General features: G+C 65.4%; 57 protein-coding genes and 1 pseudogene (1 of these 58 cut by a window edge). 40 read left to right on the top strand and 18 right to left on the bottom strand.

The features are described 5' to 3' along the window. The 4 genes and pseudogenes from RPS27_RS10970 to RPS27_RS10955 form a co-directional block, all read right to left on the bottom strand. Positions 1-82, bottom strand: partial view of a hypothetical protein gene (locus tag RPS27_RS10970; protein WP_212065166.1) — the 5' end (the start) only. The gene continues 83 nt to the left of window position 1, outside the view; only the first 82 of its 165 coding nucleotides appear in the window; the start codon lies at positions 80-82; its stop codon lies off the left edge, out of view. A gap of 213 nt (positions 83-295) precedes the next feature. Then, positions 296-826: a DUF1003 domain-containing protein gene (locus RPS27_RS10965; protein ID WP_212065167.1), complete on the bottom strand. Its 531-nt coding sequence runs from the start codon at positions 824-826 to the stop codon at positions 296-298. 257 nt (positions 827-1,083) lie between these two features. Next, positions 1,084-1,767 (bottom strand): annotated as a pseudogene (locus RPS27_RS10960) (class I SAM-dependent methyltransferase). Between the two features lie 25 nt (positions 1,768-1,792). Next, on the bottom strand, positions 1,793-2,251 hold the full coding sequence (locus RPS27_RS10955; RefSeq protein ID WP_212065168.1) for an Rrf2 family transcriptional regulator: 459 nt from the start codon (positions 2,249-2,251) through the stop codon (positions 1,793-1,795). Positions 2,252-2,543: 292 nt separating this feature from the next. On the opposite strand from RPS27_RS10955, the gene RPS27_RS10950 reads away from it, so the two are divergent. Beyond that, positions 2,544-2,837 (top strand): DUF718 domain-containing protein, encoded by a 294-nt coding sequence (locus RPS27_RS10950; RefSeq protein WP_259217863.1) that lies wholly within the window; start codon positions 2,544-2,546, stop codon positions 2,835-2,837. Positions 2,838-2,852: 15 nt separating this feature from the next. Here the strand turns inward: RPS27_RS10950 and RPS27_RS10945 are convergent, their stop codons facing one another. Then, positions 2,853-4,874, bottom strand: coding sequence for a YgiQ family radical SAM protein (locus tag RPS27_RS10945; protein WP_211415648.1), 2,022 nt, complete (start codon positions 4,872-4,874; stop codon positions 2,853-2,855). Positions 4,875-5,083: 209 nt separating this feature from the next. Here RPS27_RS10945 and RPS27_RS10940 point away from each other — a divergent pair, with 209 nt between their 5' ends. The 3 genes from RPS27_RS10940 (at position 5,084) to RPS27_RS10930 (ending at position 6,611) form a co-directional block, all read left to right on the top strand. Further along, complete coding sequence (locus RPS27_RS10940) at positions 5,084-5,395, top strand: hypothetical protein (RefSeq protein WP_212065170.1); 312 nt, start codon at positions 5,084-5,086, stop codon at positions 5,393-5,395. Further along, a complete protein-coding gene (locus RPS27_RS10935; RefSeq protein ID WP_212065171.1) occupies positions 5,352-6,320 on the top strand; it encodes a DMT family transporter in 969 nt (322 codons plus the stop codon). The genes RPS27_RS10940 and RPS27_RS10935 overlap by 44 nt, the downstream gene beginning before the upstream one ends. A 126-nt stretch (positions 6,321-6,446) precedes the next feature. Beyond that, complete coding sequence (locus RPS27_RS10930) at positions 6,447-6,611, top strand: hypothetical protein (protein WP_198172788.1); 165 nt, start codon at positions 6,447-6,449, stop codon at positions 6,609-6,611. A gap of 6 nt (positions 6,612-6,617) precedes the next feature. Here the strand turns inward: RPS27_RS10930 and RPS27_RS10925 are convergent, their stop codons facing one another. After that, entirely contained in the window at positions 6,618-7,298 is a 681-nt protein-coding gene (locus tag RPS27_RS10925) for a GntR family transcriptional regulator (protein WP_212065172.1), read from the bottom strand. A gap of 9 nt (positions 7,299-7,307) precedes the next feature. Continuing rightward, on the bottom strand, positions 7,308-8,720 hold the full coding sequence (locus RPS27_RS10920; protein ID WP_212065173.1) for an FAD-binding oxidoreductase: 1,413 nt from the start codon (positions 8,718-8,720) through the stop codon (positions 7,308-7,310). 177 nt (positions 8,721-8,897) lie between these two features. Here RPS27_RS10920 and RPS27_RS10915 point away from each other — a divergent pair, with 177 nt between their 5' ends. From RPS27_RS10915 to RPS27_RS10855, 13 genes are all read left to right on the top strand, one after another. Beyond that, the gene (locus RPS27_RS10915) at positions 8,898-9,782 is read left to right on the top strand and encodes a dihydrodipicolinate synthase family protein (protein ID WP_212065174.1); all 885 of its coding nucleotides are present in this window, start codon (positions 8,898-8,900) and stop codon (positions 9,780-9,782) included. 205 nt (positions 9,783-9,987) lie between these two features. Continuing rightward, the gene (locus RPS27_RS10910) at positions 9,988-12,318 is read left to right on the top strand and encodes a TonB-dependent siderophore receptor (protein ID WP_313754001.1); all 2,331 of its coding nucleotides are present in this window, start codon (positions 9,988-9,990) and stop codon (positions 12,316-12,318) included. Positions 12,319-12,320: 2 nt separating this feature from the next. After that, positions 12,321-13,499, top strand: a complete 1,179-nt coding sequence (locus tag RPS27_RS10905; RefSeq protein WP_212065176.1) for a PepSY-associated TM helix domain-containing protein — start codon at positions 12,321-12,323, stop codon at positions 13,497-13,499. A 159-nt stretch (positions 13,500-13,658) separates the two neighbouring features. After that, on the top strand, positions 13,659-14,942 hold the full coding sequence (locus tag RPS27_RS10900) for a DUF1963 domain-containing protein (protein WP_212065177.1): 1,284 nt from the start codon (positions 13,659-13,661) through the stop codon (positions 14,940-14,942). A 96-nt stretch (positions 14,943-15,038) separates the two neighbouring features. Beyond that, positions 15,039-16,271: a rhodanese-like domain-containing protein gene (locus tag RPS27_RS10895; RefSeq protein ID WP_212065178.1), complete on the top strand. Its 1,233-nt coding sequence runs from the start codon at positions 15,039-15,041 to the stop codon at positions 16,269-16,271. Positions 16,272-16,431: 160 nt separating this feature from the next. Next, on the top strand, positions 16,432-17,676 hold the full coding sequence (gene serA / locus RPS27_RS10890; protein ID WP_194404717.1) for a phosphoglycerate dehydrogenase: 1,245 nt from the start codon (positions 16,432-16,434) through the stop codon (positions 17,674-17,676). A gap of 77 nt (positions 17,677-17,753) precedes the next feature. Beyond that, complete coding sequence (locus RPS27_RS10885; protein WP_313754000.1) at positions 17,754-19,415, top strand: tannase/feruloyl esterase family alpha/beta hydrolase; 1,662 nt, start codon at positions 17,754-17,756, stop codon at positions 19,413-19,415. Between the two features lie 48 nt (positions 19,416-19,463). After that, positions 19,464-19,940, top strand: coding sequence for a MarR family winged helix-turn-helix transcriptional regulator (locus RPS27_RS10880; protein ID WP_212065180.1), 477 nt, complete (start codon positions 19,464-19,466; stop codon positions 19,938-19,940). Then, on the top strand, positions 19,937-20,707 hold the full coding sequence (locus RPS27_RS10875; RefSeq protein ID WP_212065181.1) for an enoyl-CoA hydratase: 771 nt from the start codon (positions 19,937-19,939) through the stop codon (positions 20,705-20,707). Before RPS27_RS10880 ends, RPS27_RS10875 begins: the two co-directional genes overlap by 4 nt. Positions 20,708-20,811: 104 nt before the next feature. Continuing rightward, positions 20,812-22,893, top strand: a complete 2,082-nt coding sequence (locus tag RPS27_RS10870) for a methyl-accepting chemotaxis protein (RefSeq protein ID WP_211415662.1) — start codon at positions 20,812-20,814, stop codon at positions 22,891-22,893. Positions 22,894-23,020: 127 nt separating this feature from the next. After that, a complete protein-coding gene (locus tag RPS27_RS10865; protein WP_211415663.1) occupies positions 23,021-23,959 on the top strand; it encodes a dihydrodipicolinate synthase family protein in 939 nt (312 codons plus the stop codon). 414 nt (positions 23,960-24,373) lie between these two features. Next, positions 24,374-25,774 carry a selenium-binding protein SBP56-related protein gene (locus RPS27_RS10860; protein ID WP_211415664.1) on the top strand — a complete coding sequence of 467 codons (1,401 nt, stop codon included), beginning with the start codon at positions 24,374-24,376 and terminating at the stop codon, positions 25,772-25,774. 83 nt (positions 25,775-25,857) lie between these two features. After that, positions 25,858-26,451, top strand: a complete 594-nt coding sequence (locus RPS27_RS10855; protein ID WP_249131387.1) for a hypothetical protein — start codon at positions 25,858-25,860, stop codon at positions 26,449-26,451. On the opposite strand, the gene RPS27_RS10850 is transcribed toward RPS27_RS10855, so the two are convergent. Genes RPS27_RS10850 through RPS27_RS10840 form a run of 3 tightly spaced genes read right to left on the bottom strand, consistent with a single transcriptional unit; the run spans position 26,429 to position 29,022 of the window. After that, positions 26,429-27,154, bottom strand: coding sequence for a DUF1045 domain-containing protein (locus tag RPS27_RS10850; protein ID WP_212065183.1), 726 nt, complete (start codon positions 27,152-27,154; stop codon positions 26,429-26,431). The two genes, RPS27_RS10855 and RPS27_RS10850, sit on opposite strands and share 23 nt — an antisense overlap. A gap of 18 nt (positions 27,155-27,172) precedes the next feature. Further along, positions 27,173-28,366 carry an alpha-D-ribose 1-methylphosphonate 5-triphosphate diphosphatase gene (locus tag RPS27_RS10845; RefSeq protein ID WP_313753999.1) on the bottom strand — a complete coding sequence of 398 codons (1,194 nt, stop codon included), beginning with the start codon at positions 28,364-28,366 and terminating at the stop codon, positions 27,173-27,175. Then, positions 28,363-29,022 (bottom strand): chloramphenicol acetyltransferase, encoded by a 660-nt coding sequence (locus RPS27_RS10840; RefSeq protein ID WP_212065185.1) that lies wholly within the window; start codon positions 29,020-29,022, stop codon positions 28,363-28,365. Before RPS27_RS10840 ends, RPS27_RS10845 begins: the two co-directional genes overlap by 4 nt. 172 nt (positions 29,023-29,194) lie before the next feature. Between RPS27_RS10840 and phnC the strand changes: the two genes are divergently transcribed. The 4 genes from phnC (at position 29,195) to phnE (RPS27_RS10820) (ending at position 32,796) form a co-directional block, all read left to right on the top strand. Continuing rightward, positions 29,195-30,004 (top strand): phosphonate ABC transporter ATP-binding protein, encoded by an 810-nt coding sequence (gene phnC, locus RPS27_RS10835; RefSeq protein ID WP_313753998.1) that lies wholly within the window; start codon positions 29,195-29,197, stop codon positions 30,002-30,004. A gap of 59 nt (positions 30,005-30,063) precedes the next feature. Then, positions 30,064-30,999: a phosphonate ABC transporter substrate-binding protein gene (gene phnD / locus RPS27_RS10830; protein ID WP_211415670.1), complete on the top strand. Its 936-nt coding sequence runs from the start codon at positions 30,064-30,066 to the stop codon at positions 30,997-30,999. Between the two features lie 70 nt (positions 31,000-31,069). Then, positions 31,070-31,954 (top strand): phosphonate ABC transporter, permease protein PhnE, encoded by an 885-nt coding sequence (gene phnE, locus RPS27_RS10825; protein WP_212065187.1) that lies wholly within the window; start codon positions 31,070-31,072, stop codon positions 31,952-31,954. After that, positions 31,951-32,796, top strand: a complete 846-nt coding sequence (gene phnE / locus RPS27_RS10820) for a phosphonate ABC transporter, permease protein PhnE (RefSeq protein WP_313753997.1) — start codon at positions 31,951-31,953, stop codon at positions 32,794-32,796. The genes phnE (RPS27_RS10825) and phnE (RPS27_RS10820) overlap by 4 nt, the downstream gene beginning before the upstream one ends. 172 nt (positions 32,797-32,968) lie before the next feature. On the opposite strand, the gene phnF is transcribed toward phnE (RPS27_RS10820), so the two are convergent. Further along, on the bottom strand, positions 32,969-33,700 hold the full coding sequence (phnF, locus tag RPS27_RS10815; protein ID WP_211415673.1) for a phosphonate metabolism transcriptional regulator PhnF: 732 nt from the start codon (positions 33,698-33,700) through the stop codon (positions 32,969-32,971). A gap of 120 nt (positions 33,701-33,820) precedes the next feature. On the opposite strand from phnF, the gene phnG reads away from it, so the two are divergent. From phnG to RPS27_RS10770, 9 genes are read left to right on the top strand one after another with little or no spacing between them, the layout of a single operon-like run. Next, a complete protein-coding gene (gene phnG, locus RPS27_RS10810) occupies positions 33,821-34,285 on the top strand; it encodes a phosphonate C-P lyase system protein PhnG (RefSeq protein ID WP_212065189.1) in 465 nt (154 codons plus the stop codon). 4 nt (positions 34,286-34,289) lie between these two features. After that, positions 34,290-34,898, top strand: a complete 609-nt coding sequence (phnH, locus tag RPS27_RS10805) for a phosphonate C-P lyase system protein PhnH (RefSeq protein ID WP_313753996.1) — start codon at positions 34,290-34,292, stop codon at positions 34,896-34,898. A 3-nt stretch (positions 34,899-34,901) separates the two neighbouring features. Beyond that, the gene (locus RPS27_RS10800) at positions 34,902-36,005 is read left to right on the top strand and encodes a carbon-phosphorus lyase complex subunit PhnI (RefSeq protein ID WP_194404701.1); all 1,104 of its coding nucleotides are present in this window, start codon (positions 34,902-34,904) and stop codon (positions 36,003-36,005) included. Continuing rightward, on the top strand, positions 36,002-36,898 hold the full coding sequence (locus RPS27_RS10795; RefSeq protein WP_212065191.1) for an alpha-D-ribose 1-methylphosphonate 5-phosphate C-P-lyase PhnJ: 897 nt from the start codon (positions 36,002-36,004) through the stop codon (positions 36,896-36,898). Before RPS27_RS10800 ends, RPS27_RS10795 begins: the two co-directional genes overlap by 4 nt. Then, on the top strand, positions 36,891-37,688 hold the full coding sequence (gene phnK, locus RPS27_RS10790) for a phosphonate C-P lyase system protein PhnK (RefSeq protein WP_212065192.1): 798 nt from the start codon (positions 36,891-36,893) through the stop codon (positions 37,686-37,688). The genes RPS27_RS10795 and phnK overlap by 8 nt, the downstream gene beginning before the upstream one ends. Before the next feature lie 22 nt (positions 37,689-37,710). Next, positions 37,711-38,409 (top strand): phosphonate C-P lyase system protein PhnL, encoded by a 699-nt coding sequence (gene phnL / locus RPS27_RS10785; protein WP_212065240.1) that lies wholly within the window; start codon positions 37,711-37,713, stop codon positions 38,407-38,409. An 11-nt stretch (positions 38,410-38,420) separates the two neighbouring features. Then, positions 38,421-39,575 carry an alpha-D-ribose 1-methylphosphonate 5-triphosphate diphosphatase gene (locus tag RPS27_RS10780; protein WP_211415679.1) on the top strand — a complete coding sequence of 385 codons (1,155 nt, stop codon included), beginning with the start codon at positions 38,421-38,423 and terminating at the stop codon, positions 39,573-39,575. Further along, the gene (gene phnN, locus RPS27_RS10775; RefSeq protein ID WP_212065193.1) at positions 39,572-40,168 is read left to right on the top strand and encodes a phosphonate metabolism protein/1,5-bisphosphokinase (PRPP-forming) PhnN; all 597 of its coding nucleotides are present in this window, start codon (positions 39,572-39,574) and stop codon (positions 40,166-40,168) included. Before RPS27_RS10780 ends, phnN begins: the two co-directional genes overlap by 4 nt. A gap of 22 nt (positions 40,169-40,190) precedes the next feature. Continuing rightward, a complete protein-coding gene (locus RPS27_RS10770) occupies positions 40,191-40,802 on the top strand; it encodes a pyridoxamine 5'-phosphate oxidase family protein (RefSeq protein WP_212065194.1) in 612 nt (203 codons plus the stop codon). Between the two features lie 185 nt (positions 40,803-40,987). Here the strand turns inward: RPS27_RS10770 and RPS27_RS10765 are convergent, their stop codons facing one another. Then, positions 40,988-41,719 carry an SDR family NAD(P)-dependent oxidoreductase gene (locus RPS27_RS10765; protein WP_211415682.1) on the bottom strand — a complete coding sequence of 244 codons (732 nt, stop codon included), beginning with the start codon at positions 41,717-41,719 and terminating at the stop codon, positions 40,988-40,990. Between the two features lie 393 nt (positions 41,720-42,112). Between RPS27_RS10765 and RPS27_RS10760 the strand changes: the two genes are divergently transcribed. After that, positions 42,113-42,316, top strand: a complete 204-nt coding sequence (locus RPS27_RS10760; protein WP_212065241.1) for a hypothetical protein — start codon at positions 42,113-42,115, stop codon at positions 42,314-42,316. Here RPS27_RS10760 and RPS27_RS10755 read toward each other — a convergent pair whose 3' ends face one another. From RPS27_RS10755 to RPS27_RS10740, 4 genes are all read right to left on the bottom strand, one after another. Next, positions 42,317-42,820, bottom strand: a complete 504-nt coding sequence (locus RPS27_RS10755; protein WP_194404694.1) for a DUF6496 domain-containing protein — start codon at positions 42,818-42,820, stop codon at positions 42,317-42,319. Positions 42,821-42,888: 68 nt separating this feature from the next. Then, positions 42,889-43,671: an alpha/beta fold hydrolase gene (locus tag RPS27_RS10750; RefSeq protein ID WP_212065195.1), complete on the bottom strand. Its 783-nt coding sequence runs from the start codon at positions 43,669-43,671 to the stop codon at positions 42,889-42,891. Positions 43,672-43,675: 4 nt separating this feature from the next. Then, positions 43,676-44,971, bottom strand: coding sequence for an O-acetylhomoserine aminocarboxypropyltransferase (locus RPS27_RS10745; protein ID WP_212065196.1), 1,296 nt, complete (start codon positions 44,969-44,971; stop codon positions 43,676-43,678). A gap of 80 nt (positions 44,972-45,051) precedes the next feature. Then, a complete protein-coding gene (locus tag RPS27_RS10740; RefSeq protein ID WP_212065197.1) occupies positions 45,052-45,852 on the bottom strand; it encodes an IclR family transcriptional regulator in 801 nt (266 codons plus the stop codon). A 144-nt stretch (positions 45,853-45,996) separates the two neighbouring features. On the opposite strand from RPS27_RS10740, the gene RPS27_RS10735 reads away from it, so the two are divergent. Genes RPS27_RS10735 through RPS27_RS10710 form a run of 6 tightly spaced genes read left to right on the top strand, consistent with a single transcriptional unit; the run spans position 45,997 to position 50,613 of the window. Further along, the gene (locus RPS27_RS10735) at positions 45,997-46,962 is read left to right on the top strand and encodes a Bug family tripartite tricarboxylate transporter substrate binding protein (protein ID WP_212065198.1); all 966 of its coding nucleotides are present in this window, start codon (positions 45,997-45,999) and stop codon (positions 46,960-46,962) included. A gap of 3 nt (positions 46,963-46,965) precedes the next feature. Beyond that, positions 46,966-47,583, top strand: a complete 618-nt coding sequence (locus tag RPS27_RS10730) for a flavin reductase family protein (RefSeq protein ID WP_212065199.1) — start codon at positions 46,966-46,968, stop codon at positions 47,581-47,583. A 53-nt stretch (positions 47,584-47,636) separates the two neighbouring features. Then, positions 47,637-48,497 carry a fumarylacetoacetate hydrolase family protein gene (locus RPS27_RS10725; protein ID WP_212065200.1) on the top strand — a complete coding sequence of 287 codons (861 nt, stop codon included), beginning with the start codon at positions 47,637-47,639 and terminating at the stop codon, positions 48,495-48,497. 3 nt (positions 48,498-48,500) lie between these two features. Then, positions 48,501-49,304, top strand: a complete 804-nt coding sequence (gene hpaH / locus RPS27_RS10720) for a 2-oxo-hept-4-ene-1,7-dioate hydratase (RefSeq protein WP_211415690.1) — start codon at positions 48,501-48,503, stop codon at positions 49,302-49,304. 25 nt (positions 49,305-49,329) lie between these two features. After that, positions 49,330-49,725 carry a RidA family protein gene (locus RPS27_RS10715; RefSeq protein ID WP_313753995.1) on the top strand — a complete coding sequence of 132 codons (396 nt, stop codon included), beginning with the start codon at positions 49,330-49,332 and terminating at the stop codon, positions 49,723-49,725. A 12-nt stretch (positions 49,726-49,737) separates the two neighbouring features. Continuing rightward, a complete protein-coding gene (locus RPS27_RS10710) occupies positions 49,738-50,613 on the top strand; it encodes an amidohydrolase (RefSeq protein ID WP_212065202.1) in 876 nt (291 codons plus the stop codon). Positions 50,614-50,668: 55 nt separating this feature from the next. Here RPS27_RS10710 and RPS27_RS10705 read toward each other — a convergent pair whose 3' ends face one another. After that, positions 50,669-51,676 carry an LLM class flavin-dependent oxidoreductase gene (locus RPS27_RS10705; RefSeq protein WP_212065203.1) on the bottom strand — a complete coding sequence of 336 codons (1,008 nt, stop codon included), beginning with the start codon at positions 51,674-51,676 and terminating at the stop codon, positions 50,669-50,671. A gap of 298 nt (positions 51,677-51,974) precedes the next feature. On the opposite strand from RPS27_RS10705, the gene RPS27_RS10700 reads away from it, so the two are divergent. From RPS27_RS10700 to RPS27_RS10690, 3 genes are all read left to right on the top strand, one after another. After that, positions 51,975-52,475, top strand: coding sequence for a Twin-arginine translocation pathway signal (locus RPS27_RS10700; protein WP_212065204.1), 501 nt, complete (start codon positions 51,975-51,977; stop codon positions 52,473-52,475). A gap of 12 nt (positions 52,476-52,487) precedes the next feature. Next, positions 52,488-53,117 (top strand): ferric reductase-like transmembrane domain-containing protein, encoded by a 630-nt coding sequence (locus tag RPS27_RS10695; RefSeq protein WP_194404682.1) that lies wholly within the window; start codon positions 52,488-52,490, stop codon positions 53,115-53,117. A 127-nt stretch (positions 53,118-53,244) separates the two neighbouring features. Then, positions 53,245-53,721 (top strand): Crp/Fnr family transcriptional regulator, encoded by a 477-nt coding sequence (locus RPS27_RS10690; RefSeq protein WP_211415694.1) that lies wholly within the window; start codon positions 53,245-53,247, stop codon positions 53,719-53,721. Between the two features lie 29 nt (positions 53,722-53,750). Here RPS27_RS10690 and RPS27_RS10685 read toward each other — a convergent pair whose 3' ends face one another. Beyond that, the gene (locus tag RPS27_RS10685; RefSeq protein ID WP_211415695.1) at positions 53,751-53,930 is read right to left on the bottom strand and encodes a hypothetical protein; all 180 of its coding nucleotides are present in this window, start codon (positions 53,928-53,930) and stop codon (positions 53,751-53,753) included. Between the last annotated feature and the right edge of the window lie 257 nt (positions 53,931-54,187).

Raw genomic sequence — 54,187 nt, 5'->3', positions numbered from 1 at the left:
CATCGCGCGACGGGTCACCTTCACTGATGGCGATGAGCTTCTCATAACGTCTGATGTTTTCGTGGTTTACGTAGTTCTGCATTGCGCCCTCCGGCAGTTCAGCAGCGTGGCGCGCTCACGCTGACATCAGCTACCCCTTACGCATGCAATGCAAGGTCTATTTTGGGCCCGATGACCAGATGCCTCAGCGGCGCTGTCCCTTGATGACGGTTCGGGAAATTCGCGCAGCTTTTTGATTCGTATTCGCGCTCGCTGACCGCCGGTATTGGAAAGCACGTCGGTCGAGCAGGATCATCTAGGATCGCCCCGGCACGGCTTCGGCCTCGATAGCTGCAACAAGCTCGGGCGCGAGGTGAGCGGACAAGCGCTGAATGATGTTGAGCAACTTCAGGATTTCCTGCTCACGCAAGGCGTCAATCTTATTGTGCAACAATTCGATTTCGAGTTCGGCTTTCACATTGATTCGATAGTCGTGCTCGGCATGTCTGCGGTCAACCTCGGATTGACGATTCTGGCTCATCATGATGATGGGCGCCGCATATGCTGCTTGGAAAGAAAGGACCAGGTTCAGCAAGATAAAGGGATAAGGGTCCCAACGGTCAATCAACGCTGTCGTGTTCAGAATGATCCAGAGGCCGAGTAGTCCGCTCTGGATGAGGATGAAGCGCCAGGAGCCGACCGTTTCGGCAACCCGGTCGGCCAGCATCGCTCCCGGCGTTAGAGCAGGTTTGGGTATGTTGCGAGCCGGCTTTTGCGCACGAAGTTCCTGCAACCGCTGCTCATCCTCGAGACTTAGGTGTATCTTGTGGCTTTGCTCGCTGGTCATGTGCATCCCCGGTAAAGAGAGATCCAGGCGCCTGAGCGCCCTTCATTGCTCGCCGCTCAGTTGGCGGTCATCCTAGACCAGTCCGTGACTATGTCACTTATTGGCCCGTGCCGATTCGGGAGGGAGAAGCTGGCGACTTCCGGTTTCGAAGCCAGAGCGGACGCGCGGCCTGTGTCGTGGCTGATGAATCGTGACCGCGCGCCCGGGCTTATCCGGCATTACCTGATGCCCGGCTGGGTTGGCGAAGCCGTGCGGCCTCACGCGTAGGCCACCCAGCCGCGGAACGTGAAGCCCGTATAAAACAGGGTCGGCTGGGAGAAGCCGGCATCGCGCAAAACCGCCTCGTCCTGCGCGGGCGTGAGGATGTCCAGATGGTTGGTGACGGCGTCCCGCGCGGCTGCCGCCTTGTCGGGCTCGACGCCGGAGAAAGCCAGGAACGCGGAATACCGCGACAGCCATCGCGGGCGTTCCTCCTCGCCGTCGGGCGCGCTCAAATGCGCGACCACGAAGGGGGCGCCCGGCTTGAGCCGGCGGCGGATTTCCGAGGCAATGCGGCGTCGCTCCGTGACGTCCACGAAGTGCAGGGTGAGCAGGCAGCTGGCACCGTCGAACGGCCCCTGCGGCGCGTCGTCGATATAGCCTTAATGAAGATGTGCGCGCGATGCGAGTGGGCCCAGGGTTTTCCGGGCGAGCGCCAGCATCGCCGCGGACGGATCGACGCCGTCGAAACGCCAGGCGGGTTGCGCCTGCGCAAACGTCTTCAATTCGAGGCCGCCGCCGGCGCCGAGCACGAGGATGCGCGCGTCGTCACGCGCGCGCTCGGCCAGCATGATCGCCGCCATCGACAGCATGGAATTGTAGCCGGGAACGAAGCGCGGCGGTCCCTCGGTGTAAGTCGCCACGGCTTGTGGATCGGAGAACATATCTTGAATGCTGGTCATTGCGTTGTCCTTGGCTAGGCCGGCATCAGGCGTGATGTGCGCTGATGCCTTGAAGCTTGCGGGAGCCGAGGCGCTTGCGAAAATCCTCGCTCAGCATCGCCAGGGTCACCTCGCCGAGCCGCGACAGCAGCAGCGCTTCCGCATCGGCAAAGGCCTGATCGAGCGCGGCGTTGACGGCCTGCTCGACCAGGCAACCCGGCGCTTCCGTGCGATTGCCCATCGCCAGCAACCCCGGGCTGCCAAGCGCGGCATAGACGTCGCGCAACGTCACCTTCGACAGGTCGCACGCCAGCGTCCAGCCGCCGCCATGGCCTTTCTCGGAGCGGACGTAACCGAGGTCGCGCAGGCCCGCCATGATGCGGCGGATCACCACGGGGTTGGTGTCCATGGCTTTCGCCAGCGTCTCGGACGTGAACGGGCCGGGGTGTTGCGTCATGTGCAAGAGCACATGGAGCACGCCGGACAGCCGGGAATCTCGCTTCATGTAACTTTATATGTTTCATGATAGCTCAAATGTCAATTGCTGCCGAGGCCCGATGACGTTCTCCCAATTTTGCTACGCGCTAACCCATTGATTCCGTTCATGCCGGCTACTGTGCATGGGGTTGTTTTCGGCTTTTTGTTTCGGCAGGCATGAAGACCGAGGCCGCCATGCCGATTTGTCACGGTGACGCCGTCGCGCGCCGGGACAACAATCGGCCAGGCACCGCGTGGACTTTTGTCCGTCACCTCGCGCGGCGCCCGTTTTCATCCATCCATTTTTTTGGAGGCGCGTCATGCAGGTTTACAATGTGGTGAAATTCAAGGTGAAGCAGGGCGAGGAAGCTGCCTTCCTCGACGCGCACCGGAACGGCAAGGCGAAATGGCCGGGCCTCGAGCATGGCGTCATCATCAAGACCGGCGAGCAGACCTTCTGCCTGATCGGCACCTGGTCAAGTCAGGACGCGATGATCGCGGCGCGTCCGGCGATGATCAAGACGCTCGACAGTTTCAGGTCGGTGCTCGAGGACCAGGGCAACGGACGCGGCGTGACCGATGCGGTGTCGGGCGAGGTGGTGCTGGCTCTTTAGGAGCCGCGCCAACCGCTACTTCATGACCCGCAGGCCCTTGGTCGTGAACTTCTGCGCCTTGTCGCCCGGCCGCACCGGCCGCCGCGTGCCGGCGGCCTTGCCGGTGCCGGGCGGCTGGTGCGCGGGGACGAGCTGATGCGGCTGCGAGCCGATCAGGTCGCGGCGCCCCATCTCGATCAAGGCCTCGCGCAGCACCGGCCAATTATCAGGATCGTGATAGCGCAGGAAAGCCTTGTGCAGCCGGCGCTGGCGCAGGCCCTTGATCGCCTCCACCTTGTCGCTGCCGCCGTGCCGCACGCCGCGCAGCGGATTGACGCCGGTATGGTACATCGCGGTCGCCGTCGCCATCGGCGAGGGCAGGAAGGTCTGCACCTGGTCGGCGCGATAGCGGTTCTTCTTGAGCCACAGCGCGAGGTTCATCATGTCCTCGTCGGTCGTGCCCGGATGCGCAGCGATGAAATAGGGGATCAGGTAATATTTCTTGCCGGCGCGTTCGGCGGCTTCGTCGAACATCCGCTTGAACTTGTTGTAGGCGCCGATGCCCGGCTTCATCATCTTGTCGAGCGGGCCGCGCTCGGTGTGTTCGGGGGCGATCTTCAAATAGCCGCCGACGTGATGGGTGACGAGCTCCTTGATGTATTCCGGGCTCTCGACCGCGAGGTCGTAGCGCACGCCTGAGGCGACCATCACCTTCTTGATGCCTTTGGTCTCGCGCACCTTGCGATAGAGCCTGATGAGATCGTCATGCGAGGTGTTGAGGTTCGGGCAGATCTCGGGGAAGACGCAGGACGGCCGCCGGCACGCGGCTTCTACCTTCGGATCCTTGCAGGCCATCCGGTACATGTTGGCGGTGGGGCCGCCGATGTCGGAGATCACGCCGGTGAAGCCGGGCGTCTTGTCGCGGATTTTTTCGATCTCGCGCAAAATAGAACCTTCGGAGCGGTTCTGGATGATGCGGCCCTCGTGCTCGGTGATCGAGCAGAAGGTGCAGCCGCCGAAACAGCCGCGCATGATCGTCACCGAGAACTTGATCATGTCCCAGGCGGGAATCTTGGCCTCGCCATAGGACGGATGCGGCGCGCGGGCGTAGGGCAAATCGTAGACCGCGTCCATCTCCTCGCTGGTCAGCGGGATCGGCGGCGGGTTGAGCCAGAGGTCGCGGTCGCCATGGCGCTGCACCAGCGGCCGCGCATTGCCGGGGTTGCTCTCCCGATGCAGCACGCGTGAGGCCCGCGCATAGGCTTCCTTGTCCTGCTCGACCTGCTCCAGCGCCGGCAGCCGGATCACGGTCGCGCCCTTTTGGCGCGTCGCGCCTTCGTCGGCGGAATCGAGATCGTCAGCGTGCAGCTCGGTGTAATCCTCCGGGACTTTCCGGAACAGCGCGACGCCCCTGATGTCGTCGAGCGCCCGCGGCGCTTCACCCGCGGCGAGCCGCTGCGCGACTTCGACCACGGCGCGCTCGGCATTGCCGTACAGCAGGAGGTCTGCTTTGGCGTCGGCCAGCACCGAGCGGCGCACCTTGTCGGACCAATAGTCGTAATGCGCGATCCGGCGCAGCGAGGCCTCGATGCCGCCAAGCACGATCGGCACGTCCTTGAACGCCTCGCGGCAGCGTTGGGCGTAGACGACGGTGCAGCGGTCCGGCCGCTTGCCGCCTTCGCCGCCCGCCGTATAGGCATCGTCGCTACGGATGCGCCGGTCCGCCGTGTAGCGGTTGACCATGGAATCCATGTTGCCGCCGGTGACGCCGAAGAAGACCTTTGGCTTGCCCAAGGCCTTGAACGGTTCGGCCGAGTGCCAGTCGGGCTGCGAGATGATGCCGACCCGAAAGCCCTGCGCCTCCAGCAATCGCCCGATGATCGCCATGCCGAAACTGGGATGGTCGACATAGGCGTCCCCGGTCACCAGCACGATGTCGCAGGCGTCCCAGCCGAGCGCGTCCATCTCGGCACGGCTCATGGGGAGGAACGGCGCCGGCTTGCGCTTTTGGGCGTGCGCCATCAGGGGCTTTGCGGCGGTGATGATCTGGGTGTCCATGGGGCGTAGGCATAGGACTCCGGGCCTGCGAATACAACCGACGGACGCGTGAAAGATCGCGGTTCCCCAGCCGCCCCAGGCGGTGCGTTAACGGGTTCGCGAGCGCCTGCCATCTCCTCCCCGACCAGCGGCGGCAGGTGTGTGACGCCGTCCACATACCGGCCGGTGCCGTCGCGTCATGCTCTCTCCAGTCCTCAAGGAGAGCCCCAATGTTTCTGGTCGATGCGCTGCTGATCCTGGCGATGTTGTTTTTCCTGTTCCTGCCGATCACCGATCGCCGGACGGTGCGGATGAGGCTCTGCATGCTGTGCGCGCTGCTCGCGGTGTTTTCGGTCTCGATCACCCGTACCCCCATCGTGCCGGTGCTGCTCGCGAGCATCTCCGCGCCTTCCGGAATGGTGCGCGTGCCGCATATGCATATGGACGAGCCGTCGTCGGGGTTCTCACCGCGGCGGACATCGGATATCCGATTGATCCATGGGCAAGGGAACGGGCAAGGAAACCGGCAAGGAAACCTCTGACGGCGGTCGTGACGCGAGCACCGCTGCATCACCGTCCACGCACGCCTGGCTTGGCGCGATCGCGCTGATCGGCTTCATCCTGGTTGCGACCGCGCAGGCCTCCAATCAGATTCTGGCGCGCGGACTTGCCGGCTCGGTCCCACCCTTCGCGCTCGCCTTCTTCCGCTGGAGTATCGTCGCCATCGGGCTCGCGCCGATCGCGCTCAAGGAGATCCGCGATGGCCGCGTGCCGCTGGCCGGGAACACCTGGCCCATCCTCGCTGCCGGATTCATGGGCATGTTCCTGTGCGGCGGCCCGGTCTATGCCGCCGGCGTATCGACGACGGCGATCCACATCGCGCTGATCATGGCGCTGTCGCCGATCACGGTGCTGCTGATTTCGGCCTTGCGCGGCATCGAGCATGTCGGCCCGCTGCAATGGCTCGGTACGGCGCTCGCGCTCGCGGGGGCGCTGCTGATCATCTCCGGCGGCCATCCGCAGACGCTGATCGAGCTTCAGACCGCGGCAGGCGACGGCCTCGTCGTGATCGCCATGCTCGGCTGGTCCGGCTACACGCTGCTGCAATCGCGCGCCGCGCCAAAGGCCTCGCTGCTGGCACGCATCAGCCTGTTCTCGGGCGCCGGCGCCCTGTTCTCGCTGCCGCTCGCAGCCATGGAGATGTGGGCGACGCCGGGGCAGGTCTTCAGCACCAAGGCGCTCTCGGCCTATGTCTTCGCCGGGATCGTTCCCGGCCTGCTCGCCTATGCCGGCTTTGCCTGGCTCGGCGGAAAGTTCGGCTCGGTGCGGACCTCGCTCGTGCTCTATCTCGGGCCGATCGCGAGCGCGCTGCTGTCTTTTGCCATCCTCGGCGAACCGCCGAAGCTGATCCATCTCTTCGGCGGCCTGCTGATCCTGGGCGGAGTCTGGGCCAGCCTGCGCCGCTAGTTCCATCCGCACGCGTGCCGGTTCATCCGCAGGAACCATCCGGTCTCGTGAACATTCTGATGGAGGTGTTGCGGCGGGCCCGGCTCGCGCGCGCTCGCAACGTTCGCCTCTGGCGCTGGGGGAGCTGTGAGTACAGTCATAGAGAACCTGCTGTTGCGGAAGCAGAAGCTCGTGGAGCAGCTCGAAAAGGCGCCGTCGGTCGAGGATCGCGACAAGATCGAGCACCAGCTCGAGCAGATCAACACCGCGCTGGATTTCCTGGACAGGCCGGGATCGAAGGACGCGAAATAGCCGCGCTCAATCCACCTCAGATGTCTCGACCTTCAAAGCCCTGGCATAGACCACGCCCGAATTGGTGATGTGCGTGGTCATCAACTCCTCGAAGGCGGCCAGCTCGCCGCGCGCGAACAGATCGAGCAGCTTGCGATGCTCGTCGAACGAGGTGCGGGTGCGCACGTCGATCGGCGAGGTCAGATTGGTGCGGAGCGCGGCGACGCGCCCCGAGACCAGCTGATAGGATTCGGCGAGGTAGCGGTTGCCGCAATGGGTGAACAGCGCCTCGTGAAAGGCGGCATCGGCGCGGCCATAGGCGATGTTGTCCTTGGCCGCGACCGCCGGCTCCATTGCCGCGATCGCCTCGCTCATCGCGGCGATCGCGCCGTCGCGGTCGTGGCGACATGCGAGCGCGGCGGCCCTGGGTTCGAGCGCGATGCGAAAGGTGCAGAGCGCATTGATGTCTTCCGCACTCGGCGTAAAGACGAAACTGCCGACCTGCGGGCGGATCACCACGAGGCCTTGCGCCTGCAATTGTCCCATGGCCTCGCGCACCGGCGTGCGGCTGACGCCGAAGGAATTCGCCACCATCTCCTCTGAGATCGCGGCCCCCAGCGCGAACTCGCCGTCGATGATCGCCTGCCGCAGCCGCTGCATCACCCGCTGCGACAGCGATTTCGGCGTATCGAGCTTGAGCGAGCGCATCTGCGTGTCTCAGACCACCTTGCCGGGATTGAGCAACTGGTCCGGATCGAGCGCCGCTTTCAGCGTTCGCATCAGCGCGATCTCGGACTCGCTCCTGGCATGTCCCAGCCATTTCTTCTTGATGGTGCCGATGCCGTGCTCGGCAGAGACGCTGCCGCCGAGCTCGCGCACCAGACCGTAGATGATCGTATCCATCTCTTCCTTCGGCTGCTGCTCGACGGCAAGGCCGGTGACCCAGGAGACGAGATGCAGATTGCCGTCGCCGATATGGCCGTAATAGACGCTTTCGCAGCCCTTGATGCCGGAGGCCAACGCCGCCTTGCAGCGCGTGGCGAACTCGTCCATCCGCGCCACGGCAAGACCGATATCGTAGGAGATGTGCGGGCCCAGCACCTGGCCGAACTCGGCGCAGATGTCGCGCACGCGCCAGAAGGCCTGCGTCTGCGCCAGCGACTGCGCCACGGCGGCATCCGCCAGCAGCCCGCGCTCCATCAGCTCTTCGAGCCAGGCCTGGAAGCGCGGCGCGTCGACGCTCTCGTCGGTGCCTTGCGCTTCCACCAGCACGTAGAGGCCCTGGTTAGCTGCGACCGGCGGCTTCACGCCGGCACGTGTCGTGATCACGTCCCAATAGTCCGGCCACATCACCTCGAAGGCCGACAGCAGTGGGCCGAGCCCGCTGCGCGCCGCGCCGAGCAGCGCGACCACCGCGGCATAATCCTTCAGCGCGCACAGCGCGGCCATGGTCGAGCGCGGCTTCGGAAACAGTTTCAGCACCACGCGGGTGATGATGCCGAGCGTGCCTTCGGAGCCGATGAAGAGGTGCTTGAGGTCATAGCCCGCATTGTTCTTCATCAGCTTGTTGAGGCTGGTGATGACGGTGCCGTCGGGCAGCACCACTTCGAGACCGAGCACCAGCTCGCGCGTCATGCCGTAGCGGATTACGCGGTTGCCGCCGGCATTGGTCGAGAGATTGCCGCCGATCGCGCAGGAGCCGCGCGAGCCGAGGTCGAGCGGGAAGAAGAAGCCGGCCTCGTCCGCGGCCTTCTGGATCGTCTCCAGCGGCGTTCCGGCCTTCACCGTCATCGTCATCGACGCCGGATCGATCTCCTCGATGCCAGTCATGCGCTCCAGCGAGATCGCGACCCAGCCGGCCTCGGGCGAGGCGCCGCGGCACAGTCCGGTCAGTCCGCCCTGCGGCACGAACGGCAGATGCGCCTGCCGGCATGTCGCAATCGCATCGGCCACGCCTTGCGCGTCCACGGGGCGGATCACCGCCAGCGGCGTCTGCGGCAGGCTCGCGCTCCAGTCGTTGCAATTGCGCGCCGGCACGTCGGTGCCGATCAACACGGCGGCCGCGCCGAGCTTGTCGCGCAAGGCGCCGAGCAATTGGTCGGGTCGCCCGATGGGGGTCACCATGTTCATGCGAGACCTCCTCAATATTTGGCTGCGCCCATGCGCGCCGTGACGCCGGAAAGAGTTTGCGCGTGTCTTGTATGTAAGGTACAAGATGAAAAGTAAAGCAAAAACAAGGCCCGGCACAGCTCCGTAAGATCGTTAGAGATCAGAGGCTTAGGTCGGATCGAAACAAAGGGCAGTGTGATGACCGAGGCAATTCGCGGGTTCTGGGTGGCATCGGCGACGCCGTTGGCGTCCGACGGCAGCGTGGATTCGGCAAAGCTCGCGGCCCACGCCAGGCAGCTGTTCGGCAAGGGCGTCGACGGCGTCGTGCTGTTCGGCACCACGGGCGAGGGCACCTCCTTCAATGTCAGCGAGCGCATCGCGACCATCGAGGCCGTGCTCAAGGCCGGCATTGCGCCGGAGCGCATCGGCATCGGCGGCGGCTTTCCCGCCATCACCGACAGCATCGCCCTGACGCGCGCCGTGCTCGGCCTCGGCTTGCGTCACGTGCTGGTGCTGCCGCCCTATTTCGACCGCAGCGTCACGCCTGAAGGCATCGAGGATGCCTTTGCTGCGATCATCGACGGCGTCGCCGACGATCGGTTGCGCGCCTATCTCTATCACATCCCGCAGACGTCGGGCGTTGCGATCCCCACGACTGTCGCTGCTAGCTTGCGCAAGCGTTACGGCAAGGTGGTCGCGGGTCTGAAAGACTCCAGCGGCGACTTCAAGCAGTTCCAGGCATTCCGTGCTGCAGCTCCCGAGCTCGCCATCACCGTCGGCAACGAAGCCGATATCGCCCGCGCGATTGCCGCAGGCGGGGCCGGCACCATTTGCGGCATGGCCAATGTCGTGCCCGAGCTCGTCAAGGGAATGGTCGAGGGCAAGGATGTCGAAGCGCGGATGCAGGCTGCGATCGACGTCGTGCTGAAGACGGCCTCCTTCACTGCGACGTTGAAGGCGATCCTCGCGGCGCAGACCGGCGATGCCGCCTGGCTGCGCGTGCGCCCGCCGCTGCGCGCGTCGTCCGACGGTGCTGCGTTGAAGCGCAAGATCGACGAGTTGACGGCGCCCGCCACTGCGTAAAGGCGCAAAAATTCCGCCACACGCTGCTTCGCAAATTCGCGCGCAGCGTGCCGCCCTTGCTGCGGCATCAATCGGTGATTGCCGTTCGGCGTGGATTTACGCTTAGAACGATTCAACACTAGAGCGATTCAAATCCGTCTACGGTTCTCTTCAATCGAGACGACTGTTACACGCGCACACTTCAATGTTCCTGAATTGAAGTGGAATGAAAGTGCGTGCCTCCGTGGATGGCCTGCATCTCGGCAGCCATCGTCTTCGCGCCGGCGAGAGCCGCGCAGGTCTTCTCATCGGTGCAGCGGTGCTGCTCGCATCTCCCCTCAACACGACGGCTGCGCAGGCCCAATCGGCGCTGCCGCCTGTCACGGTGGACGCGCCGGCGCCGCGGCCGAAACCGGCGCGCGCTTCGGATCAGTCTTCCCGCCGCACGCAGACTGCGGCGCGGCGCCAGTCGAATCGCAATCCTGCACCTGCTACGCCGACGCTCTCGGAGCGCGCCGCCGCGGACGCAGCCGCACAGCAGGCCGCCAAGCTCGGATACCGCGCGATGCCGAGCGCCACGACTCTGCGCAGCGGCGCCTCGCCGCTCGACACATCGCAGGCGGTCAACGTCGTGCCCGAGCAGGTGCTGAAGGACCAGCTGCCGCGCAACATCGACGACGCGCTCATCAACGTCTCCGGCATCACCCAGACCAATACGCTCGCGGGCAGCCAGGACGCCGTGATCCGCCGCGGCTTCGGCGACAACCGCGACGGCTCGATCATGCGCAACGGCATGCCGCTGGTGCAAGGCCGCAGCTTCAATCCCGCGGTCGAGAGCGTCGAGGTGCTGAAAGGGCCGGCGTCGCTGCTCTACGGCATCATGGATCCCGGCGGCATCGTCAACACCATCAGCAAGCGGCCCGAGCTCTACCAGCACGGCTCGGTCACGCTGCTCGGTTCGGCCTTCGGCGCTTCGAAGACCGGCGCCGACGGCCTGCTCGACGTCACCGGTCCGATCGGCGACCAGGGCCTTGCCTATCGTTTCATCGGCTACGGCGTCAGCGAAGATTACTGGCGCAATTTCGGCCGGCACCGCGAGATGCTGGTGGCGCCGTCGCTGGCCTGGTACGGCCAGGACACCACGGTGCAGCTCAACTACGAGCACCGCGAGTTCATCTACCCATTCGATCGCGGCACGGCGTTCAATCCAGTGACCAAGGCGCCGCTGGCCGTGCCTGCGACGCGACGGCTGGATGAACCCTTCAACAACACCTGGGGCACATCCGACCTGATGCAGGCATCTGTCGAGCACCGCTTCAACCAGGATTGGAAGCTCTACGCCGGCTACAGCTACAACACAGAAACCTTCAGCGCCAACCAGCTTCGCATCACCAATATTGACTTCACGACCGGCAGGGAGACGCGCAGCAACGATGGCACGGGAAGTTCGCTCAGCAACGTCAGCTACGGAACGTCCTATATTTCCGGCAGCTTCTGGCTCGGCGACATGCGCAACGAGCTGGTGTTCGGCGGCGACGGGCAATATCGCACGATCTATCGCGACACCCTGATCCGGCAGACGACGCCCGCCTTCAATGTCTACAATCCCGTCTACGGGCTGATCGGACCAGGCACCACGGCGTCGAACGCCGACAGCGCGCAGACCGACAAGCTCGGCCAATGGTCGCTGTTTGCCCAGGACACCCTGCATCTGACCGAACGCTTTGCGCTGGTCGGCGGCGTGCGTTACATGGACTACGATCAGATCGCGGGTCGCGGAAAGCCGTTCAACACCAATACCAACGTGTCCCAGGACAAGGTGCTGCCCCTCGGCGGCGCCATCTTCAAGCTGACCGACCAGATCTCGCTCTATGCGAGCTACACTCAATCGCTGAAGCCGAACTCGACCATTGCGCCGATCGGCGTGGTGATCGATTCCAACGTCCCTCCGGAAGAGGGCGTGTCATACGAGGCCGGCGTCAAGTTCGATCTGAACAAGCGCATCTCCGGCACGCTGGCGCTCTATGATCTCGACAAGAAGAACGTGCAGACGACGAAGACGAACAGCGCGGGTATCGTCGAGCTCCACACCGTCGGGCGTGCGCGCTCGCGCGGCGTCGAGCTGGACGTCACCGGCAGGCTCACCGACAGCTTGGCCCTGATCGGCAGTTTTGGCTATACGGATGCCCGCGTAACGGCGTCGGAAGATCCGACGCTGTATGGCAAGAAGCTGCAAAACGTCGCCTTGAACACAGCATCACTCTATCTGGTCTACGACTTCGGCACCGCATTACCCGGCCAACTCCGCCTCGGCGGCGGCGCGCGCTATGTCGGCGACCGCCCAGGAGATTCCATCAACTCCTTCTTTCTGCCGTCCTATGTCGTCGCCGATATCTTCGCGACCTATGAGACGAAATATCAGAACACGCCTGTCATCTATCAATTCAACGTCAAGAACCTGTTCGACACCGTCTACTATCCCTCAGCGGTCAACAATCTCAACGTCGCCATCGGCGATGCCAGGCGCGTCTCGCTGTCGGCGACGGTGAAGTTCTAGCCATGGCGGCGCGGCTGGGACGCACGGTCAAGGCGGTCCTGTTTCAGGTCCACTCCGTCGCGGGCTTGGTCCTGGCGCTGCTGGTGTCCCTGATCGCGCTGACCGGCGCGATCATGAGTTTCGAGGACGAGATCGTCGATCATCTCAACGCCGGCATCATGCAGGTGACGCCGCGTCAGGCGCCGTCGCTGATGCCCGATGCGCTGCTTGCGCGGCTGAAGGCGGCGCAGGACCTCGGCAAGGTCTCGGCCGTCACGCTGTCGAGCGATCCGTCGGCGGCGGTCCATGTCCGCTTTGCGCGTGACGACCGGGGCGACCGGCCGACCTCGCTCTATGTCGATCCCATCGATGCGCGGGTGCTGGGCTCACCGCGCGGCGAGGCGTTCTTCGCGACGGTGCGCCGGCTGCATCGCTGGCTGCTGCTTCCCGGCGACGGCAAGGGCTGGGGACGTCCGATCACCGGCAGCATCGCGCTCGGCCTGATCGTCATGCTCGTCTCGGGCCTCGTGCTGCGCTGGCCGCGTCGCGCGGGCAGCGTGAAGATGTGGCTGAAGCCGAATATCGCACCCGGAGGCCGCGCGCTGCATCGCTCTCTGCACACGGTGATCGGCACCTGGGTTTTGCCGATCTATCTGACGATGGCGCTCACCGGGCTGTATTTCTCCTTCGAATGGTACAAGGACGGCGTGACCTGGCTGCTGGCGCGTCCGCACGTCACCGCCGCGAAGATGCCCGCAAAGCCGCCGCCTGGCCGTGCCGAGCCTGCATCGCCGATCGGATTCGACCAGGCCTGGATGACGTTCCAGCGCGAGGAGGGCGACCGGTTCTCCCGGGCCTTGCTGACGCTGCCGGCGGGATCGGGCACGGCGATCCGCATCCGCTCGTGGGGCAAGGCATCGCTGCTGGAGACCACGCGCGACGAATTCCGCATCGACGCAGTCACCGGCCAGTTGGTCTCCGCGGAGCGCTACGCCGACAAGACTTTTGGCGAAACGATCATCGCGGCCATCTACGACATCCATCGCGGCGCAATCCTGGGCTGGCCCGGTAAGCTCGCCTTCATGATCGCCGCGATCATGATGCCGTTGTTCTCGGTCACCGGCGTCCTGCTCTATCTATCGCGCCGCAAGTTGCGCCGTCCGGCGCAGCCACCGCTCGGGCGGCTCGTTCCCGGCGAGTGAGACTCAAGCGGGCCGGCCACAGCACGAAGGCAGAAATTCCGGGCCGAGGTCGAGACAATCCCGGGCTTACTCATTGCCGACTAAGAAGCTCTTGTCTGAACCGTCGTAGGATGGTTCGATCCCGTTTACATCTTAAAGTATCGGGAGGCTTCTGCGGCAATGTCTGAACGAGACGACATCGAGGAGACGGCGCTACCTGCAGTGCTCGTCAGACGCAGCGATTTGCCCGTACCGCTGGCTCACCCCGCGCGAAGTTTCTTCGGTGGACTTCCCAAATTACCGCCACACCTCGACTGGCCCGTGGCGGAAGTCAGGGCCGACGAAGCCTTGGAGATCGTTGCGCTGACATTCGTGGCTCAGATCGACTTGGCTGAAGTGCCTGGAACCGGCTGGTCGCCGCTCCCGCCCCGCGGCACGCTCTATTTTTTCTGCAGCTCCGTCTTTGTCGGCGAAGGACATCCGCCGTGCCGCGTCCTCTATAGCCCGGCCCACGGAGGGGCATATGCCGACCGCGCTCCACCGCCAAATCTGATGCCGCTGGCAGGGACCAATGGCGATCGTCAGGTCAGATGGCTCAATCCCGATCTCGATCTTCATTCCAAGGTCGAGTTTAAGTATCCAATTTCATTCCTGCCGTTCCGCGACTTCTACTTCCACCAGGATGCCGTCGGAGGCGAACTCATGATCAAGGAATTATGCAAGGCGCTGGGTCCGGGCGAGCCGCCAGAGAATGATCTGCTTCAATTCCGAAGCGTGACCACATACGAAAAGGACGAGGACTGGCCTTTTAACTGGCTCCTGGTCACTCACGTGGTTCGGTCGGTTTTGTCCTACGTCCAGCGCGATCTGAAGTTCGGATACTTCGGCAAGCCGCTCGCCGACGAAGCAACCGTAGAGTTGAAGCGTCTTCGCACCAGTGCGATCGGATGGCTCGAGCGGTGCCGGGCGCTGACCCCGATGGATGATGTCGATCCAAACACGAAAGCGACCTTCAGATCGTGGTGGATCGACGTTGTGCGGGCCTACGAGAGAATGGACGGGCAGGTGCGCACGTATGCGGGTGAAATCGTGGACGACCTCGGCAATGCCATCAACCACACGATCCGCTGCATGGCGACCTCTGATGTCGACGCACCAGACGAAGCTCCTCTCAGCTACGTTGCGAATCTGGAGCGGCAGAATCTCTGGACGACCCCCAGCGTAGAGGACGGGCAACGCCGCCATTTCAGAACAGCGATTCATCAGATGCTGGGATATGGCAGCGGACCTCAGGATGCGACGGAGGAGCATCTGGAGGACATGTTGCTGCTTCAGATCCAGGGTGATCCGGCCTTCTTCAATTGGCACTCGGATATCGGCGGCGTGCTTCATTTTTGGATTGACCGCGATGCGCTTGCTCAACGCGACTTCTCGCACGTCGTTGCCACTTACGAATGCGATTAACTTGATCTCGACGCTTGTATCGCGTGCGCTAATATCGCTGGCCAATGCCGCCGCAATGGTCCAAAAGCTCACGGCTCTTCCCTCAAGGTTCACGCCATGAAGCTCCCGACCGTCGCCCCCGCCGATATCCGCCGCGCGCTGCTGCTGCGCGAAGAAATCGCGCTGCTCGATCTCAGATACGAGGCAGGCTTTGCGACCGGGCATCCTCTGTTCGCCGCCAACATGGCCGTGGATCGGATTGAGATCGAAGCGGAGGCCAGGCTGCCGCGCAAGGACGTGGCGATCGTGCTGTATGACGACGGTGAGGGGCTGGTCGCGCGAGGTGCCGAGCGGCTCGCCGCGCTGGGTTATACCAACATCGGCGCGCTCGAGGGCGGGCTGAAGGCCTGGCGCGCGGCGGGCTATGAGGTCTTCGAGGACGTCAACTCCTATTCAAAGGCGTTCGGCGAGCTGGTCGAGTCGCGCAGGCACACGCCGTCGCTCAGTGCCGACGAGGTGGCCAAGCTGATCGCGGACAAGGCTGACATCGCCATCCTCGACGTTCGCCGCTTCGACGAATACGCGACCATGAACATTCCGGGCTCGGTCAGCGTGCCCGGCGCGGAGCTGGTGCTGCGGGCAGGGCAGGCCGCGCCCGATCCTGACACCACCATCATCGTCAATTGCGCCGGCCGCACCCGCTCCATCATCGGCACCCAGTCGCTGATCAATGCCGGCGTGCCCAACAAGGTGCGGGCGCTGCGCAACGGCACCATCGGCTGGACATTGGCGCGGCACGCGCTCGACCACGGCGCCGACAGGCGCGGCGAGATCGGACCGTTCGAGGGCGGTCCGGCCAATGCGCACGATGTCGCCTATCGCGCCGGCGTGCGCCACATCGGCGCCAGCGAGATGGCTGCGCTTGCCGCGCAGACCGGCCGCACGCTGTACCGCTTCGACGTGCGCGATGCGGAAGAATATGCGGCCGGCCATCTGCCGGGCTTCCGGCATTATCCCGGCGGGCAGCTCGTGCAAGAGACCGACATGGCCGCGCCCGTGCGCGGCGCGCGCATCGTCCTGACCGACGACAGGAGCGTCCGCGCCGACATGACGGCGTCGTGGCTGGCGCAGATGGGCTGGGAGGTCTATGTGCTCGAAGGCGGCTATGACGGCGCGCTCGAGCTCGGCGCGCCGCGCGTGCTGCCCAAGCCAGATCCGGCGCACCGCTACCGCCGTCCCTACGAAGGTACCGACGTTGCGGAGAAGGCGATGCAGGCCTATCTCGACTGGGAATACGGCCTCGTGGAGCAGCTTCGCCGCGACGGGACGCATGGGTTTTATGTCATTTGACGGCGAGCGGAACGACCACTGCGCACTGACCTGACCGCGCTGGTGGGATGCCAAGCGCATCTCGCGTTCCGCCATCTTCTTCCCGTATCCGCCCCCTATTGTGCTGTGCATCGTCGGCGGTCTATGTGCTCAGCCAAAGCTCATCATCCACGGAGACACCATGTCAGCCCCAGGCCAAAGCCCTGAGCGGAGCGCGAAGGCACTGTTGCTCGAAGGCGTCAATGATAGCGCTGTCGACCTTTTCAGGAGTGCGGGCTTCGCCAATGTCGAGCGGCTGACCAAGGCGCTGGACGGCGAGGATCTGCGCAAGGCGCTCAAAGGCGTGTCGCTGCTCGGCATTCGCTCGCGCACCCAGATCACCGACGAGGTGCTCGCCGCCGCCGACGGGCTGCTCGCGGTCGGCTGCTTCAGCGTCGGCACCAACCAGGTCGACCTTGCGGCCGCGCGCAAGCGCGGCATTCCCGTGTTCAACGCGCCGTTCTCCAACACGCGCAGCGTCGCCGAGCTCGTGATCGGCGAGATCGTGATGCTGCTGCGGCGCATCTTCCCGCGCTCGGTGTCGGCTCATGACGGCGGCTGGGATAAGTCGGCGACCGGCAGCCGCGAGGTGCGCGGCCGCACGCTCGGCATCGTCGGCTACGGCAATATCGGCTCGCAACTCTCGACGCTGGCGGAAGCGATCGGCATGCGCGTGATCTATTTCGACCGCACCGACAAGCTCCGCCACGGCAACACCGAGCCGGTCGAGCGGCTGGACGAGCTGCTGGCGCAGAGCGATGTCGTCAGCCTGCACGTGCCAGAGACGCCGGAGACCGCGGGCATGATCGGCGAGAAGGAGCTGCGGGCGATGAAGCCGGGCTCGTTCCTGATCAACAACAGCCGCGGCACCGTGGTCGATCTCGACGCGCTGGCGCGTGCCCTGCGCGACGGTCATCTCGCAGGCGCCGCCATCGATGTGTTTCCGGTCGAGCCGTCCTCGAACGCGGACCGCTTCAAGAGCCCGGTGCAGGGCCTCGAGAACGTCATCCTCACCCCGCATATCGGCGGCTCCACCGAAGAGGCCCAGGAGCGTATCGGTGGGGAAGTCGCGCGAAAACTGGTCGACTATTTCATCACGGGCTCGACCATGGGCGCGGTGAATTTTCCGGAGGTGCAGCTGCATTTGCGGCCCTCCGGCGCGCGCTTCAGCCACGTCCATCGCAACGTGCCCGGCATGCTGCGCCGGCTCAACGAGGTCTTCCTGCAGCGCGACATCAACATCGCCGCGCAATATCTGGAGACGGCAGGCGATCTCGGCTACGTCGTGCTCGATGCCGATCTCGGTGGTCAGGATTCTGCCGCGCTGCTCCAGCAGATCCGCAGCCTCGACGGCACGGTCGGCGCGCGGCTGGTGTTCGAGCACTAGCGTCCATTGACGGCTGCCCGGAGGTCGCATTGAATGCGGCCTCTGGCAGACTGAATATGACACTAGGGGTGGAAACGATGACGCTGACAACAGCGAAGCTGTGCGCATGGCTCGTGGGCGCTGCGGCCGCCCTGAGCGCGAACGCGGTGGTCGCCGCCACCCTGGCGGAGAATGCAGAAACAGTCTGCAAGGGCCTCAACGGCGGCACTGACGCCACGAAGGTCGATTCCGCCACGCTGCAAGCACCGTCGCCGCTTGCTGTTGCCGAACGCGGGCCGACGCCGTCGGGGCGCGTCACGCCGGCCAGTCCCGCCTTCTGCAAGGTGCTCGGCCATATCGACCCCGTCGACCCCAAGGCGCCGCCGATCAAGTTTCAGGTCAACCTTCCCGTCGAGTGGAATGGGCGCTCGCTGCAATATGGCGGCGGCGGATTCAACGGCGTGCTGATCACCGGCCTTGCGCTGCCGCCGGCCTATCCGTTCGACAAGCCGTCGCCGCTGGCGCGCGGCTTCGTCACCTACGGCACGGATTCGGGCCATGAGATCAAGCAAGGCGAGCTGCCGCAGGTCTTTGCGCTCAATGACGAGGCGTTCGAGAACTTTGCCCATCGCGCCTACAAGCGGGTGCGCGACACGGCTGTTGGGCTGATGGAGCGCGCTTATGGCAAGAAGCCTGACAAGATGTATTTCATGGGCTCGTCCGAGGGCGGCCGCGAAGGCCTCACCATGGCACAGCGTTACCCCGACGATTTCGACGGCATCTTCGCCCGCGTGCCCGTGATCAACTGGGTCGGCCTGCAGCACGCCGGCACGCGCTCGGGTCTCGTCACCATGGGCGCAGGCTGGATCAACCCGGCGCAGGTGAAGCTCGTCGGCGAGGCCGTGCGGGCGGCGTGCGACAAGGCCGACGGCTCCGACGATGCGCTGGTGCAGGATCCCGTCGGCTGCAAGGCCGCCTTCAAGGCCGAGACGCTGCGCTGCGCGGACGGAAAGACAAGCGATCAGTGCCTGACCGACGCCCAGATCAAGGCGATCGAGACCTTGCGCGGACCTTACAAATTCCCGTTCGCGCTCGCCAATGGTCTCGACGATTATCCGGGCTGGGGCGTCTCGGGCGAGGACACGCCGGCGATCGGGCCGACCGGCGGCTGGACCGCGTGGTGGCTCGGCACGGCGCCGCCGGCCCAGCCGCCCGCGCCCAACAACGGCATCGCCTGGATCTACGGCGCCGGCGGCATCCAATATGTGTTCGCGCGCGATCCCAAGCTCGACGTCACCACCTACAAGGTGGAGGAGCACAAGGCGCGGCTGCTCGAAGTGTCGAAGCTGATGGATTCGACCGATCCCGATCTCAGCCGCTTCCGCGCGCGCGGCGGCCGGCTGATCATGCTCGAGCACATGGCCGATTATGCCCAGAGCCCCTATGCCGGCATCCGCTATTTCGAGAGCGTCGAGCGCAAGCTCGGCAAGGCCGAGACCGCCGAATTCGCGCGGCTCTACACCGCGCCCGGCGTCGACCATGTCGGCTCCGGCGCGCCGGCCAATGTCGACATGCTCAGCGTGCTGGTCGACTGGGTCGAGAAGGGCAAGGCACCCGGCGATCTCGAAGTCAGCGAGCAGAAGGTCGAGGCGCCGTCCTTCGCAGTGACCCGGGCGCTGCCGCTGTGCCGCTGGCCGGCCTGGCCGCACTACAAGTCGGGATCGGCGACCGAGGCGGCGAGCTTCACCTGCGCGCCGTAGTCAAACGGTTCGTTTGACAACCACCTCGCGCCCGGCTAAATATTTCGCATGCGAAATAAAGCGGCTGACGCGCGGCATCATCGGCTGATTTACCTGCTCAACGTCGCACAACGCCGCCTGCAACGCTGGATGGCGGCGCAGCCGGACAACGACGTGACGCCGGCACAAGCGGGACTGCTGTTCATCCTCGGCAAGCAGGACGGCGTCCTGATGGGCGAGGCGGGCGCGGCGCTCGACATGGGGCCGGCCGGCATTTCCGGCCTCGTCGACCGCACGGAGGCTGCGAAGCTGATCGAGCGACGGGTCGATCGCGAAGACGGACGCGCGTGGCGCATCTTTCTGACGCCGAAGGGACGCACCGCGCTGGCGCAGGCGAAAGCCGGCGCAGAGCAGGTCAACGCGGCGCTGACGGAGGGATTCACGGCGGCCGAGATCGACATCGTCGCGCGCTGGCTGACCAGCATTCAGGACAAGTTTCCAAGATCTTCAGAAACACGACATTCAGACCAAGGAGCAGATCAATGACCGAGCATGTCCGGATCGAGACCAATAACGGAATCCTCACCCTCACGCTGGCGCGGCCCGACAAGAAGAACGCGCTGACCGATGCGATGTACGGCAAGCTCGCGGACGCCATCGAAGCCGCCGAGAGCGACGCATCGGCCCGCGTGATCCTGATCCGCGGCGAGGGCGACATGTTCACCGCCGGCAACGACGTCGGCGAATTTGCCGCGGTCGCAGCCGGCAAGTCCGAAGGCAGCCGCAATGTCGTCCGCTTCATCCAGTCGCTGGCGCGCTGCACGAGGCCGCTGATGGCGGCGGTGCAGGGCCGCGCCGTCGGCGTCGGCACCACGATGCTGCTGCATTGCGACCTCGTTGTGCTCGCCGACAACGCGCAATTGTCGACGCCCTTCGTCAGCCTCGCGCTGGTGCCGGAAGCGGCGTCCAGCCTGCTGATGCCCGCGCGCATCGGCCATGCCCGCGCCTATGAGATGTTCGCGCTCGGCGAAACGGTGCCGGCGCAGGCTGCGCTGCAATGGGGCCTCGCCAACCGCGTGGTTCCGCTCGACAAGCTCGATGCCGAGGCGCTCGCGCTCGCCCAGCGCCTGGCACGCCAGCCGGCCGGCGCTCTCACCGCCACCAAGCGCCTGATGCGCAACGGCGAGGTGCTGGTCGCGCAGATGCAGGCCGAAGGCGAGCAGTTCGCCCAGCGCCTGCGCACCGCCGAAGCGCGCGAGGCGTTCACGGCCTTCGCCGAGCGCCGTCCGCCCGATTTCACCAAGGTCGCGTGAACGGCGGCTTGGCAGGCCGGCGATTAACATTTGATACAAGTTTAACGGAACTTTGGGATGTGCCGGTGCAGGGTGACCACTCGCGGAGAGTAGGTCCCCTGGCCATGTCAATCTTTAAGAAATCGGTAAGCAAGCTACTTCTTGTTCTGATGGCGCTTTTGGCCGTCGGCGCGCTGACCAGCACCGCGATCCAGATGTTCGGCGCGTTCGGCCGCTACAGCGACAGTCTGGAGACGGAACGGCTTGCGAACGCGGACAAGGCGATCTTCCACGGCGTGCTTGCTTTGCGTAACAATCGCGGCGATGCGCAGAGCGCGCTGCTCGGCGAGGATGATCCGCGTGCCAAGCTCGGTGCGGCCGAGAAAGCCGAGCAGGCCGGCTATGATTCCATCGTCGGGGCGCTTTCCACCATCGAGTTCGCCCGCCGCGACGAACTCGCAAGCACGCTGAAGCAGCGCTGGAGCGAGGCCGCCCCGAAGTTCCAGCTTTTCTTCGACGAGGCGAAGCTGCCGCGTCCCGAGCGTAAGATCGACCGGACCAATTCCTGGTACGATGCCGTCACGAAGGTCATCGACACCGCCAACCTTGCTTCCACCGCGGTGTCGAACCGTGCCTGGATGAACGATCCCTATATCGCGCGCATGATTCAGGTCCGCCGTTTCGCCTGGCAGGTCCGCGATCGCTACGGCATCCATTGCTCGTCCCTTCGCTCGAACGTCAACAGCAGCAAGCCGCTTGACGACGCCCAGAAGCGGTCGGTGGCGCAATGGGACGGCACCATCACGTCCGGCTGGGCAGGCATGGCCGAATTGCTGGCTGCGCCCGACGCGCCGGCGGAACTGGTCAAGGCGGCGACGGACGCGAAGGCCAAGACCGATGGCGTTCTCAAGCAGATCAACGATCTCACGCGGAATTTCGACGGCAGCGGCAAGTCGGCGATGCCGCCTGCGGAATGGAATACGCTGTGCCAGTCGCCCTTCGCGTCCATCGTCGCGGTCGCCAACACGGCGCTCGACCAGTCGATCGCGCGTGCGGAAGCCGTTCAGACCAAGGCCCTCACCAATCTCATCGTGCAGTCGTTCGCGTTCCTGCTCGCGCTGGCCGTGACCCTGGCCGGCGTGTTCGTGGTGCGCACGCGCCTGATGCGCCCGGTGCGCGCCATCCTCGACGCCATCGCCCGCATCAGCGCGCACGATTATGCGACGCCGGTGCCGCAATCCCGGCATCCCGACGAGTTCGGCACCATGGCCGCCGCGCTCGAAAGCCTGCGCGAGAGCGCGGCGACCGCCGAGCGTCTGGGCCATGAGCGCCAGTCGCAGCAGGCGCTGCAGCTCGCCCGCTCCGGCACCGTCGATTCCGCATGCCGCAGCTTCGACGATACGGTTCAGGCCGTGATCCAGAGCGTTGCGGCCTCGACGCGGGAGCTTGATGCCACCGCGACCGGCGTGCGCTCGCTGGTGTCGCAATCGAGCAGCCAGACCGCCGCCGTCTCCTCCGCCGCCGAGCAGGCCACCAACAACCTGGAGACCATCGCGGCGGCGACCGAAGAACTCTCGGCGTCCGTCGGCGAGATCTCCGCGCAGGTGCAGGCCAGCGCTCGCGAGGCCCGTGAAGCCGTATCGCAGGCCGAGCAGACCAACGCGACGGTCGAAATCCTCGATCAGACCGCAAGCCGCATCGGCGAGGTCGTGAAGATGATCAACGCCATCGCCGGTCAGACCAACCTTCTGGCCTTGAACGCCACCATCGAGGCCGCGCGTGCGGGCGAGGCCGGCCGCGGTTTCGCCGTGGTTGCCGGCGAGGTCAAGAGCCTCGCCTCCCAGACCGCGACCGCGACGGAAGAGATCTCGCGTCAGGTCGCGGAGATCCAGGGCGCGACGGGCCAGGCGGTCGCAGCCATCCGTTCGATCGGCGGCGCCATCGGCGGCATCGACGAGAAGATGACGGCGATTGCCGCCGCCGTCGAGCAGCAGCGCGCGGCGACCACCGAGATATCGCGCAACTTCCAGCAGGCCGCGCAAGGCACCCGCGAGGTCACCGACACCATCGGCAGCGTCGCCAGGCTCAACCAGGAGACCGGCAACGCCGGCACGGTGTTGTCGGAATCCGTCAAGAAAATGTCGGCCGACGCCGATCGTCTTCGCGTCGCGGTCGAGGGCTTCCTGGGCGCGGTGAAGACCGCATAGTTCCGCCTCATCCTTCCATCCTGACGTCGTGCGTTCGGCATTGCCGCCGATCCGCGCGGCGGGTACATCTGTGCCGCCGCATCACATTTGCGGCGACAGACGTAAGACATCAGGGATGGAGAGTTCGATGCCGGTCACCCCACACAAGGCCCAGCGCCCCTATCGCGGCGTGTTTCCGGTCGCGCCCACCATCTTCGACGAGCGCGGCGAGCTCGATCTCGAGGGCCAGCGCCGCTGCATCGATTTCATGATCGACGCCGGCTCGAACGGCATCTGCATCCTCGCCAATTTCTCCGAGCAGTTCGTGCTCACCGATGCCGAGCGCGAGACCGTGATGCATGCGGTGCTGGAGCATGTCGCGGGCCGGGTTCCCGTGATCGTCACCACCACCCATTTCAGCTCGGCCGTCTGCGCCGCGCGCAGCAAGCAGGCCGAAGCGGCGGGCGCGGCCATGGTGATGGTGATGCCGCCCTATCACGGCGCCACTTTCCGCGTGCCCGAGAAAGGCATCGTCGAATTCTTCAAGGTGCTCTCGGGCGCGATCGACATTCCCATCATGATCCAGGACGCACCGGTGGCCGGCACGCCGCTGTCGGTCGAGCTGCTGGCGCGGCTGGCGCGTGACTTCTCCAACATCCGCTACTTCAAGATCGAGGTGCCCTTCGCCGCGGCCAAGCTGCGCAGCCTGATCGAGGCGGGCGGCAAGGACATCGAGGGCCCCTGGGACGGCGAGGAGGCGATCACGCTGCTCGCCGATCTCGACGCCGGCGCCACCGGCGCGATGACCGGCGGCGGCTATCCCGACGGCATCCGCCAGATCGTAGATCCCTATTTCGCCGGTGACCGCGAGAAGGCGAAGGCCGCCTATGAACGCTGGCTGCCGTTGATCAATTACGAGAACCGTCAATGCGGCCTGATTGCCTGCAAGGTCATGATGCAGGCCGGCGGCGTGATCAAATCGGACGCCGTGCGCCACCCGCTGCAGCCGCTGCATCCGGCGACAAGGGCGGGATTGCTGGAGCTGGCGAAAGAGCGCGATGCGCTGGCCTTGCGGTGGGGGAAGTAACGCCGCAGATCCCGCTGTCGTAGGGTGGGCAAAGCGACTTGTCCGCCGTAGCTCGCAGAGCGAAGGCGGAAGCGTGCCCACCACCTGTTGCCATCGAGAAAGACCGTGGGCACGGCGCTGCGCGCCTTTGCCCACCCTACGAAAGCCAAATGCGCCGCGCCAACTGGGCTAACGTGCCAGCGTCCACTCGCCGACGATTGGAAACCGGGCCCTTGCGTCGTCCTGCGTAGATCCGCATTTCGACCCGAGGGCGTCGAATTAGCGCGGTTCGACCAGTTTCCCCCGGCACGGCGATGACATATTGTACGTTCGCCAACCGGCCCGGAGCATCTCAAGACATCGCGTAACACCTCTTCATTATGCCGTTATCCCGAGCCAGGTTGGAGCGAACCGACAGAACAGGGAGGCAGTGCCATGACGATGAGGCCCGATCCCACCTTTCACGCATCGCCCAAGCTTGCGATGGAAGCACCTGCGGAGAACTTTGCCTACACGTTGCTGCTCAGTCCGGACTTCTCGAAGCCGGATGCTCTCGCGGTCATCGACGTCAAGCCGGGATCGCCGACCTATGGCCAGATCGTCCACACCGTGACGATGCCGAACAAGGGCGATGAGTTTCATCACTTCGGCTGGAATGCGTGCTCCTCCGCCTTGTCGCCGCTCGCCGGACATGCCTTCATCGAGCGGCGCTATCTCATCATTCCCGGGCTGCGTTCGTCGCGCATCTACATCATCGATACCAAGCCCGATCCGACCCAAGCCAAGATCCATAAGATCATCGAACCGGAAGAAGTCTTCAAGAAGACCGGTTACTCGCGGCCGCATACCATCCATTGCGGGCCGGACGGCATTTACGTCAGCACGCTGGGCGGCGGTGGCAAGGACGGCACCAACGGTCCTCCCGGTGTCTTCATCATGGATTGCGAGACGTTCGAGGTCCTGGGACGATGGGAGATCGACCGCGGTCCGCAGACGCTGCACTATGATTTCTGGTGGAATCTGCCGCGCGACTACATGGTGACGAGCGAATGGGCCTTGCCGCCGCAGTTCGAGAACGGGATCGTCCCGGAAGATCTGCTTGCGAACAAATATGGTCATCGTCTGCACTTCTGGGACCTTCGCGCCCGTCGCAACGTCCAGACCATCGACCTCGGTGCCAATCATCAGATGGCCCTGGAGGTGCGGCCGGCGCACGATCCGGTTCGCGAGTACGGCTTCGTCGGCGTCGTGGTCGACACCACGAATCTCGAAGCATCGATCTGGACCTGGTGGCGAGAAGGCGGGAAATTCCATGCGGAGAAGACGGCGACGATCCCACCCGAGCCCGCGCCAAAGGAGCAGCTCCCGCCGCTGCTTCAGGGGTTTGGCGCCGTGCCGCCGCTGGTGACCGACATCGATCTGTCGATGGACGATCGGTTTCTCTATGTCTCGTGCTGGGGTACGGGCGAAATGCGCCAGTACGACGTCAGTGATCCGCGCAAACCGAAGCTTGCGGGCTCCGTCCATATCGGCGGTATCGCGCGCCGCACCCCCCATCCGAATGGCAAGGCCTTTGCGGCGGGCCCGCAAATGGTCGAGATCAGCCGTGACGGCAAGCGCGTCTATTGGACCAATTCGCTCTATTCCACCTGGGACGACCAGTTCTATCCCGACGGCGTTCCGGGCGTGGAAGTCATGGCCAATGTCGGTCGCAACGGGGGCCTCGAGCTCGACAAGGATTATTTCGTGAGCTTCCCCGACGGATATCGTGCGCACCAGATCAGGCTCGAGGGCGGCGACTGTTCGACCGACTCCTTTTGCTACCCGTCGGTCTAGATGGGACCCATGCGAACCCGGCGCTCGGCTGGCTGTGGCTCGCGCTTGCTGCGAGCGGTCTCTACCACGGGATCAATCCGGGCATGGGATGGCCGCTCGCCGTGTCTGCCGGGCTCATGGACAAGAGCCCGCGCGCGCTCTTCCGTGCATTGTGGGCCTTGGCGGCCGGGCATCTCCTGGCAACATTTCTCGTGCTGCTGCCATTCGCGTTCCTGCTCGTGCTGGCCGAGTGGCAGCGTCCGATCCAGATCGGTGCGAGCCTTCTCGTCATCGGCTTCGGCGTCTATCGGCTGATCGACCGGCACCATCCGCGCGTGCTGGCACGAATTCCGCCGACGCAATTGGCGCTCTGGTCATTTGCCGTGGCCATTGCCCACGGCGCCGCCCTGATGCTCGTGCCGATCTATCTCGGGCTCTGCCGGGCCTTCGAGCTCGATGCCGGCCACGAGGCGGCGGGCGAGCTGATGAAGGCAAATCTCGGGATGGCGGTGCTGGTGTCCGTGGTGCACGTTGCCGCCATGGTCAGCGCCGGCGGGTGTCTGGCGTGGCTGGTCTACCGTTATCTAGGGTTGAGGTTCGTCTCGCGAAGCTGGTTCAATCTTGACGCAGTCTGGGCGACCAGCCTCGTCCTGGTTGGCGCGGTGGCGCTCGCCTTCAATCTCGTGAGCTGGCGCTGAGGTCCACTCGCGCCAATCGCCACTCGCCGATGATGCGAAACCGCGCTGTCGCGTCATCCTGCCTGAACAGCGCGATGCGGTCGATCTCGAGCTTCTCGATCTTCAACGCCGCAAACCGCGCTCGCAGCATCTGAAGGATCGGCCCGCGCCGTTCCGCATCCAACCGCCCGGTCAGCGTCATGTGGAAGCGGAACTCTTCCATTACGTAAGGGTAGCCCCAGCGGTCGAGATGGTCGCGCTGCCGTTCGGTCAGCTTGTCGGGTCTGCGCCGCGCGCGGTCGTCGGCCGTCAGCTCGGCGCGAAACGAATCGAATTCGCGGACGCAATCGGCGGCGAGCCGCTGCAGCGCATCGACCGGCTCGGCCGGAATGACGGCGATGAAGCCGCTGATGGCATCCACGACCGGCCGGATCAGGGGGAGGGGCCGCGCCTTGCCGGCGAATACCGCGCATGCGGCCATCAGCTCGGCTTCGGTCTTGCCTGATGCCAGCGCCATCGGCGCCTTCAGCGTGCCGTGAAAGCCGTATTTGCGGGGATCGGCGCTGACGTCGCGCCAGTCCGGGGCGACGCACACTGCGTCCGCGGGAAAGGCCAGTTCGCTGCCGGTATAGGCATCATAGCCGAGCAACTGGGCGCCGAAGCGGGAGAGGGCGCTATCGCTGCCAGCGGCAAAATAGATCGCGTAGCGGGGAAAACCTGTCATTGCCTCAGCATAACCAATCTACGCCGCAACGACAGCCTCGCGCGGCGTCGCTGCCGCGGTGAGCAGCCGCGTCGCATCGGTGAGATGGACGAGCTTGCCGCCCGAGATCACCGCGATCAGCCGCGGCCGCAGCGGCACGCCGTCGTCGACCAGCAGGATGTCGGCGCGGCGGCCTTCGGCGAGCACACCGCGATCGACAAGGCCGGTCGCGCGTGCGGGCCCGGCCGAGATCAGATCCCAGGCTTTCGTCAGCGGCAGCACGCCATCGGCAGTGAGCCGGAACGCGGCGAGCAGCTGCGCGGGATAATAATAATCAGAGGCCAGCACCGAGCAGAGCCCCTTGGCGATCATGTCGGATGCCCTGGTCCAGCCGGTGTGGCTGCCGCCGCGCACGACGTTCGGCGCGCCATAGACGATGGCATCGCCGTGGCTTGCCGCCGCCTGCGCCGTTTCCTCGTTGATCGGAAACTCCGCGATGTCGGCGCCGAGCTCGCGAAACTCCCGGCGCATCGCCGGCGTCGCGTCGTCGTGCGAGAGCATCCGCACCTCGGCCGCGCGGGCCGCGGCGGCCAGCCGCGACACCGAAGCGGGCACCTCGTCGGCACGCGAGACCACGCGCTCGACCAGCCGGTCGAATTCTTCGCCCGACAGCCCGGTGCGCTCCACCATGCGGTTGCGCTTGCGCGGCTTGGCCATGTCGGCGACCGTGCCGTCCATGTGGTCGTTGAAGGCGAACAGGTCGACACGACCTTCGCTGAGCCATTGCGCGATCTCGGCTTCGGCCTCGAGATTGTAGGTTTCGTGCCTGAGATGGAAGCGGGTGTCGGCGGCGAATTGCGGGCGCTGCCGCTCGATCGCCTCCATCAGCCCGCGCGCATTGTCGCTGCTGCGCAGGCCCGGCTCCCACGAACAGGTCGCGGCGTGAAATACGGTGGTGATGCCGTTACTGATGGCCTGGCGGTCGCTGTCGGCGAGCGCGACGTCGATCGGGAAGTCGACGCCGGCGCGCGGCATCATCTGGCGCTCGAAGGCATCGCCGTGAAGGTCGACGATGCCGGGCAGCACCAGCAGGCCTCGTGCATCGATCGCCAGCCGCGCCCGGCCGCGGGAGGCGTCCACTTCTGCGATGTCCTGCCCGGACACCGCCAATGACGTTTCGACGATTTCAGTGCCGACCAGGGCCCGGCCGCCTTCAAGGAAAATGTCTGTCACGCGACCGCGCTTTGCTTGCTTGCAGGGGAAGCTGCCTGTGCTTCATACGTCGAGAGAAAATCTTCAATCCCGAGCTTGCGGAAATCGGGCAGCGCTTCACGCAATTTGTCGTGATCCCAGTCCCACCAGGCGAGCCTCGCAAGCCTTCCGGCGATCTCCTCGGAAAATCGCCGGCGCACGATGCGGGCCGGATTGCCCGCGACGATGGTGTAGGCCGGAACGTCCTTGGTGACGATGGCGCCGGCCGCAATCACCGCGCCGGTGCCGACGTTGCGGCCGGGCAGCACGATCGCGCCGTGGCCGATCCAGACGTCGTGGCCGATATGAACGTGATGCTGCCGCCGCCAGTCGAAGAAATCGGCATCGTCGCTCTCGCCTTCGAAATAGGCGCTGGACCGATAGGTGAAATGCGCCTGCGTCGCGCGGTGCATCGGATGATTGCCGGGATTGATCCGCGTCATCGCCGCGATCGAGCAGAATTTTCCGATGGTGGTGTAGGTGATCTGGGCGTCGTTCACGACATAGGAGTAATCGCCCATCGCCACCTCGTGCAGGCTCGTGCGCGCGCCGACCTCGGTGTAGGCGCCGAGCCGGGTCTCGTGCAGCTTGGCCGTGGGATCGATGGTCGGCAGGACCGAAAGCGCTTTGGCGGCCATGGTGAATCCGAAATGCGAGGCGGGCGTTCCTCTTCGATCGGCTTGATGACGGTGTCATGACGCGGCGATGACAGGGGATGAGGTGTGTAGGATCGCCGCATCGCAACGCATCTGTCACACAAGTGTTAAGCGCCGGCGTTAGCGGTGGGCCCCAGCTAATCTGGAGCCTTGCATGCTGGTGGTGGATGGTCTGACGTGTCGCTTCGGCGCGAAAGCCGCGGTGGACGACGCCTCGTTTCAAATCTCCCCCGGCGGCTTCGTCGGTGTGATCGGACGGTCCGGCGCCGGCAAGTCGACTCTGCTGCGGAGCATCAACCGCCTGGTGACGCCGACCGAGGGACGGATCTTGTTCGACGGCATCGACGTCACCGCGCTGCGCGGCAAGGAGCTGCGGCAATGGCGGGCGCGCTCGGCGATGATCTTCCAGCAGTTCAACCTGGTCGGCCGGCTCGATGTCCTCACCAATGTCCTGATGGGGCGGCTTGCGACGATGCCGGCTTGGCGCTCGTTGTCGCAAACCTGGCCGGAGCAGGACAAGGCGCTGGCGATGTCGGCGCTCGAGCAGTTCGACATCGCTTCGCTCGCCGCGCAGCGCGCCGACCAGCTCTCCGGGGGGCAGCAGCAGCGCGTCGCGATCGCCCGTGCGCTGGTACAGCAGCCCGACATCATCCTTGCAGACGAGCCGATCGCCTCGCTCGATCCGCGCAACACCAAGATCGTGATGGATGCACTGCTGCGCATCAACAAGCATTTCGGCATCACGGTGCTCTGCAACCTGCATTCGCTCGATCTGGCGCGCAGCTATTGCGACCGCCTGATCGGCATGGCGCAGGGGCGCGTGGTGTTCGACGGCGCGCCGTCCGCGCTGACCGACCACGTCGCCCGCGAGCTCTACGATCTCGAAGCCGCCGACGTCATGGGCGCGATGCCCGTGCCAGTGCCCGCTGGCGTGCCCGCGCTCGGAACGGCCGCGGCCGCCTGATCCATTCGTTTAGTTGCAAATCTTTGCGTCAACCGACCCCAACCGATGAAGAGGGTAACATGATCACTCGCAGACTGGTTCTCGCCGGCGCCGCCGCGCTTGCGTTCACGGCCTCCGCCTCCGCCGACGACTGGAAGGCCAAATATCCCGAGCTGACCTTCGCCGTCGTTCCGGCTGAGAACGCTTCCGGCGTCACCGAGCGCTGGGCGCCGTTCATGAGCTATCTTTCGAAGGAGCTGGGCGTGAAGGTCACGCTGCGCATCGCCAATGACTACGCCGCCGTCATCGAAGGCCAGCGCGCCGGCAACATCCACATCGCCAGCTACGGCTCGGCCTCGTTCGCGCGTGCCCGCCTGACCGGCGTCAAGACCGACGCCTTCGCCAACGACATCAACGCCGACGGCTCCACCGGTTACTATTCGGTGTTCTTCGTCAAGGCGAGCAGCGCCTACAAGAAGATCGACGACCTCAAGGGCAAGAACCTCGGCCTCGTCGATCCCAACTCGACCTCCGGCAACAACGTGCCGCGCTTCGAGCTCGACAAGATGGGCATCCACGATGCCGAGGGCTATTTCAGCAAGGTCGTCTTCACCGGCAGCCACGAGAACGCGATGCTGGCCCTGTCGCAAGGAACGGTCGACGTCGCGGCCAACCAGTGGACCACCGACGACGATTCGACGCTGGCGCAGATGCTGACCAAGGGCATGCTGAAGAATGCCGACGGCTCGGCGATGAAGAAGGACGACTTCCGGATCATCCACAAGTCCGCACCCATCATCAACGGTCCCTACGCCTACAATTCCGACCTGCCTGATGACGCCAAGGCGGCCATCGCGAAGGCGTTCTTCGATGCGCCGGCGAAGGACAAGGCGGCGTTCGATCGCCTCCAGGACGGCCAGAAGAAGGGGTTCAACCACGCCACCACCAAGGACTGGGATGGCACGATCGAGCTGATCAAGTTCGTCGACGCGCTGCGCAAGAAGAAGGCGTCCTGAGTATCGGGACAACGCACCTGAGCCGGGTCCCTGGACCCGGCTCTTTCTTTGACGGGACCATCTCAAGCCGATGACGACAGCGGTTTCGATCCTCCCCGCCCAGCGGCTCGCCGTGCTCGACGCCGCCTATCGCCGGGCGGTCGGGCGCAAGCGGCTCCGCCTGCTGCTGGGAATCGTGGTCTTCGGCGCGGCGCTGGTTCTCGCCGCGATCGGCGCGGAAGTGAATCTGCGTACGCTGTTCACCTATTTCGGCAATTTCGTCAGCTATTTCGACCGCATCCTCACGCTCGACAGCGGCCAGCGCGTCTGGACCGATGTCGGCGAGTGGCTGTGGGGCTGGCGCAAATGGCTGAAGATGCTGGGCGAGACCCTGCTGATCTCCTATGTCGGCACGCTGATCGGCGCGACTGTCGCATTTTGCCTCAACTTCTTCGCGGCCGAGAACACCTCGCCCGCGCCCTGGCTGCGCTTCGTCGTCCGGCGCCTGCTCGAATTCGCCCGCACCGTCCCCGGCATCGTCTTCGCGCTGGTGTTCGTCATCGCCTTTGGGCTCGGTCCGATGGCCGGCGTGCTCGCGATCGCGATCCATTCGACCGGCGCGCTCGGAAAGCTGTTCTCGGAGATCGTCGAGAACGCCGACATGAAGCCGGTCGAGGGCATCCGCTCCACCGGCGCCAGCTGGTTGTCCTGCATGCGCTTCGCGGTGGTGCCGCAGGTGACGGCGGGCTATGCCAGCTACGCGCTGCTGCGCTTCGAGATCAACGTCCGCGAAGCCTCCGTCATGGGCTTCGTCGGCGCCGGCGGCATCGGCCAGGAGCTCGTCGTTGCCATCCGCAAATTCTATTATTCGGACGTCAGCGCCATCCTGCTCACCATCATCATCGCGGTTTTCATCATCGACATCACCACCGGCTGGCTGCGCGGCCGCCTGTTCGGCAAGGAGGCGCGGACGTGACGCCGCACGAGGTCGATCCGCGGGCGCTTCGCGCGCGCTATCCTGACGTATTCGACCGGCCCGCCTCGGCGCGGCTCGCCATACCCGCGATGATCGTCGCGGCCTTTGCGGTGCTCGTTTACGGCCTCGTCGATCTCGACTTCTCGCCGTCGCGATTCTTCGCGGGTCTCAGCCAGCTCGGCTGGATCACGTTGATGATGATCCCGCCTGATACCGGCTCCTCGCTGCCGATCTATCTGAAAGCGCTCGGCGAGACGCTGTCGATCGCGCTGCTGGGGACGACGCTCGCCGCAATCTTCGCGTTGCCGGTCAGCCTGCTGGCGGCGCGCAACGTGGTGCCGTCGAACATCCTGCGCTTTCCGGTCCGTCGCTTTCTCGATTCGATCCGCGGCGTCGACACGCTGATCTGGGCGCTGGTGTGGATCAACGTCGTCGGGCTCGGCCCGTTCGCCGGCGTGCTCGCCATCGCCGTGTCGGATTTCGGAGCGTTCGGCAAGCTGTTCTCGGAGGCGATCGAAGGCGCCGACCAGAAGCAGGTCGAGGGCATCCGCGCCTCCGGCGGCAGCCCGCTGCACGAGATCCGCTTCGGCCTGCTGCCGCAGGTGATGCCTGTCATCGCCGGCCAGGTGCTGTATTTCATCGAATCCAACACGCGCTCGGCCACCATCATCGGCATCGTCGGCGCCGGCGGTATCGGCCTCCAGCTCGCCGAGCAGATCCGCGTGCTGGAATGGCAGAAAGTGTCGTTCCTGATCCTGATGATCCTGGTCGCCGTCGCCGCGATCGATTTCATCTCAGGCAAGCTGCGCTTTGCGATCATCGGGCGCAGGGCGGTGGCCTGAGTTCTTTCCTTCTCCCCTTGTGGGAGAAGGTGGCGCGAAGCGCCGGATGAGGGGTCTGTCTCCGCAAGTTCGGCGCGAGAGATTCGCTCACGGAGAGAACCCCTCACCCGTCTCGCCGCAACTGCGGCGAGCCACCCTCTCCCACAAGGGGAGAGGGGAAGAAGCGGTCACGTCACCCGTTCTCCACCAGAAACTCCACCCGCTCGGCCGCGAACCGCGAGTGCTTCGTCATCAGCGGCTTGCCCTGGAGATCGTGGTCGGTCGCGTCCACCACCAGGATCGGGCGTCCTAGCGCCAGATCCAGCCGTGCCGCGTCTGTGGCGTCCACGATGCCGGCGGTGATCCGGGTCGCGCCGCGGCGATAGTCGCGCACGCCGTAATGCGCCAGCAGCTTCGTCATCGATCGCGTCGCTGCGAACACGGCGCCCGCGCCGGGAAACAGCTCGGCCGAGAGCCAGGTGGTCGAGACACAGATCGGCGTGCGATCCGCGAGGCGGATCGCCTCGATGCGCACCAGCGGCGCGCCGGCCTTCAGGCCCAGCTCGCGCGCCAGCTCGCGGGTCGCGACATCGTCGGAGGCCTCGATCAACTGGCCGCGCGGCTCGCGGCCGCCGGCGCCGACGATCTCCGAGAAACGGGTGCGCGAGCGCAGGGGATAGGCGAGCTTCTGCGCTTCGACATAGGTTCCGCTGCCGCGCTCGGCGCGCACCAGGCCGCGCTCGGCGAGGGCCGCCAGTGCGCGTCGCACGGTATGGCGGTTCACGCGATAGCTTTCGGCGATCTCCATCTCGCCCGGCAATTTGTCGCCGGCCGCAAAGCGGCCGTCGGCGATGCCGCGCTCGATGCCGTCGGCAACGAGGCGCCACAGCGCAACGCCGGACGATGCGGTGTCTTGCATGCTCATATCGCCGGTCAGCCTAGCCCAGAAATCACGCTCTTGTCACGAAACAGTCATGGCGCTCCCGTATGAAGTTGTCTATTATCATAGACAACTTCGGCGCGGCAAGTTCTGTCAAAAGGTTCGGTGGATCGGGTGACCCAGCACAACAACCAGCAAGCCCAGCGCAAGGCCGCGATGGCCGTGCTGGCGCACGCGGAGGCGGGCGAGATCGCCGCCCGTCTCCGCGATTTGGGCCTGCCGGCCCATCAAGACCTGCGCGCGCCCGAAAACGGCCTCGTCATGCTGCGCGGCCGGGTCGGCGGTGACGGCGCGCCCTTCAATCTCGGCGAAGCCACGGTGTCGCGCGCGGCGGTGCGGCTTGCGAGCGGCGAGGTCGGGTTCGGCTACACGCTCGGGCGCGACGGTCAAAAGGCGCGGCTGATCGCGCTGTGCGATGCGCTGGTGCAATCCCGTGATTTCGGCGGCGCCGTGGAGCGCGACGTGATCGCGCCGCTGCGGGAGCAGCTCATGGTCAGGCGCCAGCAGGCAGCGGCCGAGACCGCTGCGACGAAGGTTGATTTCTACACCATGGTGCGCGGTGAGGGGTGAGATCATGACCACGATTGCGGAATTGCCGCCGGGCTTCGCCGACAAGGTGCTGTCGGCGCAATCGACCTTTCGCTCCGTCATGGACGCGATGGCGCGGCCCGGCTCTGTCCAGCGCATCGTGCCGGGAGCGGGGGCGCCCGAAACGATGATGCGCGGCACCGCCGCGATCGCGCTGACGCTGTTCGATCACGATACGCCGCTCTGGCTCGATGCGCGGATGGCTGAGAGACTGGACGTCGTGAAATGGCTGAAATTCCACACCGGTGCGCCCGTGGTGCAGGATTCTTCCATCGCGAGTTTTGCGCTGATCAGCGATGGCGCGGCGCTTCCTCCGCACGAGCGATTCGCGCTCGGCACCAGCGAATATCCGGATCGCTCGACCACGGTCATCCTCCAGGTCGAGAGCCTCAACGCAGGCCGCAGCTTCGAGCTGCGTGGTCCCGGCATCGACGGCGCCGCGACGTTGCAGGCCTCGATCAAGCCGTTCGACCTGTTCGAACGCCTGCGGTTCAACGCGCCGTTGTTTCCGCGCGGCATCGACGTGGTGTTGGTCGCCGATGACTCGGTGGTCGCGATCCCCCGCACCATTCGCGTCGTGAGCAAGGGAAGCTGAAGCATGTATGTCGCAGTCAAAGGCGGCGAACGCGCCATCGAGAACGCCCATCGCCTGCTCGCCCATAAGCGGCGCGGCGACCAGGACGTTGCGGAGGTTTCGCTCGACCAGATCTCCGAGCAGCTCGGCCTCGCCGTGGACCGCGTCATGAGCGAAGGCTCGCTCTACGACCGCGAGCTCGCGGCGCTCGCGATCAAGCAGGCACGCGGCGATCTGATCGAGGCGATCTTCCTGGTCCGCGCCTTCCGCGCCACGCTGCCCCGCTTCGGTGCGAGCGAGCCGGTCGATACCGGCGCGATGCGCGTGCAGCGGCGGGTGTCCTCGACCTTCAAGGACATCCCGGGTGGCCAGATCCTTGGGCCGACTTTCGACTACACCCACCGCCTGCTCGATCCCTCGCTCGCGCAAGGATTTGCGCCGGAGGCTCCGGCCACGGCGGAAGCCTCCACCGCGCCGACGCCGCGCGTGACCGACATTCTTGGCCGCGACGGGCTGATCGAATCCTCGCCGCAGGCCGAGGACGGCGCCGGCGTCGGCGATCTCACCCGCGAGCCGCTGAATTTTCCGGCCGACCGCGATCTGCGCCTGCAAAACCTCGCGCGCGGCGACGAAGGATTCCTGCTGGCGATGGGCTATTCCACCCAGCGCGGCTATGGCCGCAACCATCCCTTCGCCGGCGAGATCCGTTTCGGCGAGGTCGAGGTGGAATTTTTGGCGGAAGACGCCGGCTTCGCCGTGCCGCTCGGCGCGATCGAGCTGACCGAATGCCAGATGGTCAACCAGTTCAAGGGCTCGGCGACCGAAGCGCCGTGCTTCACCCGCGGCTATGGCCTCGCCTTCGGCCAGAGCGAGCGCAAGACCATGTCGATGGCGCTGGTCGACCGCGCGCTGCGTGCCCGCGAGCTCGGCGAGGAGGTGCGTGCACCCGCGCAGGACGAAGAGTTCGTCATGTCGCATTCGGACAACGTCCAGGCGACCGGCTTCGTCGAGCATCTCAAGCTGCCGCATTATGTCGACTTCCAGTCCGAGCTCGGTCTACTGCGCAAGCTGCGGAAAGAATTTGCCGATGCCCAGACGCCCGATGCCATGAAGGAGGCCGCGGAATGAACGCGCCGGCCTATAATTTCGCCTATCTCGACGAGCAGACCAAGCGGATGATCCGCCGCGCGATCCTCAAGGCGATCGCGATCCCCGGCTATCAGGTGCCGTTCGCCAGCCGCGAGATGCCGATGCCCTATGGCTGGGGCACCGGCGGCGTGCAGGTCACGGCGGCGATCCTCGGTCCTTCCGACGTGCTGAAGGTGATCGACCAGGGCTCCGACGACACCACCAACGCGATCTCCATCCGCAAATTCTTCGCCAAGACCGCCGGCGTTGCCACCACCACGGCGACGGAAGAGGCGACCGTGATCCAGACCCGTCACCGCATCCCCGAAGCAGCGCTCGGCGAAAACCAGGTGCTGGTCTACCAAGTGCCGATCCCTGAGCCGCTGCGCTTCCTCGAGCCGCGCGAGACCGAGACGCGGCGCATGCATGCGCTCGCCGAATACGGCCTGATGCATGTGAAGCTCTATGAGGACATCGCCCGCTTCGGCCACATCGCGACCGCCTATGCCTATCCGGTGAAGGTGAACGCGCGCTATGTGATGGATCCCTCGCCGACGCCGAAATTCGACAATCCCAAGATGGACAATTGCCCGGCGCTGCAATTGTTCGGCGCCGGCCGCGAGAAGCGCATCTACGCGATTCCGCCCTATACGCAAGTGGTGTCGCTCGATTTCGAGGATCACCCGTTCGAGCCCTATCGCTTCAACGCGCCCTGCGCGCTGTGCGCGGCCGAGAATTCCTATCTCGACGAGATCGTCACCGACGACAAGGGTGGGCGCATGTTCGTCTGCTCGGACACCGATTATTGCGAGGGCCGTCAGGCCGCCGGCCATCACGGCAGCCTGAGTGCCGCGCCGTACAAGGAGAAAGCGCGGGAGGCGTCGAATGGCTGATCCAGACCTGCACGAGATCGACGAGCCGTTGCTGGTCGCGACGTCGCTCAGCAAGTCCTTCGGCCGCATCGCCGCGTGCCGCGACGTCTCGTTCTCGCTCTATCCCGGCGAGGTGCTGGCGATCGTCGGCGAATCCGGCTCGGGCAAGTCGACGCTGCTGCAGCTGCTGTCGGGTCAGCTCGCCGCCAGCGCCGGCCACGTCTCCTACCGAATGCGCGACGGTGTCGCGCGCGATCTCGCCACGCTGGGCGAGGCCGAGCGGCGCTTCCTGTTCCGCACCGATTGGGGTTTCGTTCACCAGGATCCGGCGCAGGGCCTGCGCATGGCTGTCTCGGCCGGCGCCAATGTCGGCGAGCGGTTGATGGCGGTGGGTTGGAACCACTACGGCCGCATTCGCGACACCGCGTCGGACTGGCTCACCCGCGTCGAGATCGACACAGCGCGCATCGATGATGCGCCGCGCACCTATTCCGGCGGCATGCGCCAGCGGCTCCAGATCGCGCGCAACCTCGTCACCGAGCCGCGGCTGGTGTTCATGGACGAGCCGACCGGCGGACTCGATGTGTCGGTGCAGGCCCGCCTGCTCGACCTCCTGCGCAGCCTCGTCGCCGAGCTGAACCTCGCCGTCATCATCGTCACCCACGATCTCGCGGTCGCGCGCCTCTTGTCGCACCGGGTGATGGTGATGAAGGGCGGCCGCGTCATTGAGACCGGTCTCACCGACCAGGTGCTCGACGATCCCCGCGAGCCCTATACCCAGCTCCTCGTCTCCTCGATTCTACCGCCATGAGCCTTTCGATATGAGCATTGCAATGACCGCCATGATCGACATCGCCGATGCCAACAAGACCTTCACGATGCACCTGCAAGGCGGCATCGAGCTGCCGGTCGTGCGCGGCGTGACCTTCCAGGTCAATCCCGGCGAGTGCGTCGTGCTCTCGGGGCCATCGGGCGCTGGCAAGTCGTCGATCCTGAAGATGATCTTCGGCAATTACCGCTGCGATAGCGGCCGCATCGGCATCCGCCATCGCGGCGCGCTGATCGATCTCGCCAGCGCCGAGCCGCGCCAGGTGCTCAACGTCCGCCGTGCCACCATCGGCTATGTCAGCCAGTTCCTGCGAGCGGTGCCGCGGGTGTCCACCATCGACGTCGTCGCCGAGCCGCTGATCGTGAACGGCATGGCCCGCGCCGATGCGCAGGCCCGCGCCGGCGAGCTGCTGCGTCGCCTCAACATCCCGGAGCGGCTGTGGCAGCTTCCGCCCGCGACCTTCTCCGGCGGCGAGCAGCAGCGCGTCAACATCGCGCGCGGCTTCATCTCGGACCTGCCGATCCTGCTGCTCGACGAGCCCACCGCCTCGCTCGATGCCGCCAACCGAGCGGTGGTGGTCGAGCTGGTCGCTGAAAAGAAACGCCAGGGTGTTGCCATGGTCGCCATTGTCCATGACGACGAAATCCGCCATTTGATTGCCGACCGTATCGTCGACGTCACCAGCTTTGCCGCCGCCGCCTGAAGGACATGGACATGAACGCCCCGAAGGACATCGTGATCGCCAATGCCAGGATCGTGCTGGCGGACCGGGTGATCGAGCAAGGCTGGCTCGCCCTTGCCAATGGCCGCATTGCCGAGATCGGCGATGGGACAGCGCCAGCAGGAGCGGAGGATGCCGGCGGCGACCTCATCATGCCGGGCCTGATCGAGCTCCACACCGACCATCTCGAAGCCCATTACGTGCCGCGGCCAAAGGTGTTCTGGAATCCGGTCGCGGCCGTGATCTCCTATGACGGCCAGCTCGCCACGTCAGGCATCACCACCGTGTTCGATTCGCTCCGGGTCTGGCGCGAGGACGGCGCCGAGGAGGTGGACGGCCGTGCCGGCGTGCTGGCCGCCGCGATCACGACCGCGCGCGAGGCCAGCCTGCTGCGCGCCGACCATTTCCTGCATCTGCGCTGCGAGATCCCGATGCCGAGCGTGGTCGAGGAGGCCAGGGAGCTGATCGACCGTCCCGACGTCAAGCTGATGTCGCTGATGGATCACACCCCCGGCCAGCGCCAGTTCCGCGACGAAGGCAAGCTGCGCGACTATTACCGTGGCAAGAACGGCGGCAAGACCGATGCCGAGCTCGACGAGCTGTTCGCAAAGCGCTTCGAATATCAGAAGCAATACGCCGCCACCAACATGCGCGAGATCGTCGCGCTGGCGCATCAGTACAACATCCCGCTGGCCAGCCACGACGACACCACCGAGGAGAACGTCGCGGATGCCGTGCGTGATCGCGTCTCGGTCGCCGAATTCCCGACCACGCTGGAGGCCGCGCGCGGCCTGCACGAGGCAGGCATCGACATCCTGATGGGCGCGCCGAACGTCGTGCGCGGCGGCTCGCATTCCGGCAACATCGCCGCGGTCGATCTCGCCCGCGAAGGCCTGCTCGATATCCTGTCGTCGGACTACATCCCGTCCAGCCTGCTGATGGCCGCGCTGCATCTGCCCGAGCATGTGCCGGCGATCAGCCTTCCGGCGGCGGTCCGCACGGTGACGAAGGCACCCGCCGAGGCGGTTGGCCTCACCGACCGCGGCGAGGTCGCGGCCGGCAAGCGCGCAGATCTGATCCGCGTGCACGTCGCCGGCCACGTTCCCGTCGTCCGCAGCGTCTGGCGCGAGGGACACCGCGTCGCATGAGCCAGATCTCGGCCACGGCGCAGGGCGAGGCGGGGGCAATCGGCCCCGGCCGGCTCGTGCTCGTGGTCGGCCCCAGCGGCGCCGGCAAGGACACGTTGCTGCGGCTCGCGCAGGCGGCCTGCGCCGGTGATCGCGACATCGTCTTTCCGCGCCGTGTCGTGACGCGTGCGTCGTCGGCCGATGAAGACAATATCGCGGTCAGCCCGGACGAATTCCGCCGTGCGCGCGAGCACGGCGATTTCGCCGTGCACTGGGACGCGCATGGGCATTCCTACGCACTGCCGCGCGAGATCAACGGCGATATCCGTGCCGGCCGCACGGTCGTCGCCAACGTCTCGCGCACCGTGCTTGGCGCCCTGCGCCGGGCCTACGCCGATGTCGTGGTGGTCGCGATCACCGCGCCGCCGGAGGTCCTGGCCGCGCGGCTTGCCGCGCGCGCGCGGCAGAGCGATGGCGACATCGCGGAGCGTCTCACCCGCAGCGTCGATGACGCCTCGGCGCAGGCCGATGTCACGATCGTCAACGCCGGCAGCGCGGACCATCACAGCCGCGAGCTCGTGAGCGTCATCAGGGACCAAGGCCGGCAGGAATAGCCACTGCAACCAGGAGAACGGAATGACGGTGATCACGACGGTCGAGCAACTGGAAGCCATCTACGGCGTCACCAATGACGCCTCGACCGTGAAAGTCGCCGACCACGTCACCCCGCTCTACCGGATCTTCATCGAGAAGGCGCCGTTCGCCGCGCTCGCCACCATCGGGCCCGAGGGCATCGATTGCTCGCCGCGCGGCGATCTGCCCGGCTTCGTCCGCATCCATGATCCCAAGACGTTGATGCTGCCGGATCGCCGCGGCAACAACCGGGTCGATTCCTTGCGCAACATCGTGCGCGACCCAAGGGTGTCGCTGATGTTCCTGATCCCCGGCTCCGGCAACGCGACCCGTGTCAACGGCCGCGCCCATCTCTCGATCGATGCCGAGCTCTTGGCCTCGTTCAAGGTCGAAGGCAAGGCGCCGCGCAGCGTCATGGTGATGAAGGTCGACGAAATCTACTTCCAATGCGCGCGCGCCATCGTCCGCTCCGACCTCTGGAATCCCGACAAGCGCGTTGATCCCAAGACCCTGCCGACGCCCGGTCAGATTCTCGCCGAGATGAGCGACAACAAGGTCGGCGGCGACGAATATGATCGGATCTGGCCGGAACGCGCAGCCGCTACGATGTGGTGATTGTCTTACCCTCTCCCCTTGCGGGAGAGGGTGGCTCGACGCAATAGCGGCGAGACGGGTGAGGGGTATCTCTCCATTCTCGCATCTCTCGCGATCGAGTTCGTGGAGAGATACCCCTCATCCGGCGCCTCGCGCCACCTTCTCCCACAAGGGGAGAAGGAAAGTGGAGATTGCCGCTTCGCCCCTCAATTGAACGCCATACCGCCGCTCAGCGCGATCGTCTGTCCGGTCATATAGGCATTGTCCACCAGCAGCATCACCGCCTTGGCCACCTCGTCCGCCGTTCCGAAGCGGCCGAGCGGGATGCGGCTGACGAGCTGGGGCTGGCCGCTCATCATGTCGGTCTCGATCAGCGACGGCGCCACCGCATTGACGGTGATGCCGTCCTTCACCAGCCGCGCCGCATAGCCTCGCGTCAAGCCCTCCATGCCGGCCTTGGATGCATTGTAGTGCGGTCCGATAGAGCCAGCGCCGCGCGCTGCGCCCGAGGAGATGTTGACGATGCGGCCCCATTTCCGCGCGCGCATCGAGGGCAGCACCGCCTGCGTGCACAGGAAGACGGATTTCAGATTGACCAGGATCGTTCGGTCGAAATCCTCCTCGGTGAGATCCTCGATGCCGCGCGTGATGGCGATGCCGGCGTTGTTGACGAGGATGTCGATCGGTCCGAGCCCGCCTGTCACGCGTTCGACCAAGCCGGCCACGGCCCCGGCTTGCGAGACGTCGGCGGCAACGACGATGGCGCGGCCGCCCTGCTTGACGATCTCGCCTGCAAGCTGCTCGGCTTGGCCGATCTGTTCGCGGCAGTTGATCGCCACCGCCGCGCCTGATGCGGCCAGCGCGCGACAGACGGCAGCGCCAATCCCGCGCGAGCCGCCGGTCACGAGCGCGGTGCGTCCTTTCAAATCATACGTCATCGCTGGACCTCCCGGTTCTTCTGTTCTGTAGGCTGCTGGAATCCTATCATGACGACTGCGTCCCCGCGTTGAACTCATCGCGAGATGAATCCAGTTGCCGGTGCTTGCCGCAGGAGAAGCGCTCCAGCGCCGTCATCGCAAATATGGATAGCCATTTCATTGACCAATCGCGCCGATCGCTCGATAGTCGCAGCATAGAAACTGCTCCTCGAGCCGAAGCCGCCATATGAGAACCGCTCAGAAGCGCAATCCGAACGACATGCATGCGTGCATGACGCGGCGCTGTTTCTCGGCGGCCACCGGCGCCTGTTGTTATTGCTGATCGCCTTCCAGCAACAGCCCACACGACAAATCTCAAAACAGGAACGCCGGGACCTCGGCGAGCGAGCAGTCATGTCCCAAGCCCCATCGAACGCCTACATCATCGAGATCCACGACCGCGTCGCCGGCATCGTCACCAGAGGCCAGCGCGGCTTCCGTTTTTTCTCCTCCGAGCGGCTGTTCGACAGTCTCGAAGGCCGCCAGTTCCGCTCGGCGCGCGAGGCTGAACGCGCCGCACGTGCGGTGCTCTCCGAGCGGGGCCGGCGTCTCAGTTGATCAGCTGCGGCGGCGCGCCCTGGTGCGTGCCGCCTTCTTTGCGGCGGCCGAGCGGACCTTGGCACCCTTGGTATGGCTCGCCTTGCGCGCGGCCGCCGAACGCGACGCGGCGCTTCGCCGGCTCGCGGCACGCTTGCTTTGCTTCGACAGCGCGCTCCGCGACGCGGTCGAGCGCGGCTCCTTCTTCAACACGCCTTCGACGGCGCGCGACACACGCGGCCTACGCTTCGGCGTGCGTTTGCCCTGGCCGACCTCGTAGGCATATTTGGCGCTGCGGCGCGTCGACTTTTTGGCTTTTCCCTTGCGCGGAGGCGGCAGGTCGACGCCGGCCCGGCGTGCTTCGGAGAGACCGATCGCGATGGCCTGTTTCGTCGAGCGTGCGCCGTGCTTGCCTTTGCGGATCCTGTCGATCTCATCCTTGACGAATTCGCCGGCCTGCGTGCTGGCCGATTTGCCCGCGCGCTTGTCCTGCTTCGCTTTGCGGATCACTTCTTGTCTTGGCATGGGGTGAGTTCCCTCAACATGTACAGGGATGTCTCACCGCAACGCGCGAGAGGATCGATTGATCCTTTTCAGCTCCGTAAGGCCGCCAGCAGTTCATCAGGGCGCTCGGCCATGATCATGTGACCGGCGCCCGGCACAACGACGGTTTTTGCATGCGGAATCGCGGCGGCAAGCGCCTTGCCTGCCTTCGCCGGCGTCATCATGTCTCGCTCGCCGAGGATCAGCGTCGTCGGTACCTTGACCGTCGCGGCGGCGGCAAGCGCATTCGCATAGGCGTTGCAGGCCGACAGATCCCTGAACAGCACACCCGGCTCGCAAGCTTTCAACACGGCCTGCGCGCCGCCATGCATCCACAGGCCCGGCGCAAGGCTGCCGCCGAGCTCGGCGTTGAAGCCGAGGCCCCAGATCGACACCATGTCGTTGGCATCCTGCGAATTGGCTTCGGCGGCCTTCAGGAGATCCGGGCCCACCGTCATGGTCGCGGCGGTGCCGATCAGGCTGAGCGCTGAGACCTTGTCCGGATGCCTCGCCGCGGTCTCCAGCGAGATCAGCGATCCCATGGAATGGCCGATCAGATGCGCCTTCGCCGCGCCTGCGGCATCGAGCAGCGCCGCGGTCCATTCCGCCATCTCGGCGATGCTGCCGAGCGAGGGGCCGGCCGAACGGCCGTGCCCGGGAAGGTCAGGCGCGAGCACGGCAAAGCCGTGATGGGCGAACCAGCGCGTGTGCAGCGCCCAGGTCGAATGGTCGAAGCCGGCGCCATGGATGAAGACGACCGCGGGCAGCGACTTGTTGAAGTCGCGGCCGCCGGTTGCGGCGAACACCTCGAGGCCGTTGACGGAGAGCTTCATGGTGTCAGACCTTCTGCGAGATGCGCAGCGCCTGCGCGAGATCGTCGATGATGTCGCTCGCGGTCTCGATGCCGACCGAGAGCCGCACCAATTCCTCACCGATGCCGGCGGCCTTGAGCTGTTCGGCGTCCATCTGCTGATGCGTGGTCGAGGCCGGGTGGATCACCAGCGTCTTGGCGTCGCCGACATTGGCGAGATGGCTGATCATGCGCAGGCTCTCGATGAATTTGCGCCCTGCAGGCCGTCCGCCCTTGATGCCGAAGGAGATGATCGAGCCCGCGCCGCGCGGCAGGAGCTGCTTGGCGAGCTGATAATCCGTGTGCGTCTCCAGCGAGGGATGCAGCACCCAGTCGACCGCCTTGTTGGACTTCAGGGCTTCCAGCACGAGGTGCGTGTTCTGCATGTGGCGGTCCATGCGCACGCCCAGCGTCTCGATGCCCTGCAAGAGCTGGAACGCATTGGTCGGTGACAGGCAGGCGCCGAAATCGCGCAGGCCTTCGGTGCGCGCGCGCATGATGAAGGCCGCCGTGCCGAACTGCTCGTCGAAGACGATGCCGTGATAGCCGCCATAGGGCTCGGTCAGCACGGCGAATTTGCCCGATGCGCGCCAGTCGAAACGGCCGCCGTCGATGATCGCGCCGCCGATCGCGATGCCGTGGCCGCCGATCCATTTGGTCGCCGAATGCATGACGATGTCGGCGCCGAGCTCGATGGGACGGCTGAGATAGGGGGTGGCAAAGGTGTTGTCGATCAGCAGCGGAATCTTGGCATCATGCGCGATCTGCGCGACCTTGGGAATGTCGAGCACCTCGAGGCCGGGATTGCCGATGGTCTCGCCGATCACGAGCCTGGTGTTCGGCTTGATGGCGCTGCGGAATGCGTCGAGATCGCGCGGCTTCACAAACGTCGTGGTGATGCCGAAGCGCGGCAGCGTGTGCGCCAACAGGTTGATGGTGCCGCCATAGAGCGAGCTCGACGCCACGATGTGGTCGCCGGCGTTGAGCAGCGTGGCGATCGCCAGATGCAGCGCGGCCATGCCGCTCGCGGTGCAGATCGCGCCGACGCCGCCTTCGAGCGCGGCGAGCCGCTCTTCCAGCACGCCGGTGGTCGGATTGGAGATGCGCGTATAGATGTGGCCGGCACGCTCCAGATTGAACAGCGCGGCCGCGTGATCGGAATCCTGGAACACGTAGGACGTGGTCTGGTAGATCGGCACCGCGCGGGCCCCCGTCACGGGGTCCGGATGCTGGCCCGCATGCAGGCTCAGGGTCTCGAAGGCAGGCGGTTTCGGCGCGGGCATGCATGGCCTCGTTGGGTCGGTCGCGAGGCGGTCGTTTTGCCACAAAACGGCGCGCGGCGTCAGCCCATTGACAGCGCGGGTTATCCCCCGATCGCCTGCTCGATGATTTTGGCCTCCCGCAGCAGGATCTCCACCACCTCTTGCTCCCGCCTTGGGCCGAGCCTCGTTCGGACCGCGGAGACGGTCATCGCCGCGGCCGGCCGCCCATCCGGGGTCTTGATCCAGGTCGAGATCGACTTCGTGCCCTGCACGAGGCCGATCTCCCGCATGCCGTATCCCAGCCGCCGCGCGGCGGTGATCTCGCCGAGGACCGTCGCCGTGTCGGTCCGGTAAGCCTCGAACCGCTTCTCGTTGGCTGCGACGATCTTTCGCGCCTCCTGCGCCGGCATCGCGGCGAGGATGGCGACGCCCGCGCTGGAGACGCCGAGTGGCCGGCGCGCGCCGACCTCGATCGACAGCACCTGGATCGGATAGATGCCGATCCTGCGGTCGACGCACAGCGTATCGTTGCCGGTTCGTACCGTCAGAAACAGCGTGTCGCCGATCTCGGCGGACGCGCGCCGCAGCGAAGGATTGGCGGCGACCAGCAGCCGCGACGGCCGCGGCCGTGCCAGCGCCAGTTCCGGCACCTGGTTGCCGATCGCGTAACGGCCGCTGCGCTCGTGCCGTTCGACGATGCCTTCCTCGATCAGCACGTGGACGATGCGATGCACGGTGGGGCGGGTGAGACCGGTCGCCCGGATCACCTCGGCCAATGGCACGCCGTCCTCGCGGCCTGCGGCAAGAATACGCAGCACGGCGAGGGCGCGCCGGATCGCCTGCGCGCCCTGTCGCGGTACCAGCGTGCCGCGGCCGGCTTTCGCGGAATTTGTTTTGTCCATAATATGGACAAGAACGCCACAATTCACTCGACAGGACAAGAGCGCATCTGGAGATTGCGCCGCGATCGAGATGCCGTCCGCGTTTTCCTTGGGCGACGCCAGCGGCATTCGACGTGGAATTGGAAGCGCTGCCGGGAGGTTAACATGAGATTAATCTGGATTGCCGTAGCCGCCGCTGCCGCGATGCTGGCGGGGCCCGTATCGGCCCAGCAATGGCCGGCGCGCAGCGTCAAGCTGATCGTGCCTTATCCCGCCGGCGGCAATGTCGACAGCGCCGCGCGCATCGTCGCCGACAAGCTTCAGGAAAAGCTCGGCCAGCCCTTCATCATCGAGAACAAGGCCGGCGCCGGCGGCATGATCGCGGGCGAAGCCTTCGCGAAATCGGCGCCCGACGGCTACACGCTGTTCGTCGGCGCCAACGGTCCGGTGCTGTTCGCGACCGAGATCAACAAGCGCGAAGCCTATAATTGGAAAAAGGACTTCATGCCGATCTCGACGATCTCGATGACACCGCTCGTGCTCGAGGTGCATCCGTCGGTGCAGGCCAACACTTTCAAGGAATTCATCGAGCTCGCCAAGCGCGACCCCGGCAAGCTGACCATGGCATCGCCCGGTCCCGGCACCACCAACCATCTGCTCAGCGAGCTGATGCAGGAGAACCTCGGCCTGCAATGGGTCACCGCACATTACCGCGGCAACGCGCCGGCGATCAACGACCTGCTCGGCGGGCAGGTGCAGTTCGCCTTCGACCAGCTCACGGTCAGCCTGCAGCACATCAAGGCCGGCCTGTTCCGCGCGCTCGCCGTCACCTCACCGCACCGCCTGAAGTCGCTGCCGGATGTGCCGACCTTCGCCGAGCTCGGCTACAAGGACTTCGACGGCCAGACCTTCACCGGCCTGTTCGCGCCCGCGGGCACGCCGGCGCCTGTCATCGACAAGCTGCACGAGACGCTGGTCGCGATCCTCAGAGATCCCGCCGTGGTCGACAAATTCGAGAAGCTCGGCGGCGAAGCCGCGCCGATGACGCCGGACGAATTCAAGGCCTATCTCGAGCGCGAGGACGCCAAGTGGATTCCGGTCGTGCGCAAGGCCAACATCAGGGCGGATTGATCGATGCGGATCGATCCCGGCGAGCTCGGCGCGGAGCGCATCTACCGGCTGATGACCGGCATCGTGGTGCCGCGCCCGATCGCGTGGGTCACGAGCCTGTCGGCCAAGGGCGTGCTCAACCTCGCGCCCTTCAGCGCCTTCACCTTCGTCTCGCAGAAGCCGCCGATGCTCGCCATCAGCGTCGGCCGCAAGGGCGCCGACTACAAGGACACCGCGCACAACATCCTCGACACCGAGGAATACGTCATCCACATCGCCGACACCCCGCTGATGCAGGCCTTGCACGACTCGTCGGTCGAGCATCCGCCTGAGATCAGTGAGGTCGCGCATCTCGGGCTCGAGACGATCGCGAGCGAGCGCATCAAGGTGCCGCGGCTTAGCCTTGCGCCGGTCGCGATGGAATGCCGTTTCCGGCAGTGCCTGGAATTCGGTGATGCCAAGAGCCGGCTCATCGTCGGCGAGGTCGTGATGTTTCACATCCGCGACGGCCTCGTGAATGACGGCAAGGTCGAAACCAAAGCGCTCGACCCCATCGCGCGCATCGGCGGCCCCCGCTACGCCCGGCTCGGCGAGATCGTGACGCTGAACACGGTGTTCCAGACTCCCAAATCGAAAGACTGAGCGCGCAGGCCTGTCACCGGCCAGGACGCCTCGACATCATCGGAGGAATGACAATGCGACTCCTGAGCTATCTCGTGGACGGAGAGCCGCGTTACGGCGCGGCCGTCGACGGCGGCGTGATCGACCTGACCAGGCGGATCGGCCGCGACTTCTCGGACGTCAGGGTGCTGATCGCGGGCAATGGGTTGGCCGATGCGCAGGAAGCCATCGCCGGACAAAAGCCCGATTACGCGCTGGACAAGCTCGTGCTGCTGCCGCCGGTGCTGGCGCCGGAGAAGCTCTGGTGCATCGGCGTCAATTACGCCGAGCGCAACGCCGAATATAAAGACAATTCAGACCTGCCCAAATATCCCAGCCTGTTCGTGCGCAGCATGTCCTCGATGACCGGCTCGGGCCAGCCGCTGGAGAAGCCGAAAGTATCGGACCAGCTCGACTACGAAGGCGAGCTCGTCATCGTGATCGGGCAGGGCGGCCGGCACATCCCGCGCGAGAATGCGTGGTCCCACATCTTCGGCATGACGCTGTGCAACGAGGGCACGATCCGGGACTGGCTGCGCCACGGCAAGTTCAATGTCACGCAGGGCAAGAATTTCGATCGCTCCGGGAGCATCGGCCCGTGGATCGTCACGTCGGACGAATTGGATCCGCGCGGACCGCACGACATCGTCACGCGCGTCAACGGCGAGGTGCGGCAGCAGGACACGACCGAGCGGCTGATGTTCCCGTTCGACTTCCTGATCTCTTATCTCTCGACCTTCGCGACGCTGAAGCCCGGCGACCTGATCGTCACGGGCACGCCGACCGGCGCCGGCGCGCGCTTCGATCCGCCGCGTTGGCTGAAAGCCGGCGACATCGTCGAGGTCGAGTCGAGCCGCATCGGCGTGCTCAGCAACATTGTCGCGGCGGAACAGTAGACCATGCTGGATGCCGCCACGATCGAACGCCTTGCCGCGCGCCTCGACGAGGCCGAGCGGACCAAGACGCTGATCCCGATGTTCACGAAGGAACATCCCGATTTCAGCATCGAGGATGCCTACGCCGTCCAGCGCGCCTGGACGAAACTCCAGCTCGGCCGCGGCCGCATCGTCAAGGGCCACAAGATCGGCCTGACCTCCAAGGCGATGCAGAACGCGGTCGGCATCTCCGAGCCGGATTACGGCGTGCTGTTCGCCGACATGTTCTACGCCGACGCCACGCCGATCCCATTCGACCGCTTCCATGCGCCGCGCATCGAGGTCGAGCTCGCCTTCGTGCTGAAGGCGCCGCTGCGGGGGCCCGACTGCACCATCTTCGACGTGCTCAACGCCACCGATTACGTCACGCCGGCTCTGGAAATCCTGGAGACGCGCATGCACCGCGTCGACCCCGAGACCGGCAAGACGCGCAAGGTCATGGACACGATCTCGGACAATGCGGCCAATGCCGCGCTGGTGCTCGGCGGCCGGCCGTTCCGCCCGATGGACGCGGATTTGCGCTGGATCGGTGCGCTCCTGTTCCGCAACGGCGAGGTCGAGGAGACCGGGCTTGCCGCCGGCGTGCTCAACCATCCCGCCAACGGCATCGCCTGGCTCGCCAATCGCCTCGCGCCGCATGACGAGCATCTCGGGGCTGGCGAGGTCGTGCTGGCGGGATCGTTCACGCGGCCCGTCGACATCCGGCGCGGCGACACGTTCCACGCCGACTACGGCCCGTTCGGCTCGGTGTCGTGCCAGTTCGTCTGAACCAACACATAAGAGGGAGCGCACAATGACATGTCAAAAACGGCGCAAGAGCATCCACATCGGCGGCTTCAAGCACGTCAACCCGATCCCGAACGCCTGCCGCATCGGCAATCTCGTGATGTCGGGCGTCATCCTCGGCCGCGATCCCGCGACCAACGCGATGCCGGAGAGTCTCGACGCGCAATGTGCCAACATGTTCGCGCATATGAAGGCGACGGTGGAAGCCGCCGGCGGCACCACCGACGACATCATCAAGATGACGGTGTGGCTGAAGGACCGCGGCAACCGCGGCCCCGTCAATGTCGAGTGGCTGAAGATGTTTCCGGACGAGCATTCGCGCCCGGCGCGCCACGCGCTGCCGATGGACAATATGGACGGCGGCGCACTGGTCAGTTGCGACTTCACCGCCGTGATCGACTGAAGGAGTTTTGGCATGCCGACCTATCTGCCGTTCGATCCCAACCCGCGCCGCCCCAGCAAGGCGCCGCCGCCGAAAACCGTCGACAGCCAGTTTCACGTGCTGGGTCCGATCGAGAAATACCCGGAACGCCCCGGTGCGGCCTATCGGATGCCGACCGCAACCTGGGAAGCGGCGCTGCGCATGCACAGGGCGCTCGGCATCGAGCGCGGCATCATCGTGCAGACCACGACCTACGGCGCCGATCATGCCGTCGTGCTCGACGGCTTGGCCGCGATGGGCCCGAACTATCGCGGCTGTGCCAACGCGCTTGTGTTTGCGGAAGCGGACGATGCTTATCTTGCCAAGCTGCATGACGCCGGCGTGCGCGGCGCGCGCTTCAGCTTCCGTCAGGAACTCGGCGCCGTGCTGTCGGACGCCGATTTCGCCCGCGCCATCGCGCGCATCCGCGAGCTCGGCTGGTACGCCAAGATCCAGCCGGAGAAGGACGGCATCATGTCGAGCGTCGCCAAATACGAGAATCTCGACGTCCCCGTGCTGATCGATCACATGGCCCGCCCCGATCCCGAGGCCGGCAGGAACGATCCGAATTTGGGCAAGATGCTGGAGCTGCTGGCCAAGGGCAATTTCTGGGTGATGCTGTCGCTCGGCGAAAAGACCTCGAAGACAGGCGCGCCCTACGACGACGTCATCCCGATCGCGCGCGCCTATATCGAGGCCGCTGTCGATCGCTGCGTCTGGGCCTCTGACTGGCCGCATCCGGTGTCGGTGAAGCAGCCACCGAACGATGCCGACCTGCTCGAGCTGATGTACCGCTACGTCGCGGACCAGACCGAGCTGGAAAAGATCTTGGTGCACAATCCGGCGAAGTTGTTCGGGTTTGCGGATTAGGGCCCCAGAGGCCCGCAAGCGGGGGAGGGGCACCTTCGTCGGCGCCCGATTGCGCTCACGCGCCCGGCTGCGCCCCCAACCTCTCCCGCACCTCGGCCGCGATCTCGAACGAGCGCAGCCGTGCATCGTGGTCGTAGATCTGCCCGGTGGCGATCAGCTCGTCCGCGCCGGTCTCGGCGATCAACGTCTTCAGCTTCGCTTCGACCACATCGGGCGAGCCGACCGCGGAGCACGACAGCGACTGGCCGACCATGGCCTTTTCCGCCGGCGACCACCGCGCGTCCATGTCGTCGACCGGCGGCGGCAGCGGGCCCGGCGTGCCGCGGCGCAGATTGATGAACGCCTGCTGCAGCGAGGAGAACATCCGCCGCGCCTCATCATCGCTGTCGGCGGCGAAGACATTGACGCCGACCATCGCATAGGGCTTGTCGAGCTGCGCTGACGGCTCGAAACGCGCGCGATATTCACGCAGCGCCGGCATCATCATCTGCGGCGCGAAATGCGAGGCGAAGGCGAACGGCAAGCCGAGCATCGCGGCAAGCTGCGCGCCAAAGGTGCTCGACCCCAAAATCCACAGCGGCACCTTGGTCCCCATGCCGGGCACGGCGCGGATCGCCTGGTTCGGCTGCACCTCGCCGAGCAGCGCCTGCAGCTCCAGCACATCGTGCGGAAAGTTCTCGGAGCTCGTCGCGAGGTCGCGCCGCAGCGCCCGTGCGGTGAATTGGTCGGTGCCCGGCGCCCGCCCGAGCCCGAGATCGATCCGCCCGGGATAGAGCGATTCCAGCGTGCCGAACTGCTCGGCGATGATCAGCGGCGAATGGTTCGGCAGCATGATCCCGCCGGAGCCGACGCGGATCGTCTTGGTGCCGCCCGCGATGTGCCCGATCACCACGGACGTTGCCGCGCTGGCGATGCCGGTCATGTTGTGGTGCTCGGCCAGCCAGAACCGCTTGTAGCCCCAGCCTTCCGCATGCCGGGCCAGATCGAGCGAGTTACGAAACGCCTGCGCGGCGTCGCCGCCCTGTCGGATGGGCGCGAGGTCGAGCACGGAGAAAGGGATCATGAGGAATACCGGCGAGGAGGAACTGAGCCACCACATGTAGTGTCGGTGCGTAGGATGGGTAGAGCACTTGCCAAACCCATCATATTCACCGCTCCAAGCATCCTGGGAGGGGTGCTTAAGTGCCTCGCGCGCCCGTTCACAACACTGTTATTGCGACCTTAGGTGCCGTTCGTCGCAACTGGGAGTTTGGCGCCTGCTGTTGTAACTTGGCGTAGCCATCGCACGGCGATCCCCGTGTCCCGGGCACGAGAGATCATCTTGCGGCGCGCGATCGCGCCGACCGCCAGGAGGAACCGATATGACCACCGTACTCAACCGCCGCAACCTGCTCGTCGCCGGCGGCGCGGTCCTGACAACCGGTATTGTGGCAACCGGCATGCCCGGTCTCGTTCTGCCCGCCCGCGCCGACGGCCTCGCTCCGACCGAGTCGATGTCCGGCGGCGCGAACAACTACCGCAAGGGCGCGGCGGTCGTGGAGCGGATCGGCAAGGGCGGTTTCTGGATGAGCGGCACCGTGCGCCGCGCCGGTGACGGCGCGCCGCTCGCCGGCCAGCGCATCCAGATCTGGGCGCACACGGTCGAAGGCCAGGAGCACGAGCCGCAGAGTCACGGCGCCACGCTCACCGACAAGGACGGCAAGTTCCGGCTCGAGATGCCGCAGATCATTCCGATCTTCGGCCAGCCGCATGGCCACCTCGCCTATGACAGCGGCGAGTTCAAGACCGTCTTCCTGCGGCCGGTGATGCGGAGCGCCAAGGAAACCAGTCTCGAAGCGCACTTCGTGCTGCAGCCGGTCTGACCGGGCCGGCGGATGACGGGGTGGAAGTCGCCGCGGGTGATCCTGATCTGGGTCGCCCTTGCCGTGGCCATCGGCGTGCCGACCGGGTTTGCAGCAACGAGCGAGCAGCTCGCCTGGCGCGGGCCGGTCTACATCCTCGCCGGTTTCGCCGGCATCGCCGCGCTCGGTCTCGTGCTGGTGCAGCCGCTGCTGATCGGCGGCTATCTGGCGCCGCTGTCGGCCTATCGCGGCCGGCGTGCCCATCACTGGGTCGGCGGCGCGCTGCTGCTGGCCGTGGTGATCCACGTCGCCGGCCTCTGGATCACCAGCCCGCCCGACATGATCGACGCGCTGACCTACGCCTCGCCGACGCCGTTCTCGCCCTTCGGCGTCACCGCGATGTGGGCCATCTTCATCGTCGCGCTGCTCGCGTCCCTGCGCCGTCGCTTCGAGCTGCGGCCACGCACCTGGCGCTTCATTCACATGCCGCTCGCGATCGTCATCGTCGTTGGCAGCGTGGTGCACTGCCTCCTCATCGAAGGAACCATGGAGATGGTTTCGAAGGCCGTGCTGTGCGTGCTGGTCGTTGTGGCCACCGCAAAGGTCATGATCGATCTGCAGGTCTGGCGAAAGCGACGGACGCTGCGCGGGGAGAGCCCGTAGTCCGGATGGAGCGCAAGCGTAATCCGGGACCGCTGTATCCGCGGCCGACAGCCCCGGATTACGCTGCGCTCCATCGGGCTACGTCGCACTGCTTGTCGCGGTTGGCGACGCGGCATATCCTTGCGGCATGACCGTCACGGCCCCCGATCTGAAAGCGTTCCTGCTCGCGACGCCGTTCTTCGGCGGCCTTCCGGACGGAAGCCTCGATCTCCTGATGTCGATGCTGGTCGAGCGCCGCTTCGAGGCAGGCAACACCGTGGTGGCGGAAGGCGAGCCGGGACGTTCGATGTTCATCGTCAAATCCGGCCGGCTCGCGGTGAGCAAACGGACGCATACGGGCCGCGTCATCCCGATCTCCGTTCTCGAGCGCGGCGACTTCTTCGGCGAAATGACGCTGATCGAAATGCAGAACCGATCTGCCACGGTGGTCGCGGAAATGCCGACGGTGCTGTACGAGCTGACCGCGAAAAATCTCTACGCCTGCTACAAGGCCGATATCCACGCCTATGTGATCGTCCTGCAGAACATCAACCGCGAACTGTGCCGAAGGCTACGGCGGGCAGATGAGCGGTTCGCGAGGCGCGCCGCGGATAACGAGGATTGATCATGCGTAGAGCCAGCGCCCTGATGCGGCTACAGCAGCGCCATCGAGTGCAGCGAGTTTCGATGAAAGCCGAAGGCAACAATGCCGGAGAGAAGCAACGCAGTCCCAATCACGATCAGGCAAAACGCAAGCACTATCGAAGCCCCGAATTCGTCGTCCACGGCAAAGAGAATAATAGATAAAACTTTACCGACAATCGAAAGGAACAATTAACCTTACCTGCGGCCCCGATCGCGACCCGTCGGGCAAAACACCGAAACCCCGTCAAGTCCCTCCCGCAAAAATATTCCACTTTACCGAAATTCGGATTTGTCGTATGTGTCGGCTCATCCCGGCTCAGCCAGGAGGGGCGATCTCGAGGTCGTCTTGATCGCGAGCCGGGCTTGCGGTGGACGCGGCAGCGTCGGCATGAGAGGTGCGGGCAGGGCGGGTAGTCCCTGTGAGCCCGAAACCGCGTGTGGACGAG

The sequence above is a fragment of the Bradyrhizobium sp. WYCCWR 12699 genome, assembly GCF_032144035.1.
Lineage (GTDB): Bacteria > Pseudomonadota > Alphaproteobacteria > Rhizobiales > Xanthobacteraceae > Bradyrhizobium.
The sequence above is the reverse complement of the archived record's forward strand: the minus strand, read 5'-3'. Positions and strand labels throughout refer to the sequence as shown.

What these genes read in the sequence shown, in the direction of transcription:
- RPS27_RS10965 (WP_212065167.1), bottom strand. Translation starts at nt 826, where the DNA reads ATGACCAGCGAGCAAAGCCACAAGATACACCTAAGTCTCGAGGATGAG.
- RPS27_RS10955 (WP_212065168.1), bottom strand. Translation starts at nt 2,251, where the DNA reads ATGAAGCGAGATTCCCGGCTGTCCGGCGTGCTCCATGTGCTCTTGCAC.
- RPS27_RS10950 (WP_259217863.1), top strand. Translation starts at nt 2,544, where the DNA reads ATGCAGGTTTACAATGTGGTGAAATTCAAGGTGAAGCAGGGCGAGGAA.
- RPS27_RS10945 (WP_211415648.1), bottom strand. Translation starts at nt 4,874, where the DNA reads ATGGACACCCAGATCATCACCGCCGCAAAGCCCCTGATGGCGCACGCC.
- RPS27_RS10940 (WP_212065170.1), top strand. Translation starts at nt 5,084, where the DNA reads ATGTTTCTGGTCGATGCGCTGCTGATCCTGGCGATGTTGTTTTTCCTG.
- RPS27_RS10935 (WP_212065171.1), top strand. Translation starts at nt 5,352, where the DNA reads ATGGGCAAGGGAACGGGCAAGGAAACCGGCAAGGAAACCTCTGACGGC.
- RPS27_RS10925 (WP_212065172.1), bottom strand. Translation starts at nt 7,298, where the DNA reads ATGCGCTCGCTCAAGCTCGATACGCCGAAATCGCTGTCGCAGCGGGTG.
- RPS27_RS10920 (WP_212065173.1), bottom strand. Translation starts at nt 8,720, where the DNA reads ATGAACATGGTGACCCCCATCGGGCGACCCGACCAATTGCTCGGCGCC.
- RPS27_RS10915 (WP_212065174.1), top strand. Translation starts at nt 8,898, where the DNA reads ATGACCGAGGCAATTCGCGGGTTCTGGGTGGCATCGGCGACGCCGTTG.
- RPS27_RS10910 (WP_313754001.1), top strand. Translation starts at nt 9,988, where the DNA reads ATGAAAGTGCGTGCCTCCGTGGATGGCCTGCATCTCGGCAGCCATCGT.
- RPS27_RS10905 (WP_212065176.1), top strand. Translation starts at nt 12,321, where the DNA reads ATGGCGGCGCGGCTGGGACGCACGGTCAAGGCGGTCCTGTTTCAGGTC.
- RPS27_RS10900 (WP_212065177.1), top strand. Translation starts at nt 13,659, where the DNA reads ATGTCTGAACGAGACGACATCGAGGAGACGGCGCTACCTGCAGTGCTC.
- RPS27_RS10895 (WP_212065178.1), top strand. Translation starts at nt 15,039, where the DNA reads ATGAAGCTCCCGACCGTCGCCCCCGCCGATATCCGCCGCGCGCTGCTG.
- serA (WP_194404717.1), top strand. Translation starts at nt 16,432, where the DNA reads ATGTCAGCCCCAGGCCAAAGCCCTGAGCGGAGCGCGAAGGCACTGTTG.
- RPS27_RS10885 (WP_313754000.1), top strand. Translation starts at nt 17,754, where the DNA reads ATGACGCTGACAACAGCGAAGCTGTGCGCATGGCTCGTGGGCGCTGCG.
- RPS27_RS10880 (WP_212065180.1), top strand. Translation starts at nt 19,464, where the DNA reads ATGCGAAATAAAGCGGCTGACGCGCGGCATCATCGGCTGATTTACCTG.
- RPS27_RS10875 (WP_212065181.1), top strand. Translation starts at nt 19,937, where the DNA reads ATGACCGAGCATGTCCGGATCGAGACCAATAACGGAATCCTCACCCTC.
- RPS27_RS10870 (WP_211415662.1), top strand. Translation starts at nt 20,812, where the DNA reads ATGTCAATCTTTAAGAAATCGGTAAGCAAGCTACTTCTTGTTCTGATG.
- RPS27_RS10865 (WP_211415663.1), top strand. Translation starts at nt 23,021, where the DNA reads ATGCCGGTCACCCCACACAAGGCCCAGCGCCCCTATCGCGGCGTGTTT.
- RPS27_RS10860 (WP_211415664.1), top strand. Translation starts at nt 24,374, where the DNA reads ATGACGATGAGGCCCGATCCCACCTTTCACGCATCGCCCAAGCTTGCG.
- RPS27_RS10855 (WP_249131387.1), top strand. Translation starts at nt 25,858, where the DNA reads ATGGGATGGCCGCTCGCCGTGTCTGCCGGGCTCATGGACAAGAGCCCG.
- RPS27_RS10850 (WP_212065183.1), bottom strand. Translation starts at nt 27,154, where the DNA reads ATGACAGGTTTTCCCCGCTACGCGATCTATTTTGCCGCTGGCAGCGAT.
- RPS27_RS10840 (WP_212065185.1), bottom strand. Translation starts at nt 29,022, where the DNA reads ATGGCCGCCAAAGCGCTTTCGGTCCTGCCGACCATCGATCCCACGGCC.
- phnC (WP_313753998.1), top strand. Translation starts at nt 29,195, where the DNA reads ATGCTGGTGGTGGATGGTCTGACGTGTCGCTTCGGCGCGAAAGCCGCG.
- phnD (WP_211415670.1), top strand. Translation starts at nt 30,064, where the DNA reads ATGATCACTCGCAGACTGGTTCTCGCCGGCGCCGCCGCGCTTGCGTTC.
- phnE (WP_212065187.1), top strand. Translation starts at nt 31,070, where the DNA reads ATGACGACAGCGGTTTCGATCCTCCCCGCCCAGCGGCTCGCCGTGCTC.
- phnF (WP_211415673.1), bottom strand. Translation starts at nt 33,700, where the DNA reads ATGAGCATGCAAGACACCGCATCGTCCGGCGTTGCGCTGTGGCGCCTC.
- phnH (WP_313753996.1), top strand. Translation starts at nt 34,290, where the DNA reads ATGACCACGATTGCGGAATTGCCGCCGGGCTTCGCCGACAAGGTGCTG.
- RPS27_RS10800 (WP_194404701.1), top strand. Translation starts at nt 34,902, where the DNA reads ATGTATGTCGCAGTCAAAGGCGGCGAACGCGCCATCGAGAACGCCCAT.
- RPS27_RS10795 (WP_212065191.1), top strand. Translation starts at nt 36,002, where the DNA reads ATGAACGCGCCGGCCTATAATTTCGCCTATCTCGACGAGCAGACCAAG.
- phnK (WP_212065192.1), top strand. Translation starts at nt 36,891, where the DNA reads ATGGCTGATCCAGACCTGCACGAGATCGACGAGCCGTTGCTGGTCGCG.
- phnL (WP_212065240.1), top strand. Translation starts at nt 37,711, where the DNA reads ATGACCGCCATGATCGACATCGCCGATGCCAACAAGACCTTCACGATG.
- RPS27_RS10780 (WP_211415679.1), top strand. Translation starts at nt 38,421, where the DNA reads ATGAACGCCCCGAAGGACATCGTGATCGCCAATGCCAGGATCGTGCTG.
- phnN (WP_212065193.1), top strand. Translation starts at nt 39,572, where the DNA reads ATGAGCCAGATCTCGGCCACGGCGCAGGGCGAGGCGGGGGCAATCGGC.
- RPS27_RS10770 (WP_212065194.1), top strand. Translation starts at nt 40,191, where the DNA reads ATGACGGTGATCACGACGGTCGAGCAACTGGAAGCCATCTACGGCGTC.
- RPS27_RS10765 (WP_211415682.1), bottom strand. Translation starts at nt 41,719, where the DNA reads ATGACGTATGATTTGAAAGGACGCACCGCGCTCGTGACCGGCGGCTCG.
- RPS27_RS10760 (WP_212065241.1), top strand. Translation starts at nt 42,113, where the DNA reads ATGTCCCAAGCCCCATCGAACGCCTACATCATCGAGATCCACGACCGC.
- RPS27_RS10755 (WP_194404694.1), bottom strand. Translation starts at nt 42,820, where the DNA reads ATGCCAAGACAAGAAGTGATCCGCAAAGCGAAGCAGGACAAGCGCGCG.
- RPS27_RS10750 (WP_212065195.1), bottom strand. Translation starts at nt 43,671, where the DNA reads ATGAAGCTCTCCGTCAACGGCCTCGAGGTGTTCGCCGCAACCGGCGGC.
- RPS27_RS10745 (WP_212065196.1), bottom strand. Translation starts at nt 44,971, where the DNA reads ATGCCCGCGCCGAAACCGCCTGCCTTCGAGACCCTGAGCCTGCATGCG.
- RPS27_RS10740 (WP_212065197.1), bottom strand. Translation starts at nt 45,852, where the DNA reads ATGGACAAAACAAATTCCGCGAAAGCCGGCCGCGGCACGCTGGTACCG.
- RPS27_RS10735 (WP_212065198.1), top strand. Translation starts at nt 45,997, where the DNA reads ATGAGATTAATCTGGATTGCCGTAGCCGCCGCTGCCGCGATGCTGGCG.
- RPS27_RS10730 (WP_212065199.1), top strand. Translation starts at nt 46,966, where the DNA reads ATGCGGATCGATCCCGGCGAGCTCGGCGCGGAGCGCATCTACCGGCTG.
- RPS27_RS10725 (WP_212065200.1), top strand. Translation starts at nt 47,637, where the DNA reads ATGCGACTCCTGAGCTATCTCGTGGACGGAGAGCCGCGTTACGGCGCG.
- hpaH (WP_211415690.1), top strand. Translation starts at nt 48,501, where the DNA reads ATGCTGGATGCCGCCACGATCGAACGCCTTGCCGCGCGCCTCGACGAG.
- RPS27_RS10715 (WP_313753995.1), top strand. Translation starts at nt 49,330, where the DNA reads ATGACATGTCAAAAACGGCGCAAGAGCATCCACATCGGCGGCTTCAAG.
- RPS27_RS10710 (WP_212065202.1), top strand. Translation starts at nt 49,738, where the DNA reads ATGCCGACCTATCTGCCGTTCGATCCCAACCCGCGCCGCCCCAGCAAG.
- RPS27_RS10705 (WP_212065203.1), bottom strand. Translation starts at nt 51,676, where the DNA reads ATGATCCCTTTCTCCGTGCTCGACCTCGCGCCCATCCGACAGGGCGGC.
- RPS27_RS10700 (WP_212065204.1), top strand. Translation starts at nt 51,975, where the DNA reads ATGACCACCGTACTCAACCGCCGCAACCTGCTCGTCGCCGGCGGCGCG.
- RPS27_RS10695 (WP_194404682.1), top strand. Translation starts at nt 52,488, where the DNA reads ATGACGGGGTGGAAGTCGCCGCGGGTGATCCTGATCTGGGTCGCCCTT.
- RPS27_RS10690 (WP_211415694.1), top strand. Translation starts at nt 53,245, where the DNA reads ATGACCGTCACGGCCCCCGATCTGAAAGCGTTCCTGCTCGCGACGCCG.